The 57,671-nt window shown below is 65.9% G+C and carries 48 protein-coding genes (2 of these 48 running past the window's edge); 31 read left to right on the top strand and 17 right to left on the bottom strand.

The features are described from left to right. From J2739_RS10615 to J2739_RS10630, 4 genes are all read left to right on the top strand, one after another. Positions 1-253 carry the 3' portion of a glycine zipper domain-containing protein gene (locus J2739_RS10615; protein ID WP_309901306.1) on the top strand. It extends 17 nt beyond the left edge of the window, so the window shows 253 of its 270 coding nt (coding positions 18-270); the start codon falls outside the window, past its left edge; its stop codon occupies positions 251-253. A gap of 201 nt (positions 254-454) precedes the next feature. Continuing rightward, positions 455-1,087: a response regulator gene (locus J2739_RS10620; protein ID WP_309902112.1), complete on the top strand. Its 633-nt coding sequence runs from the start codon at positions 455-457 to the stop codon at positions 1,085-1,087. Positions 1,088-1,405: 318 nt separating this feature from the next. Further along, on the top strand, positions 1,406-2,470 hold the full coding sequence (locus J2739_RS10625; RefSeq protein ID WP_309902114.1) for a glycosyltransferase family 4 protein: 1,065 nt from the start codon (positions 1,406-1,408) through the stop codon (positions 2,468-2,470). A 370-nt stretch (positions 2,471-2,840) separates the two neighbouring features. Beyond that, complete coding sequence (locus J2739_RS10630) at positions 2,841-3,095, top strand: DUF1488 family protein (RefSeq protein ID WP_309901308.1); 255 nt, start codon at positions 2,841-2,843, stop codon at positions 3,093-3,095. A 163-nt stretch (positions 3,096-3,258) separates the two neighbouring features. On the opposite strand, the gene J2739_RS10635 is transcribed toward J2739_RS10630, so the two are convergent. From J2739_RS10635 to J2739_RS10650, 4 genes are all read right to left on the bottom strand, one after another. Continuing rightward, positions 3,259-3,951, bottom strand: a complete 693-nt coding sequence (locus J2739_RS10635) for a Crp/Fnr family transcriptional regulator (protein ID WP_309901310.1) — start codon at positions 3,949-3,951, stop codon at positions 3,259-3,261. Positions 3,952-4,090: 139 nt separating this feature from the next. Then, a complete protein-coding gene (locus tag J2739_RS10640; protein WP_309901312.1) occupies positions 4,091-4,810 on the bottom strand; it encodes a Crp/Fnr family transcriptional regulator in 720 nt (239 codons plus the stop codon). A gap of 110 nt (positions 4,811-4,920) precedes the next feature. After that, positions 4,921-5,511, bottom strand: coding sequence for a hypothetical protein (locus tag J2739_RS10645; RefSeq protein WP_309901314.1), 591 nt, complete (start codon positions 5,509-5,511; stop codon positions 4,921-4,923). A 309-nt stretch (positions 5,512-5,820) separates the two neighbouring features. Beyond that, a complete protein-coding gene (locus tag J2739_RS10650; RefSeq protein WP_309901315.1) occupies positions 5,821-7,509 on the bottom strand; it encodes a SagB family peptide dehydrogenase in 1,689 nt (562 codons plus the stop codon). 273 nt (positions 7,510-7,782) lie between these two features. Between J2739_RS10650 and J2739_RS10655 the strand changes: the two genes are divergently transcribed. Then, complete coding sequence (locus J2739_RS10655; protein ID WP_405053868.1) at positions 7,783-8,517, top strand: Crp/Fnr family transcriptional regulator; 735 nt, start codon at positions 7,783-7,785, stop codon at positions 8,515-8,517. A gap of 214 nt (positions 8,518-8,731) precedes the next feature. Beyond that, the gene (locus J2739_RS10660; RefSeq protein ID WP_309901317.1) at positions 8,732-8,890 is read left to right on the top strand and encodes a DUF3309 family protein; all 159 of its coding nucleotides are present in this window, start codon (positions 8,732-8,734) and stop codon (positions 8,888-8,890) included. A gap of 135 nt (positions 8,891-9,025) precedes the next feature. On the opposite strand, the gene J2739_RS10665 is transcribed toward J2739_RS10660, so the two are convergent. Beyond that, complete coding sequence (locus tag J2739_RS10665) at positions 9,026-9,286, bottom strand: hypothetical protein (RefSeq protein WP_309901319.1); 261 nt, start codon at positions 9,284-9,286, stop codon at positions 9,026-9,028. 438 nt (positions 9,287-9,724) lie between these two features. Here J2739_RS10665 and J2739_RS10670 point away from each other — a divergent pair, with 438 nt between their 5' ends. The 6 genes from J2739_RS10670 (at position 9,725) to J2739_RS10695 (ending at position 14,787) form a co-directional block, all read left to right on the top strand. Next, complete coding sequence (locus tag J2739_RS10670) at positions 9,725-10,228, top strand: hypothetical protein (protein ID WP_309901321.1); 504 nt, start codon at positions 9,725-9,727, stop codon at positions 10,226-10,228. A 61-nt stretch (positions 10,229-10,289) separates the two neighbouring features. Beyond that, positions 10,290-11,105, top strand: a complete 816-nt coding sequence (locus tag J2739_RS10675) for a transglutaminase-like domain-containing protein (RefSeq protein WP_309901323.1) — start codon at positions 10,290-10,292, stop codon at positions 11,103-11,105. A gap of 313 nt (positions 11,106-11,418) precedes the next feature. After that, a complete protein-coding gene (locus J2739_RS10680) occupies positions 11,419-12,114 on the top strand; it encodes a nitroreductase family protein (protein ID WP_309901326.1) in 696 nt (231 codons plus the stop codon). Between the two features lie 59 nt (positions 12,115-12,173). Then, positions 12,174-12,716 (top strand): carboxymuconolactone decarboxylase family protein, encoded by a 543-nt coding sequence (locus J2739_RS10685; protein WP_309901327.1) that lies wholly within the window; start codon positions 12,174-12,176, stop codon positions 12,714-12,716. A gap of 24 nt (positions 12,717-12,740) precedes the next feature. Next, positions 12,741-13,658 carry an NADP-dependent oxidoreductase gene (locus J2739_RS10690; protein WP_309901330.1) on the top strand — a complete coding sequence of 306 codons (918 nt, stop codon included), beginning with the start codon at positions 12,741-12,743 and terminating at the stop codon, positions 13,656-13,658. Between the two features lie 172 nt (positions 13,659-13,830). Continuing rightward, positions 13,831-14,787, top strand: coding sequence for an AraC family transcriptional regulator (locus J2739_RS10695; RefSeq protein WP_309901332.1), 957 nt, complete (start codon positions 13,831-13,833; stop codon positions 14,785-14,787). Between the two features lie 181 nt (positions 14,788-14,968). Here the strand turns inward: J2739_RS10695 and J2739_RS27885 are convergent, their stop codons facing one another. Next, positions 14,969-16,780, bottom strand: coding sequence for an autotransporter domain-containing protein (locus J2739_RS27885; RefSeq protein WP_405053869.1), 1,812 nt, complete (start codon positions 16,778-16,780; stop codon positions 14,969-14,971). A gap of 495 nt (positions 16,781-17,275) precedes the next feature. Continuing rightward, positions 17,276-18,007, bottom strand: a complete 732-nt coding sequence (locus J2739_RS10710; RefSeq protein WP_309902117.1) for a GntR family transcriptional regulator — start codon at positions 18,005-18,007, stop codon at positions 17,276-17,278. 255 nt (positions 18,008-18,262) lie between these two features. Between J2739_RS10710 and J2739_RS10715 the strand changes: the two genes are divergently transcribed. The 13 genes from J2739_RS10715 (at position 18,263) to J2739_RS10775 (ending at position 35,959) form a co-directional block, all read left to right on the top strand. Further along, on the top strand, positions 18,263-19,582 hold the full coding sequence (locus tag J2739_RS10715; protein ID WP_309901334.1) for an aromatic ring-hydroxylating dioxygenase subunit alpha: 1,320 nt from the start codon (positions 18,263-18,265) through the stop codon (positions 19,580-19,582). 12 nt (positions 19,583-19,594) lie between these two features. Further along, complete coding sequence (locus J2739_RS10720; RefSeq protein WP_309901337.1) at positions 19,595-21,034, top strand: glutamine synthetase family protein; 1,440 nt, start codon at positions 19,595-19,597, stop codon at positions 21,032-21,034. A 7-nt stretch (positions 21,035-21,041) separates the two neighbouring features. Then, positions 21,042-21,365 carry a 2Fe-2S iron-sulfur cluster-binding protein gene (locus J2739_RS10725; protein WP_309901339.1) on the top strand — a complete coding sequence of 108 codons (324 nt, stop codon included), beginning with the start codon at positions 21,042-21,044 and terminating at the stop codon, positions 21,363-21,365. After that, the gene (locus J2739_RS10730; protein WP_309901341.1) at positions 21,365-22,606 is read left to right on the top strand and encodes an NAD(P)/FAD-dependent oxidoreductase; all 1,242 of its coding nucleotides are present in this window, start codon (positions 21,365-21,367) and stop codon (positions 22,604-22,606) included. Before J2739_RS10725 ends, J2739_RS10730 begins: the two co-directional genes overlap by 1 nt. 74 nt (positions 22,607-22,680) lie before the next feature. Beyond that, positions 22,681-23,877, top strand: coding sequence for an ABC transporter substrate-binding protein (locus J2739_RS10735; protein WP_405053879.1), 1,197 nt, complete (start codon positions 22,681-22,683; stop codon positions 23,875-23,877). 52 nt (positions 23,878-23,929) lie between these two features. After that, on the top strand, positions 23,930-24,790 hold the full coding sequence (locus J2739_RS10740) for a branched-chain amino acid ABC transporter permease (protein WP_309901345.1): 861 nt from the start codon (positions 23,930-23,932) through the stop codon (positions 24,788-24,790). Further along, the gene (locus J2739_RS10745) at positions 24,787-25,749 is read left to right on the top strand and encodes a branched-chain amino acid ABC transporter permease (RefSeq protein WP_309901347.1); all 963 of its coding nucleotides are present in this window, start codon (positions 24,787-24,789) and stop codon (positions 25,747-25,749) included. Before J2739_RS10740 ends, J2739_RS10745 begins: the two co-directional genes overlap by 4 nt. Further along, positions 25,746-26,525, top strand: coding sequence for an ABC transporter ATP-binding protein (locus tag J2739_RS10750; protein WP_309901349.1), 780 nt, complete (start codon positions 25,746-25,748; stop codon positions 26,523-26,525). Before J2739_RS10745 ends, J2739_RS10750 begins: the two co-directional genes overlap by 4 nt. Beyond that, positions 26,518-27,291, top strand: coding sequence for an ABC transporter ATP-binding protein (locus tag J2739_RS10755; protein WP_309901351.1), 774 nt, complete (start codon positions 26,518-26,520; stop codon positions 27,289-27,291). The genes J2739_RS10750 and J2739_RS10755 overlap by 8 nt, the downstream gene beginning before the upstream one ends. Beyond that, positions 27,257-29,017 (top strand): amidohydrolase, encoded by a 1,761-nt coding sequence (locus J2739_RS10760; protein ID WP_309901352.1) that lies wholly within the window; start codon positions 27,257-27,259, stop codon positions 29,015-29,017. Before J2739_RS10755 ends, J2739_RS10760 begins: the two co-directional genes overlap by 35 nt. Further along, positions 29,014-29,733, top strand: a complete 720-nt coding sequence (locus J2739_RS10765; protein WP_309901354.1) for a type 1 glutamine amidotransferase — start codon at positions 29,014-29,016, stop codon at positions 29,731-29,733. Before J2739_RS10760 ends, J2739_RS10765 begins: the two co-directional genes overlap by 4 nt. 141 nt (positions 29,734-29,874) lie before the next feature. Then, complete coding sequence (locus tag J2739_RS10770) at positions 29,875-34,308, top strand: PAS domain-containing hybrid sensor histidine kinase/response regulator (RefSeq protein WP_309901356.1); 4,434 nt, start codon at positions 29,875-29,877, stop codon at positions 34,306-34,308. A 259-nt stretch (positions 34,309-34,567) separates the two neighbouring features. Further along, the gene (locus tag J2739_RS10775; protein ID WP_309902119.1) at positions 34,568-35,959 is read left to right on the top strand and encodes an FAD-binding oxidoreductase; all 1,392 of its coding nucleotides are present in this window, start codon (positions 34,568-34,570) and stop codon (positions 35,957-35,959) included. A 97-nt stretch (positions 35,960-36,056) separates the two neighbouring features. Here J2739_RS10775 and J2739_RS10780 read toward each other — a convergent pair whose 3' ends face one another. Next, entirely contained in the window at positions 36,057-36,938 is an 882-nt protein-coding gene (locus J2739_RS10780) for a LysR family transcriptional regulator (protein WP_309901358.1), read from the bottom strand. A gap of 118 nt (positions 36,939-37,056) precedes the next feature. Here J2739_RS10780 and J2739_RS10785 point away from each other — a divergent pair, with 118 nt between their 5' ends. From J2739_RS10785 to J2739_RS10805, 5 genes are all read left to right on the top strand, one after another. After that, positions 37,057-38,493 carry an amidase gene (locus J2739_RS10785; protein ID WP_309901360.1) on the top strand — a complete coding sequence of 479 codons (1,437 nt, stop codon included), beginning with the start codon at positions 37,057-37,059 and terminating at the stop codon, positions 38,491-38,493. Then, positions 38,493-39,491 (top strand): tripartite tricarboxylate transporter substrate-binding protein, encoded by a 999-nt coding sequence (locus J2739_RS10790; RefSeq protein ID WP_309901363.1) that lies wholly within the window; start codon positions 38,493-38,495, stop codon positions 39,489-39,491. Before J2739_RS10785 ends, J2739_RS10790 begins: the two co-directional genes overlap by 1 nt. A gap of 97 nt (positions 39,492-39,588) precedes the next feature. Then, the gene (locus J2739_RS10795; RefSeq protein WP_309901365.1) at positions 39,589-40,560 is read left to right on the top strand and encodes a Bug family tripartite tricarboxylate transporter substrate binding protein; all 972 of its coding nucleotides are present in this window, start codon (positions 39,589-39,591) and stop codon (positions 40,558-40,560) included. Beyond that, positions 40,557-41,354: a class II aldolase/adducin family protein gene (locus tag J2739_RS10800; protein WP_309901367.1), complete on the top strand. Its 798-nt coding sequence runs from the start codon at positions 40,557-40,559 to the stop codon at positions 41,352-41,354. Before J2739_RS10795 ends, J2739_RS10800 begins: the two co-directional genes overlap by 4 nt. A 150-nt stretch (positions 41,355-41,504) precedes the next feature. Then, entirely contained in the window at positions 41,505-42,401 is an 897-nt protein-coding gene (locus J2739_RS10805; protein ID WP_309901369.1) for a class I SAM-dependent methyltransferase, read from the top strand. 6 nt (positions 42,402-42,407) lie between these two features. Here J2739_RS10805 and J2739_RS10810 read toward each other — a convergent pair whose 3' ends face one another. The 5 genes from J2739_RS10810 to J2739_RS10830 all read right to left on the bottom strand — a co-directional run bounded on the left by J2739_RS10810 (position 42,408) and on the right by J2739_RS10830 (position 49,529). Beyond that, positions 42,408-44,879: a glycogen/starch/alpha-glucan phosphorylase gene (locus tag J2739_RS10810; protein WP_309901371.1), complete on the bottom strand. Its 2,472-nt coding sequence runs from the start codon at positions 44,877-44,879 to the stop codon at positions 42,408-42,410. A 31-nt stretch (positions 44,880-44,910) separates the two neighbouring features. Further along, positions 44,911-46,371 carry a glycogen synthase GlgA gene (gene glgA, locus J2739_RS10815; RefSeq protein ID WP_309901373.1) on the bottom strand — a complete coding sequence of 487 codons (1,461 nt, stop codon included), beginning with the start codon at positions 46,369-46,371 and terminating at the stop codon, positions 44,911-44,913. Further along, complete coding sequence (glgC, locus tag J2739_RS10820) at positions 46,368-47,663, bottom strand: glucose-1-phosphate adenylyltransferase (RefSeq protein WP_309901375.1); 1,296 nt, start codon at positions 47,661-47,663, stop codon at positions 46,368-46,370. The genes glgA and glgC overlap by 4 nt, the downstream gene beginning before the upstream one ends. A gap of 89 nt (positions 47,664-47,752) precedes the next feature. Beyond that, on the bottom strand, positions 47,753-48,739 hold the full coding sequence (locus tag J2739_RS10825) for a Vgb family protein (RefSeq protein WP_309901377.1): 987 nt from the start codon (positions 48,737-48,739) through the stop codon (positions 47,753-47,755). A 109-nt stretch (positions 48,740-48,848) separates the two neighbouring features. Next, positions 48,849-49,529, bottom strand: coding sequence for a hypothetical protein (locus J2739_RS10830; RefSeq protein ID WP_309901378.1), 681 nt, complete (start codon positions 49,527-49,529; stop codon positions 48,849-48,851). Between the two features lie 321 nt (positions 49,530-49,850). On the opposite strand from J2739_RS10830, the gene J2739_RS10835 reads away from it, so the two are divergent. Beyond that, positions 49,851-52,547, top strand: a complete 2,697-nt coding sequence (locus J2739_RS10835) for a sensor domain-containing diguanylate cyclase (protein WP_309901380.1) — start codon at positions 49,851-49,853, stop codon at positions 52,545-52,547. A gap of 78 nt (positions 52,548-52,625) precedes the next feature. On the opposite strand, the gene J2739_RS10840 is transcribed toward J2739_RS10835, so the two are convergent. From J2739_RS10840 to J2739_RS10855, 4 genes are all read right to left on the bottom strand, one after another. Next, the gene (locus J2739_RS10840) at positions 52,626-55,658 is read right to left on the bottom strand and encodes a bifunctional diguanylate cyclase/phosphodiesterase (protein ID WP_309901382.1); all 3,033 of its coding nucleotides are present in this window, start codon (positions 55,656-55,658) and stop codon (positions 52,626-52,628) included. Next, entirely contained in the window at positions 55,655-56,737 is a 1,083-nt protein-coding gene (locus J2739_RS10845; RefSeq protein ID WP_309901384.1) for a TRAP transporter substrate-binding protein, read from the bottom strand. The genes J2739_RS10840 and J2739_RS10845 overlap by 4 nt, the downstream gene beginning before the upstream one ends. Before the next feature lie 202 nt (positions 56,738-56,939). After that, positions 56,940-57,413 carry a putative immunity protein gene (locus J2739_RS10850; RefSeq protein ID WP_309901385.1) on the bottom strand — a complete coding sequence of 158 codons (474 nt, stop codon included), beginning with the start codon at positions 57,411-57,413 and terminating at the stop codon, positions 56,940-56,942. A gap of 121 nt (positions 57,414-57,534) precedes the next feature. Beyond that, a protein-coding gene (locus tag J2739_RS10855) for a hypothetical protein (RefSeq protein WP_309901387.1) crosses the window boundary here: on the bottom strand, positions 57,535-57,671 show its 3' portion. Its footprint extends 112 nt past the window's final position; 137 of the gene's 249 nt are visible here — the last part of the coding sequence; its start codon lies off the right edge, out of view; its stop codon occupies positions 57,535-57,537.

Consider the following 57,671-nt stretch of genomic DNA (forward strand, 5'->3'; position numbering starts at 1 on the left):
GACGGCTGCGGCCATCAGTTCCCTCTTGACTTTGGCCGGATGTGCCGGGACCGGCCCCAACCAGCAGCTCGGCATCGCCGGCGGAGCGGTCGGCGGCGCGGTGCTTGGCAATGCGATCGGCGGCAATGCAGCTTCTACATTGGGAGGAGCCGCCGTCGGTGGCCTGATCGGCAACGAAGTCGGGAGAAATGCGGACGAGCGCAACTACTACAACAACCGTGGCTACTATCCAAACAACGGTCCACGCTACTGAACGCTTCCGCTTTGACAGAGACGTGCCACCTGGCACGTTTTTTTTCGCGATCCATTCGTCGCAGGCATTCCCTCGCATCTGTTTGCATCAGGCACTCGACCGGGTCGCGCGCCGACCGCATTGGCGTTTGTACGCTTGCGCACAGACGCGAGTGAAAAGTTCGACGATATTGGCCTTGGCGACAGAAAAGAGGAAACAAGAATGATCAAAATCGGCGTCGTGGACGACCACGCCATCGTGCGCTCCGGCTTGCGCCAGTTCTTCTCGGAGTACGTCGATCTGCGCGTGACGGGCGAAGCCGCCAGTGGTCGTGAAGCGATCGAACTTGTGCGCACCACGGAACTCGATGTGCTCGTGATGGATCTCGCGATGCCCGGGCAAAGCGGCATTGACGCGCTGGCGATGATCCATGCCAAGGCGCCGGACGTCGGCGTCCTCATCCTGAGCGGCTACCCCGAAGAGCACTTCGCGATGAACCTGATCCGCCAGGGCGCGAGCGGCTACCTCAACAAGGAATGCGAGCCGATGGAGATCGTGAACGCGATCCGCGCCATCTCACGAGGCCGCCACTACATCACGCCAGGTGTAGCCGAATTGTTGGTGCGCCAGCTTGACCAGAAGGACGACGCGGCACCGCATGAGCAACTGTCGGAACGCGAATTCCAGGTCTTCCTCAGGCTCGCCAAGGGCGAGACGACGGGAGACATCGCCAAGACCCTGTCCCTTTCCGTCAAGACGATCAGCACCTACCGCACGCGGCTGATGGAGAAGCTGAATCTCTCCTCCAACAGCGAGCTCACGTACTACGCCTTGAAGAACAAGCTGATCGATTGAGCCTCTGCGCAACTCTCATCCGGCTTCAGGACCGGTTGAACTTCCATTTCCATCGTTCGCTCCTTGGCATTGATGGGTGGGGAAAATTCCCATACGGCGGCCGAGCCGTACGGACGGTCTGTGCGCCAACGCACAGACGGCGTGTGCAGCGCGTTCTACAAGTAGTCTTTGAATCTCCGTGCGAGCAATACATGGCCCATGACCCCGATTTCGTTCTTCTTTCTATCACGGGTGGGAGGTTCGCGGCAGCCTGGCGCACGTTTCCTTTGGCGCACCGTGGCAGCGGGGGCCATGCTGTACTTCGAAGAGGCTTGTGACATGAGGATTGCTCAGATCGCACCGCTTTACGAAGCGGTACCACCACGCCTGTATGGTGGTACGGAGCGGGTCGTGGCCCATCTCACCGAGGCGTTGGTGGAGCAGGGGCACGAGGTCACACTCTTCGCATCCGGCGATACGGTGACCTCGGCCAAACTGGTCGCCACGCGGGCTCTGCCGCTGCGGCTCGATTCGGCGCCGCTGAAGTCTGACCTGGCGAGCCACCTGACGCTGCTGCACGAGGTGCGGCGACGGGCCCACGAGTTTGATGTGCTGCATTTCCATATCGACTTGCTGCACTTTGGGATGTTCGAGCACATGCCCGAGCGCACGCTGACGACGCTGCACGGTCGACTCGACATTGCGGACCTTCTGCAGGTGTATGAGCGCTGGCCCGACTACCGCCTCGTGTCCATCTCCGACCATCAGCGCACGCATTTGCCGAACGCGAATTGGTATGCGACCGTGTACCACGGTATGAGCCCGCGAGGCTATCAATACAGCGCGCAAGGCTCGGGTGGGTATCTTGCGTTCCTGGGGCGCATCTCGCCCGAAAAGCGGCCCGACCGCGCGATCGAGATTGCCAAGGCCGCTGGCGTTCCGATTCGAATCGCCGCCAAGGTGGACGAGGTCGACCGCGCCTATTTCGAGCAGCGAATTCGGCCGCTGCTGGACCATCCCCTGGTGACTTACATCGGGGAGATTGGAGACGAGCTCAAGAGTGACTTTCTCGGCCAGGCCCGCGCGCTGCTGTTCCCAATAGACTGGCCTGAGCCTTTTGGGCTGGTGATGATCGAGGCGATGGCCTGCGGCACCCCTGTTATCGCTTGGCGCTGCGGCTCGGTGCCCGAAATCGTGGAACCTGGCATCACCGGCTGGATCGTCGACGATATCCGGCAGGCGGTCGCTGCGGTCGATGCGGTGCGCCATTTGCCACGGGCGCGCATTCGCGCCACGTTCGAACAGCGTTTCACGGCGCACGCCATGGCAACGCGTTACTCGCAGCTGTATTGGCAACTCGTGCGAGCCAGTCGCAGCGGGCATCTGGAAGGCGAAGCCGCATGAGCGCATCACGACCTGGCAACCCAGGCCACACAGGCAAGGAGATCCATCGCCACAGGATGCCTGGCCAGCCCCGCTAAGGGGCATCTTCCGAAGCGCCGCAGTGTGTCGAGAGGCGTTCCTCATCTTTTGAATCGCCTGGCGAGAACGGTTTCTACTGTGCGCTAGCGCACGGACGAATGTCATGGATCGGTCCATGCTTATGGTTGACAGTCCGCCGGCGCTGGTAGAGGTCGCTTTTGCACTCGCCCGCAGTGGGCGGTTCCTCGATGCTGACGACTGTCCCTATCATCGCCTTCGTGGCTCGCCACAGGGCCGCTCCCAGGCGTGAACCGAGGGCGGGCGGTCGATCCATCCCATCTGGAGTTCAGTCATGTCACAGGCGCCTTTTTTTCACGAGGCTTCGCGCACCGTGCGCTTCTGGGTTCAAGTCGACACGCAGTGGATCGGTGCCAGCATCGGCAAGGAAACGCTGCACTACCGCTACCGTCCCGATGGCCGTGACGAGGATCCGATGGAGACCTACCAAAGCCATGCAGAGGACATCGAGGCGGCCGTTCGCCGCCGGCTGGCTCAAGGTGCCAGGGAACCGGTGATGCTGCGAGAGTTCGACCTCCCTGTGGCTTAGGCGTTGGTGCTGACGATCCGATCGATAAGGTCTGGTGCCCATGTGCGGCAACGAACAGGCTGGCGCCAACAGGCGCAGCTGTTTGCCGCGCCCTAACTAATGGAATCCGACCCAGCCCAGGAGCAGTGACGCCCATGCAACTATTGGAGCGCCTCTGTTCGGATCAGCGCAACAGTTCCGCGTAACTGTGCCGGTCGGCGGCATAGCACCCGCACGCTATTGCCTCGAGTCCGCCACGGTCGAGCACCGTCAGGTCGCCGCGGTGGTATTCGATCAATCCGCTTCGCTGCAAGGCACTGGCGGCCGTCGTGATCCCGACCCGACGCACGCCGAGCATGAGTGCCAGGAACTCGTGCGTCACATGGAAACTGTCGGAGTGGGCACGGTCCTGGCTCATCAGCAGCCAGCGCGCCAAGCGGGGACCGATCAGATGAAAGCGCAGGCATGCGGCCGAGCCGGCCAGTTGCGACATCAATACGTAGATGTAGCGGTTCAGGCTGCGCCGCAGCGCCGCGCTGCGCACCAGCTCGCCCTTGAAGTCGGCCGTGGCGATGCGCCATGCCGCGCCCGGGCCCTGCACCATCGCATGCAGCGGCACCGTGGGTACGCCCAGTACCAGCTGCGCACCCATCATCCCCTCACGGCCGACCAGGCCGACCTCCAACCCCGCATCGCCGTCGATCTGCGCCACGAGCGAGATGAAGCCGTCGATGGGGAAGTAGACATGCCGGGTTGGCTCGCCGGGCTCGCACAGGACCTCGGCCATCACCAATTGAACGGGCTCGCACAGGGCCAGCAAGCTTCGGCGATCGTGACGCGGAAGCAGTTCGATGAGATGGTTCTCGACAGTGGCCACGGGGTTCTCCAGCTTGCTGCGGCCACTTCAGGTGACGCAGGATCGCATTGCCATCGGACACATGCCCGACAGTGCCACCAGTCTGAGGCAGCTGCCTCAACGTGACTGTCTGGTGGCGCACAGAGCAGCAAACAAGGACTCAGCTCGCCAGCTTCTCCGGTAGCAGCCGGTCGTACTCCTTCTTGACTACGCCATAGCACTCGCACGTACGCTCCTCCAGGCCAGGCCGGTTCAGCACCGAGATGCGCCCGCGCGCGTATCGGATCAGGCCGGCTTGCTGCAGCTTCAGGGCGCCCTCTGTCACACCCTCGCGGCGCACGCCGAGCATGTTGGCGATCAGCTCCTGCGTCATCACGAGTTCGCTTCCCTGCAGGCGGTCCAGACTCAGCAGGAGCCAGCGGCACAGCTGCTGGTCCAGCGAATGGTGCCGGTTGCAAACCGCGGTTTGCGCCATCTGCGTAATGAGCGCCTGGGTGTAGCGCAGCAGCAGATGCAGCACCGGGCCGGCCTGATCGAACTCTTCTTTCATGACCTGAGCCTTCAGCCGGTAGCCTTGGCCCGCACTCTGCACGACCGCGCGGCTCGGCGTGGATTGGCCCCCCATGAACAGGGAGATGCCGACGATGCCTTCGTTGCCGACGACGGCGATCTCCGCCGAGGCGCCGTTCTCCATCACGTACAACAGCGAGACGATGGATGTGATCGGAAAGTAGACGTGGCTCAGCGTGCCACCCGATTCGTACAGCACCTGGCCCAGCGGCATCTCGACCCATTCAAGCTGAGGCCGCCAGCGCCGCCATTCGCCGTCCGGCAGCGCCGCGAGCAGGCGGTTTTTCCTTGGGTCTGGCGAAGCGGTCATCAGGGTTCTTCCGGTGGGTTCGGCATCGAGAATGGCCGACGCGGTTCTGCTCCAAGCTTACAGAGAATCGGCAGCAGATGCGTGCCTGCCGGCTCCCCGTGGAAAGCGGATCAACCCGCCGGCAGGCACTGCACCGCGCCTGCCGATGCCAGCGCTTCCCGGTGCACCCACCGTGCTCTGTCGGGCGGATCGACGCCTTTGCCGTCCGCCTCGTGCAGATCGAATTGACGCAACACGACCGGTTCGACCGAGCCTTCCGCAACGCGGCGGTGAACAGCCGCGTCGATCTCAGACGCATGAAGTTGATAGGTGTCGAGTGGATCGTCGTTGTCGGCGGTCGGGCGATAGCAATCGTGCAAGGTCTCTCGCCGGATGCTCGCGTTCACCAGGCGCGCGTCGATGAGCACCCAAAATGAAACGGAGCGCAACAGTTCATCGAAGAAGGGCGCGTGTTCGAGGGGGGAGGCCTCCGAACTGGCTTCTCGGACATCGATCCAGCGTGCGGCTCTTTGTTCGATCGCACGAATGGCATCGCAGCCGTTGGCGAATTGCCTGCACGACATGATGTGGCACTTGCAATCGTCACCGACAAATAGCACCGCGCCCGCCGCCACGGTGCCGTCGATTGAAACGGATGTGAGATGGCTGCGTATTTCCCATCCGCGATAGGGAAGCCGGGTGGAGCTGAGGTCGTATTCCATGGTGATCTGTTCGGATTCGGGCTGCGCCCATGTCACCCTTGTAGAGTGCGCGACATCTTCTGTCGGTTCGCTAGCGTACCGACGGAATCCGTGTGGGCTCCTATAAATGGCGCAGAGGTGATCGCCGGCTCGAGTTTGCGGTCTCTCCGGCCAGTGCGGCCCTCATCGCGCGCTTCGTGCAGTCGCCGGAACTTGCCGCGAGCACGCGCAGACCCTCATGGGCATCGCCGCGGAAGCACAGGCCCAGGTAGCCCAGCAGATGGAAACAGCCACGAAGATGGCGAGCCAGGCGCAGGCCAAACAAGGCCTTCACTGATCCTGTTTTCCGAGATCTTCGTCGCCTCGCCCCGGCTGTTCCGCATGCACACCGTAGGGCGCCAGGGTGGTCAGTCGGCTGTCCTGCACCGGGCCACCGACCGTGAAGTGATAGAGCGACTGGAAGGCCAGGTCGCTGAAGCCGAACACCCGGTGCATCGGGTCGTCGAAGAAGCAGCCGATGCCCGTGCCCCGGATGCCGGCGGCTTCGGACTCGAGGTACAACACCTGCCCGATGATCCCGGCTTCCCAAAAGAGCGGGCAATAGAACCAGGGCCCGTGCGTGAAAAGGGCGTCCCGATACTCGGCGATCATGCCGAGCGAAAAGACCCCGTCGCCAGCGATGTCCTGCATGCAGCTCACTTGCGTCGCGAGCTGTCTTGCATCGCCGCTTTCCAGCTTGCGAAGGGGAAGGTCCGCCGGGCATCCGGGTGGGCTGGACCAGTCGAAGTGTCGATGCATGGCACCCTTCAGCTTCTCCAGCTTGCCAGGGTCGCGGACGAGCACGTACAGCCCCGGGTCGAGTGCGTCCACCCGATGAACGAACATCGCGAGGTGGATGCGCGGCTCCCAGGCCATGACGTCCCAGGGCGACGGCCGACGGTTCGCTTCCAGATCCACGCGCGGCATCACGCGCGCGAGCATGCCGTAGAAGCGCTCGGCCGTGATCGAGGTCCGGCCGTCGCAGGCCAGCAGGCTTCGCCGCTGACGGATGATCCGGCCGGCCGGCGGTCCGTCCGTAAGCACCGCATGTCGATGCGCTGGAGCGGGCGCGTCGAACAGCGCCAGGCCCGCGTGCGCTCCGATCGCTTTGCGCGAAGCCAGTGCCACCTCGTCGATGGCGGTCCAGGCGACCGGGTCGTCGCGGCTGAGCCGGTTCGCTTTCCCGCACCAGCCTTGCTGCTTCGCGAGCTCGCGCGCCAGCAGCGGATCGAGGCCGAGCGGCAGCGTGCGCTGCGCGCCTGCACACCATGGCCCGGCCGAGTCGTTCGGCCAGACGAGCATGACGAGTTCCGGCTGTTCGCGCTCGGCGCCTGCGAAATCCTCGGCACGGTCGAGCCCCAGCAAGGCTTCGATGGTCTCATCGGCCACGCCGTGCAACACGACAGCGCTCCATCCGAGGGTCGCAGCGGCGATGCGAAGCGTGGCGATGGCATGGCCCACGTCGTGTTGGCAATAGCGGAACGCTCGCTCGCCGTACTTCCAGGCTTCGCGCCATAAGATCGATGAGAGGCCGACCAGAAAGGCCTGCGGGGGAAACTCGCGCATCAACTGGGCGAACCAGCCGGCGGAGCCGGTCGTGCGCCGTTCCAGAGCGTGCACCCTCGGCGCGTAGTGGTACAGGCCGGGCGGGGGCGCCAGGCCGGGAAGCGCGCCGATCAGCAGGTAGCTCTCGGTGGGATGCAGGTTGCCGCTCGAGGGGTTGCTGCGCAGCGCCCAGCGTGTGTCACCTGCCTGCTTCCAGCCCGACAGTGCAAGCGCGTACTCGAACAGCCGCGACAGCGAGCGCAGGGTGAGGGGCGCGCTCGGCACCGCACCTCGCCGAAAGATGTCCTCGTACGGAGGTGACAGCGGCTCCTCGTCCGCGCCGAGGATGGGCAACTGCGTGAGCGGCGCTCCCTCGTAGCGGCGAAACGGATTGGGTTGGTTCACCCAATCCAGGGTGACCGGGAGCGTGGGCATAACGGTGGAGATGGTGCTTGGTGCGTTCGTGATAGCGCAGCACCGCCTCGAGCTTGTCGGCGTCGTGCATCTCAGCGCCGGCCCGTGGTTGCTAACGGGAGCATCGTCTCGCCCTTCATGCTGGGAATGGAAGCACCACCCTAACGCTGGCGAGCGAGTTGCTCTGTGCGATGCCGCACAGATCGCCATGCGCCTGGCGTCAACAGACCGGGGCAATGCGCAAGAACGGCGTTACATTGTCCGCAAGGTGTTCAATTTGGAGTTCCGATCTTCATGGCCTTGACTGCGACATCGCCCCGCTCCGCTTCAGCGCACAACGGCCTCCTGGAGGTGATGCCTCCGGATGTGTGGGCCGAGGTGGCACCCCTCCTCGAACTGGTTCCGCTCCGGTTGGGCCAGGTTCTCTACGAATCGGGGGTGGCCCAGCAGCACGTGTACTTCCCGACCGACTGCATCGTTTCGCTGCTCTATGTGCTCGAGAATGGGCAATCCGCCGAGATCGCTGTCGTGGGGTTCGAGGGCATGGTCGGTGTCTCGCTCCTGATGGGCGGGGGCAGCACGCCGAACCGCGCGGTGGTGCAAAGTGCCGGCCATGCGTTTCGCATGGGCGCCGGCCACGTCAGGCAGCTGGTCGAGAAGGGAGGGCCCTTGCTCCACCTCCTGCTGCGCTATACCCAGACACTCATCACGCAGATGTCACAGACGGCCGTCTGCAATCGACACCATTCGCTCGAACAGCAGCTGTGCCGCTGGCTCTTGTTGAGCCTCGACAGACTGCCGGGCAACGAACTGGTCATGACGCAGGAACTCATTGCCAACATGCTCGGCGTGCGGCGAGAAGGCGTGACGGAAGCGGCCGGCAAGCTGCAGCGGCTGAATCTGATCCACTATTCACGGGGTCACATCACGGTTCTGGATCGTCCGGGTCTGGAACGGCACGTGTGCGAGTGCTACGAAGTGGTGAAGCGCGAGACCGCGCGCCTGCTCCCCCACGAAATAGCGACCTGATCGGGCGAACGCGGCAATCGCTCTCACCGTGCGCTAGCGCACAGACGATCGTTATCGTTTGGCTAGCATCGCAGGTGCGGCGTCTTGATGGCTTCCGGGATTTCACCGGAGTCACCGTCGTCTTGCCTTGGACCTTGCGAAGAAAGCGGAATTGGTGCACTGCGTGCGTTTTCCCGAACGCTGCGCTGCTACGACTCACTGCTGGAGAGATGAAATGACACTCGGAACAATTCTGCTGATCATCGTGGTCCTGCTGCTCATCGGCGCGATTCCAAGCTGGCCCCACAGTCGGGGATGGGGCTACGGTCCCAGTGGCGGCATCGGGCTGGTGCTGCTGGTCGTGGTCGTCCTGTTGCTGCTGGGCAAGATATAGCCGCGGCTGATCGCACGGGCGAGATCCTCGCTCTCAGGAGCAGTTTCCACCTTGTCGGCCTGTTCAGATTACCGGGGCCAGCTCGGTTCGTCGGGTATCCGATGCTGAGGGTCAGCCGATCAGTGAAAGGCCGAGTCACTTGGACGTTAGGTGGGACATAGCAAGCTTCAAACCTTGGTCAAAGGCATCTTGCAAGCTGTTTGCCCGGTGGCTTGTCGGCAGTTCGGTCAAGCGATCGGCGTGTCCCTGGCTGTGGTGAAGATACACGTGAAACAGCCACTCGTCGGCATCGATGCTGTAGCCGGCAATCACTTCAATCCGGGTGCCTTGGTACGTGCCCTGAATAACGTGACGCGGGCCAGTTTCGGTTTGCTCAAGATTCTCAACGCTTTCCATTTGCGCCTCCCGTAGGCCATCGCAGTATGGGTCTTTTCTGCCTGCCAGTCCAACATGCGAGGGGATGCAATGCCTGCGCTTCCGGAACGATGTCGAGACGATCGATGCTTACATCCGCAGTACATGCGGTGTCGAAAGGGCAGGCATACTGATCTGAGGCCGTCCCTGGCGCCTTGACATCTCGCTTCCGCCCCCGTGCGTCACCCCTCGTCACTCGCAGAGGGGCAATCGGAGCACACATCGTGTCATTGCGAACTTGGCAGCTGGCGTGACAGATGCCCGCCGTCGTCGATCGGCGGAAGTGCGCCAGGCCTCGGCTCCGTTCCTGGCAGCGGTCCCTTGGCGGAGCCGCGGGCTGCGCGACATAAGAGTTGCATTTTGTGGTTACTGCGGTGTAACCGCCATGAATACTCGAGGAGATGACCTGGCTGAGCAGACTTGTCGAAGAAGGCCTTCGCCGTCGCGCATGCCTCAACGCGACGGACCCAAGTTTTGGTCGAGCTTGCCCCGTTGTTCGAGCGACGTTTCCGGCAACGTCACGAAGGGGCCGTCATGTTCACCCGTTGCCTCATCCGCGTGCTGTTGTGCATCGCTGTCGTTCCCGCCATCTCCGAGGAGCCGGTGCCAGCCCAGGATCGCGTGTTCCTGAGCAAGGCCGAAATCGAGAGAACCTTGATTGGCAAGGCCATCGTTTCGAACAATCTTGTGACCGGAATGATTTCGCGCTGGGAATTCCATTCGGACGGCCACGTCGACTTTGTCAACCTAAGCGGCCCCGGCAGCGCGTCGGGTAGGTGGAACCTCAAAGCCGATGGCCATATGTGCGTCACGATGCTGATGCAAACAGGTTGCCGCTACTGGTTCACAAAAGACGGTGCCATCGCCAATGCGAATACCAAGGGACCGGATGCCCCGACGGTGGCCCAGATACGGTTTGAATAGCACGGCGAGTTCGGCGATCCATCTCAAGAATCCCCGTCGGAATTGCGAATCAAGGCGCATCATGGGGCTCATGAACATCCATCTTGGTTTTGAAATCGCCTACAAGTTTCCCCAGCCGACGCCGATGATCCTGACCCTCAGTATTCATTACTCGCGCGCCTCGGACCTTCTGCACCCTGACCATCTGCTCACGACGCCGGCCGTACCCACCACCGCGTACCGCGATCTGTTCGGGAACTGGTGCACACGCCTGGTCGCCCCCAGGGGCCGCTTCGTGTTGGGCGCGAATACCGTGGTCCACGACAGCGGGGAGACGGACCTCGTGGTGCCCTCGGCGCCGCAGACGCCGGTGGAGTTGCTGCCCGAGTCCACCCTGCTCTACCTGCTGGGCAGTCGCTACTGCGAAACCGACCTGCTATCCGATTTTGCTTGGCAGCGCTTCGGGAGCGGCCCGACAGGCTGGGGCCGCGTGCAGGCGGTCTGCGATTTCGTGCACCAGCACATCGAGTTCGGCTACCAGCACGCGCGGCGCACCCGTTCGGCTTTTGAGGCTTTCAAGGAAAAGCAAGGCGTGTGTCGCGACTATGCGCACTTGGCGGTCACGCTCTGTCGCTGCCTGAACATTCCCGCGCGCTATTGCACCGGCTACCTCGGCGATGTCGGGACCCTGCCGCCGTACGGCACGATGGACTTTGCGGGCTGGTTCGAGGCTTTCCTGGGCGACCGCTGGTACACCTTCGATGCGCGCAACAACGTGCCCCGCATCGGCCGCGTACTGATTGCGCAGGGGCGCGACGCCAGCGACGTGGCGTTGTCCAGCACCTTCGGCCCCAACGAGCTGGACGGATTCAAGGTCTGGTGCGACGAGGTCCAGTGATTCCCCCCGCGTTCGCATGGCAAGCCATTCAGATGGGCTGCTGTTCGTTTGCATCCGGAGGATCTGTGCAAACGCGCCTCTGAAACCGGTCTTCTTGTTCGCTTGGCCCGAGGGAGTGCTGGGTCGCAATCGGCCTTGAGCAACGTGCCTTGCTCCCTGTGGTCTGCCATCCCTGGCCGACCGGACCGCACTTTCCCCATTCGGGCAAGCTCCGATGCATGATCCTTTAGGGCATAAAAACGGCGCTAGCGAGCATCGTAATTTACATTCCCGGATCTTAAAGTTGCGGCTCCTACCAACGAAGAGCCCAACCATGAGTGATATTCCTGCCATCGAATCTCCCAGCGGCGCCAACGCGAACGCCCGCGCCCGGGTCCAGGACGGAATCCCTTCGGCCAACCCCATCGTCGAAACCATCCTGAGTCGGAGCGCCGCCAAGTACTACGACCCGGCCGCGACCTTGAGCGACGAACAAATCGGCGAGCTGGTGCGTATCACCACCACCGCACCGACGTCCTTCCACTTGCAGAACTGGCGCTTCATCGCCGTGCGCACGCCCGAAGCCAAAGCTCGGTTGCGTCCGATTGCTTGGAATCAGCCCCCGATCACGGACGCTGCCGTCACCTTCATCATCTGCGGCCAGTTGGCCGATGCCAGCGTGATTCCCCGGCGCCTGGCCCCGTTGGTGCAGGCGGGCGTCATGCCGGCGACGATGGTGCCGGAGTGGGAGAACCCCGCTCGCAGTCTCTATGACGAGGACCCGCAGCAGCAGCGGGACGAGGCGGTGCGCACAGGCGCCATCGCCGCGACGGCACTGATGTACGTGGCCCGGTCTTGGGGACTGGGCTCGACGCCCATGATCGGTTTCGACGCCGAAGCGCTGATCCGCGAGTTCGCGCTGGCCGAGAACGAAGTGCCGGTCATGTTGGTAACCGTCGGAGCGGAGCGGCCGGGAAATTGGCCGCAAAAGCCGCGCCGTCCGGTGGCCGATGTGCTGGATCTCGTATAGCCAGGCACAGACCCTCGCCCCCCCGATTTCCCAATCTTTGAAAACCCAAGGAGCCTGCGATGCCCAGAACACTACCCACGCCGCGACAAGTGCCGGCAGAGTCGAAACCCACCCTCGATATGTTCACCAAGAACATCGGCTTCACCCCGAACATGATGGCCACCTTCGCGCTGAGCCCGATCGCGTTCAACGCATGGGCCACACTGCTCGGCTCGCTGAGCAAGGTGCTGGACGTGAAGACGCGCGACAGCATCGGCCTGGCGGTCTCGGAAGTGAATGGGTGCGACTACTGCCTCACGGTTCACAGCTTTACGGCCGAGCGGATGGCGAAGATGTCAGCCGACGAAATCATCCTCGCTCGGCAGGGACATGCCACTGATTCGAAGCGGCACGCTGCCGTCCAGTTCGCGCGCAAAGTCATCGAGAGCCGCGGCAGAGTCAGTGACGACGATCTGCAAGCCGTTCGCGATGCTGGCTACACGGATGCGCACGTCATCGAGATCGTCGCGCTGGTGGCCATGTACTCTCTGACGAACTTCTTCAACAACTTGTTCGATCCTGAGAAGGACTTTCCCGCCGTTGCCCCGGCCGGCTCGATCTGAATGCAACCCATAAGGAGAGATCTCATGAAAGCGATTGTTGTGACGGACCCGGCTGCCGGAAAAGCCGGAATGAAGCTGGTGGAGCGTTCCGACCCTGTGCCTGCGATCAACGACGTCGTCGTTCAGGTTCATGCGTCGGGATTCGTGGGCACTGAGTTGGCGTGGCCTTCGACCTGGACCGATCGCGTCGGCCGGATCCGAACACCGTCCGTCCCGGGACACGAACTCGCCGGGGTCGTCACCTCTCTCGGCTACGGCACGACGGGACTCTCGGTGGGCCAGCGGGTATTCGGCATCACGGATTGGTATCGCGACGGTACCCTGGCGGAGTATGTGGCGGTCGAGGCCCGCAACCTGGCGCCGCTGTCGAACGACATCGACTTTACCGTGGGGGCCAGCCTGCCAATCTCGGGTCTCACCGCGTGGCAGGGACTGTTCGATCATGGCCGGCTTCGTGCTGGCCAAAGGGTACTCGCCCATGGCGCTGCCGGGGCTGTGGGATCCATCGTGACGCAACTCGCGCGTGAGTTCGGTGCCTATGTCGTGGGTACGGGGCGCGCCGCTGACCGTCAGGCTGCGCTGGATTTCGGCGCGCACGAGTTCGTCGACCTCGATCACGAGGTCCTTGAAAACATAGGCGGAGTGGATCTGGTGTTCGATCTCATCGGTGGCGAGATCGGGGAACGGTCCGCGCGCATGGTGCGGACAGGAGGAACGCTGGTCTCCGTCGTCGGGCCTTCGGAAGTGCGGCCCACCGACGGCCTGGCGGTCGACTTCGTTGTCGAGTCCGACCGTACACAACTGGGTGAGATCGTCCGGCGGGTCCGGGACGGACGACTGCGGACGCACATCGGTAGGGTCGTGCCCCTCGAAGATGCTGTCACTGCCTTCAACCGCACCGAGAGGATCAATGGGAAGACGGTCATCCGGATTCGTCCGTGACGACCTGGCAGGAGCGCAGTTCCGTGTCCCTCGCGAATGATCAGAACGGCGCTGGTCGGCTTGGCGGGCGATCGTCTTCAGGAGAATCTGATTTGCGGTCGCTTCCTCTACATCGGCGATCTGTTGCGACGGCCAATGCGATTCTATTTTTCGAACAAGTCCCGAGATTCCCATGTCCGAAGTCGATTGGCTGAGCCAGCTACTGCGAATGATCACCGTCACAGGCAGGCTGGAGGTCCGCTGCGCTTACGGCGTGCCTTGGCGCGTCTCCTGGCCCCAGGCCGCGGCAGACGAGATTCCCTATCACATCGTGCTCAAGGGCCGGGCCATTCTCAAAGACTCGAAGTTGGAGACGATCACGGAGCTGGTTGGCGGAGACATTGTGCTGCTGCCTCATGGCTCGGAGCACGTGCTGGACGACGGCAGTGGACGGGCCCCGGCACCCACACACAATCGCCGAGATTCTGCAGGTTGGATGCTCAGCGAGAACGATGGCTCGGGCGAGCGTCTGGATCTCTTGTGCGGCAGGTTCTTCGTCAGGCAACCGCATGACCGCTTGGTTCGCGATTACCTGCCCACGAATGTTGTCATACGGGCGTCCGACGGCAATGCCGACGAAGGTGTCAGCTCCGCTTCGCAGCACCTGACCGGTCTGATGAATCTGATGCGGCTGGAGTCGACCAGCGGCAAATTGGGCGGAAATGCCGTGCTGAACGCGCTGTCCTCTGCGCTGTTCACAATCGTCTTGCGCGCAGCCAGCGAATCCGAGCATGCGCCCGCTGGCTTGCTGGCGTTGGCCGGTCATCCTCGCCTGGCGCCGGCCATTTCAGCCTTGTTTGCTGATCCGGCGCGCCCCTGGAAGCTGCATGAACTGGCCGACTTGTGCAGCATGTCGCGCGCTACCTTCATGCGGCACTTTCAGGACAAGCTGGGGCGCTCGGCGATCGACCTGTTGACCGATATCCGCATGACCCTGGCCGCCAACGAGTTGAGGAAGCCGGGGATCACGACCGCGGCCGTAGCCGAGTCCGTAGGGTATCAATCCGAGGCGGCATTCCGGCGTGCGTTCGCCGAATGGATGGGAATGACGCCCGGGCAATGGCGCCGTTCGGCCAGCGAGGGTCAATAGTGGCGAGCTCTCTTTTATGGGGTCGCTGGAAGTGCCGCTCCTCGAACCCGAACTTTGTGCCGGCGCGATCAGATCAACGCAGCAGACCGAAGTCTTACGGTCAGCGTCTGGCGATCACGCACTGGCCTTGAATCCGGCCTCGGGCGAAGCGCAGGGCGGTTGTTGCCGCCCTCCGCCGGCCCTACCAGCTCACCCGCACGCCCATCGTCCCCTGCACCGATGACTTCACCCGGGCCTCGCCGCCGTTGCTGGTGGTGCGCCCGACTTCGCCATACAGCGTCATGGCTGGCGTCAGCGCCAGCGACAAGCCGCCGGCCACTTCGGTCGCCGTGTAGCCGCTGGCGCTGGCAATGCGCGTGACGACTGCCGGACCGACGAAATCGACCAGGTCGGCGCCGGAGCTCGCGCGGTAGACGTTGATCCGCGCATAAGGTTGCAAGCGGCCCAACTCGGTAGCGATGCTGCCCTTGATGCGCAGGCCAACCCGGCCGATCCATCCGCCATTGGCATCCTGGTGGACGCGTGCGCCGGCGATCGTCACATCGTCGAGGTGGTTGCGCTGATGGATCAGCTGGACCTGCGGCTCGATACTCCAGCCCTCCGCCAGTGCGAAGGACTTGCCCGCTTCCACCGAGGCCGAGACGCTGCGCGCCTTGCCCGACACCGTGAAGCTAGCGTCCGGGCGCACGGTGTAGCGGTGGCTGCCCGCCTGCACCACGGTATCGACGTACCAGCCGCTGTCGGCGTCCCGCCAGCTCGCATAGCCACCGAGATAGCGAGAGCGCAGATCTGTGCTGCCAACTCGGCCGATGGTGCTGTTCGCGAAGCCACTCACGTCGGCACTGCCATCCAAGCCGCCGACATAGAGACCGAATCGCCAGTTGCCGCTGACCAGCAGGTCGCTGCCGGCCTGCAGGCCGCTGAGGTGACCATCACTGTGCGCGAGGGTGTTGCCGCTCTGCCGGATGTCCAGGTCTTTGTGCACTGCGCGCACCCAGGCTCGGCGGTCCGGACCGGTGCCGCTGTCGCCGAGACGGCTGTGCAGGTTGCCCAGCATTGCGAGATCGCCCTGGCGAAGTTGCGCAGGCAGGGCAGCAAAGAGGGGCATCTCGGTGCGATAGGCCTGGAGGACGATGGCTGGCGCGACGGCACTCGGCGCCTGGGTGGCGGCCTCGGTCTGCTTGGGTGTTTCGGCGGCTGCCGAGGCATGTGCTTCTGCCGACGCAGGTGCAGCAGCAGGCGCGGGAACAGCTGCGGGTGCGGCTGCGGGTGCAGGAGCAGCTGCGGGTGCGGCTGCGGGTGCAGGAGCAGCTGCGGGTGCGGGTGCAGGTGCAGGTGCAGGTGCCGGTGCGGGTGCAGGTGCGGGTGCCGGTGCGGGTGCGGGTGCCGGTGCGGGTGCCGGTGCGGGTGCGGGTGCCGGTGCGGGTGCGGGTGCGGGTGCGGGTGCAGGTGCAGGTGCAGGTGCAGGTGCAGGTGCAGGTGCAGGTGCGGGTGCGGGTGCGGGTGCGGGTGCGGGTGCGGGTGCGGGTGCAGGTGCGGGTGCGGGTGCAGGTGCGGGTGCGGGTGCGGGTGCAGGTGCGGGTGCAGGTGCGGGTGCAGGTGCAGGTGCAGGTGCAGGTGCCGGTGCGGGTGCAGGTGCCGGTGCCGGTGCGGGTGCCGGTGCGGGTGCCGAGCAGGTGGCTTTACCGACATCCTTGTCGTTGCCGCAGTTCGCCGCCGGGGCGGCGCTCGCAAAGGAGAGAAGTGCCAAGGCTATGCAGGCTTGCGCCCCCATCGCTCCGGCGAATCCAGGCATCCGGTCTTGCGACTCGCACCGGGCCTGGTCATCGGCCGCCGAACGGGCCACCCCGTTGGCGAGCTCCGAGGCCACCGCCCACGAGCCTTTCGATGCATTCCAGATGATCCTAAATACGTGGTTCATGTCTTCCTTCCTCTGTTGAAAACCGCCGAAACGGTAAATGAATACTTTCGAATGTAGAACCGAGGTACTCATCTGACTAAGGAAGGAGTTAACACATTTGGTTTCAATTTACCAAAAGCTATGCTTTTGATAGCAGTGGACTGGCACCACTAGGGGCGCGGGCGCAATTTCACATCGCAAAAATTGCTGCACGAATCCCTCGTCAAAGAGGGTGCGGTGCGCCGAACCACCGCAAGCTGGTGGCGGCGGTTCGAACGCGATTGGGGCGACCGCTAGTGCCCGGCTGGATCAGAAGTCGGCGTGTCGCGGCTTTGAGGCCTGCGCGCTGATGTCGCTACGCCGCCGTCTCAGCCGCGGCAGCGCCCGGGTCGATCATTCGATCGCCCTCGGGCACCCCAAGGGATTGCTGCTACGTGCAAGCGCGATCAGCACCTGCAGAGCCTGAGCTGTGGAAAGTCAAGGACTGCATGGCACCGGCGACGTGCAGCTATGGGACCTCTTGTCGGAGGTCGATGCGCCCCGGCTCTTCGTCGCCGACCGACTCGGGCGACTCGCGAGTCGGCGCGCTCAGCCCCTCGCCTTGCTGACCAGGCGCAGCCCCGGCATGAGCTCGGCGGCGAGTTCCGGGCGCTCGAGCGCGTAGTCGAGGTTCATGCGGGCGATCTCGACATGCTCTTCTCCCAGCGCCTGGGCGCGCGAGCCCTGCCCGCGTTCGATGGCTTGCACCAGGGAATGGTGCGTGCGATGCGCCTGCTTCATCCATTGGTGCCCTTCTTCCATGGATGACTGCATGGGCAGCATCGCGCTCGGGGAACCAAAGGGCTGCCGATCGAGCATCTCCATCACCCGCTGCAATGCAACGTTGCGGCAACCCTGCATGATGAGCTTGTGAAAGCGGTCGTTCATTTCGACATACGCCGTGTAGTCGTCAAGGTCCATCTCCGGCTTGTTCACGGCCTTGTCGCCCGCCTCGAGGCATTCATGCAACTCGCGCAGCAACTGACGTGATGCGCCGTCTTCCGCCAGGAGCCGTGCCGCGAAGCCTTCGACGACGCCGCGCACGCGAATGGCGTCGGCGATTTCCTGCGAAGTGAAGCGCCGCATCTGGTAGCCGCCGCCCGGCGACTGCTCGATCAATCCCTCGTGCTCCAGGCTGGCGAGGGCCAGCCTCACCGGCGTGCGCGACGCACCCAGTTTTTCCGCCAACGGGATCTCCGCCAGCCTCTCCCCGGGCACGAATTCGCCCTTGAGGATCAGGTCGCGAAGTTGCACCAGCACGCGGGATTGTTGGGAGTCCATGGGTTTCTCAAGGAGCAGGAAGCCTTGATTGTACAAAGATGATCGACCCTGCACTCAATCACTGGCATTCACGCTTTTCATTGCATGCAAGCAGCCATGAGCCTCGCCAAATGCCGGATCAAATCCGCGATTTGATAAGCGTAAACCCTAGTATTTAGGGCAAATTCGGGCCTGGCCCATTGACTCCAGGCAAATCGTCCAAAGACAATGCATCCCGTTGTATGCAGTCTTGAACTTGACCTTGATGGAGCACCCATGATCAGCGCGGAACAAAACGACCTCATGACCCGCATCGGCCGCGGCACGCCGGCGGGCCAACTGCTGCGCCGCTATTGGCAGCCCGTGGCCCTGGCCGATGAACTGGCGGGCCCCCGCCCGCTCAAGCCCGTGCAGCTGATGGGCCAGCACTTCGTGCTGTTCCGCGACGAGACCGGCCGGCTCGGCCTGCTCGATCGCGACTGTCCGCATCGCGGCGCCGACCTCGCCTTCGGCCGCCTCGAGAACGGCGGCATTCGCTGCGCCTTCCACGGCTGGCTGTTCGATGCCCATGGCCAATGCCTGGAGACGCCGGCCGAGCCGGCCGGCAGCAAGCTGTGCAGCCGCATCCGGCAGGCCGCGTACCCCGTGGTGGAGAAGAGCGGCGTGGTGTTCGCCTACATCGGCGAGGGCGAGCCGCCGGCCTTCCCGGACTTCGACTGCTTCGTCGCGCCAGACACGCACACCTTCGCCTTCAAGGGCCTGTTCGAGTGCAACTGGCTGCAGGCGCTGGAGGTGGGTATCGACCCGGCCCATGCGTCCTACCTGCATCGCTTCTTCGAGGACGCCGACACGTCCGAGAGCTATGGCAAGCAGTTCCGCGGCGCGTCCGCCGACTCCAGCATGCCGATCACCCAGGTTCTGCGCGACTACGACCGCCCGGACATCAGCGTGGAGCCCACCGACTACGGCATGCGCCTGACCGCGTTGCGCAAGCTGAGTGAGTCGAGCACCCATGTGCGCGTGACCAACCTCGTGTTCCCGCAGGCCTTCGTGATCCCCATGAGTGCGGAGATGACCATCTCGCAGTGGCATGTGCCGGTCGACGACACCCATTGCTACTGGTATGCGATCTTCACCAGCTTCACCGGCCCTGTGGACAAGCAGCAGATGCGCGAGCAGCGGCTCAAGCTGTACGAACTGCCCGACTACACCTCGCGCAAGAACAAGCGCAACAACTACGGCTTCAGCGTCGAGGAGCAGCTGAACGAAACCTACACCGGCATGGGCGACGACATCAACGTGCACGACCAGTGGGCCGTGGAGTCGCAGGGCCCGATCCAGGACCGCACGCGCGAGCACCTGGGCTCGACGGACAAGGGCATCATCACCTACCGCCGCATGCTGGTGCGCGCGATCGAGAGCTCGCAAGCCGGCGAAGGCGCGCCGATGCTGATCGACGCGCAGCAGGCGACCGCGCTGACCGGCCCGCCTTCGATCGACGGCATCGGCGAGGGCGACACCGACGCCTACTGGCAGGGTGCCGACCGCGAACGCCGCATGAAGTCCGACTGGGCCCGCGCCCGTCTCGGCGCCTGAGGCGGGATGGCCATGACACGATTCGTGGACCGCTTCGGCCTCTGGACCGACGACCAACTGAAGCAGGCGCACGACCTGGTTCGCCGCATCGATGCCGGGGAGTTCGATGTCGTGCGCTTTGCCTGGCCCGACCAGCACGGGCTGCTTCGCGGCAAGACCCTGGTCGCGAGCGAAGCGCGCGCGGCGCTGTGGGAAGGCGTGAACCTCACCTCCACGCTGCTGGCCAAGGACACCTCGCACAAGACGGTGTTCCCGGTTTTCGCGACGGGCGGCGGCTTCGCCATCGAGGGCTTCCAGGGCGGCGCGGACTTCACCATCGTGGCCGATCCGTCCACCTTCAAGGTCCTGCCCTGGACGCCGCGCACCGGCTGGGTGCTGTGCGACGCCTACATGGGCGACGGCAGCCCTTGCCCCTATGCGACGCGGCAGATCCTTCAAGGCGCCTTGCGCCAACTCGATGCGCTCGGGCTCGAATTCATCGCCGGACTCGAAGTGGAGTTCCACGTCTTCAAGCTGGAGGACGAACGCATGGGCCTGGCCGATTCGGGCCAGCCTGGCGAGCCGCCCCGTGTTTCGTTGCTGTCCCATGGCCACCAATACCTGACCGAGCTGCGCTATGACCGCGTCGATTCGGTGATGGAACTGCTGCGCTCGCAGCTGATCGCGCTCGGCCTGCCGTTGCGCTCGCTGGAGATCGAGTTCGGCCCGAGCCAATTCGAGCTCACCTTCGGCCCCACGTCCGGCCTGCTGCCGGCCGACACGATGGTGCTGTTGCGCAGCGCGATCAAGCAGATCTGCCAGCGTCACGGCTACCACGCCACCTTCATGTGCCGCCCGCGCATCCCCAACGTGATGTCCAGCGGCTGGCACCTGCACCAGTCGCTGCGCCGCAAGAGCGATGGCGTCAACGCCTTCATGCCGGAAGCGCCCGGCCAGGACCTGAGCGATCTGGGGCTGCACTACCTCGGCGGACTGAAGGAGCACGCCTGTGGTGCCGCAGCGCTGGCGAGCCCGACGATCAATGGTTACCGCCGGTACCGCCCCTTCTCCCTCGCACCCGACCGGGCGATCTGGGCGCGCGACAACCGCGGCGCGATGCTGCGCGTGCTCGGTGGACCGGGCCAGAGCGCAACACGCATCGAGAACCGCGTGGGAGAGCCGACCGCCAACCCCTATCTCTATCTCGCGTCGCAACTGTTCTCGGGCCTGGACGGCATGCGCAAGGAGACGAATCCCGGTCCGTCCGCGGACGCGCCCTATGAGACACCCGCGGAGCAATTGCCCCGTTCGCTCGACGAAGCGCTGGCATGTCTGCGCGGGAACGCGATGCTGAACGAGCAGATGGGCAAGTCCTTCATCGACTACCTCTGCCACATCAAGCAAGCGGAGATCGCCCGCTTCAACCTCGAGGTCAGCGAGTGGGAACACCGCGAGTACTTCGACATGTTCTAGGCCCCTCATGCCCACGATCAACTACATCCTCAAGGACGGCACGATCCGCAGCGTCGAGGCCCAGGTGGGTTCCAGCGTGATGGAGAACGCCATCCGCGGCAACGTCCGGGGCATCGACGCCGAGTGCGGGGGCTCCTGCTCCTGCGCGACTTGCCATGTCTACGTCGAGGAGGCCTTCTTCGATCGCCTTCCGCCGCCGGACGACATGGAAAACGAGCTGCTGGACGGCGTCGCATCCGAGCGCCTGCCCTCCAGCCGCTTGAGCTGCCAGCTCTCGGTGACGGCCGCGCTGGACGGCCTGACCGTGCGAGTGCCGGAGACGCAAAGCTGATGTCGCCCGCCCCTGCCCTCGTGATCGTCGGCGCCTCGTACGCGGGCGTCCAGATCGCTGCCGCTGCACGCGAACTCGGCTTCGCGGAGCGGATCGTGATCGTCGGAGACGAACTGCACGCGCCCTATCAGCGTCCGCCGCTCTCCAAAGGCTTCCTGACGGGCAAGACCAGCATCGACAGGCTGGCCCTGCGGGGCCCGGACTTCTATGCGCAGAACGACATCGAGCTCCTGCTCGGGCGCCGTGCGGAAGCGATGGACATCGGCGCGCGCACCGTGACGCTCGATGACGGCGCGAAGCTCGACTACGGCTGGGTGGCCCTGGCCACCGGCGCACGCTGCAGGCGGCTGCCGATCCCAGGCGCGACCTTGGAAGGCGTCTTCGACCTGCGCACCCTCGATGAGGCGACGCGGATCGCCGAGGCGGCGAACCAGGCGCAGCGCTGCTGCGTGATCGGAGGCGGCTTCATCGGCCTGGAAGTGGCCTCGGCACTGTGCTCGCGAGGCGTTGCCGTCACGGTGATCGAGGCCCAGCCACATCTTCTGACTCGCGCCCTGCCACCCGCGATGTCGGCCTACGTGGAAAGCGCGCACCGGCGCCGAGGCATCGATCTCCTCACCGGCCGCGGCGTGCGCGCGCTGCACGGCAGTCGGGGGCGCGTCGAGGCGGTCGAGATGGACGACGGCAGCCGCATCGATTGCGACATGGTCGTGCTCGGCATCGGCGTCGCACCCAATGTCGAGCTCGCGCAGCAGGCCGGCATCGCCATCGACAACGGCATCGTGGTCGATGCGCTGGGGCGCAGCTCCGCGCCGCACGTGCTTGCGGCGGGCGACGTCGCCAACATGGCGCTCGCGCCGGTACCCGGCGGCCCGACACGCATGCGGCTCGAGTCCATCCAGGCGGCCAACGACGGAGCAAGAGCACTGGCTTCGCTGCTGGTCGGCAAAGAGCAGTCCTGCACGGCAGTGCCGTGGTTCTGGAGCGATCAGTTCGACCTGAAGTTCCAGATGGCCGGCTTGCCGGTGCACGGCGACGAAGCAGTGTTGCGCGGCGACATGCGTACCGATCGTTTCAGCATGTTCTATCTGCGTGGCGGCGCGCTGGTCGCCTCCCATTCGGTCAACAGGCCCGCCGAGCACATGCTGAGCCGCAAGCTGATCGCTGCGCGGGCGCGCTTCACCGCCGCACAGCTCGCCGACGAATCCTTCGACCTCAAGGCGGCCACGGTCCCGTCCTGAACCTCCTTCTGCTTCCACTCCCCTCCCCCCGCCGGTACGCCGGCTTTCCTGAACTGAACGGAGCTTCCCCGATGATGAACAACAGAAACGTGCTCGCGACCCTGACCCTGGCCCTGGCCTGCATCGGCGCCATGGGCGTGGCAGGCCACGCCAACGCAGCCGACGAGCCGCTTCGCATCGGCCTGATCGCGACCTACTCCGGCCCCTACGCCGACTACGGTCGCCAGTTCGATGCGGGCATTGCCCTCTACCTCAAGGAACACGGGGGCAAGATCGCGGGCCGCAAGGTCGAGATCATCAAGAAGGACACCGGGGGTCCGGCACCCGACGCGGCCAAGCGCATTGCCCAGGAACTGATCGTCCGGGACAAGGCCAGCATCCTCACCGGCCTGGACTTCAGCCCCAACGCCTATGCCGTGGGGGCGATCGCCACGCAGGCCAAGACCCCCGCCATCGTGATGAATGCCGCCTCCTCGGCGATCACGACCAGCTCTCCCTATGTCGCGCGCCTGTCCTTCACGGTGCAGCAGGTCACCGAGCCGATGGCCAAGTACATGCTGAAGCAAGGCGTGAAGGAGGCGTACACCGTGGTGGCCGACTACGCCCCCGGCGTCGACGCCGAGACGGCCTTCAAGAAGGCCTTCGCTGCAGGTGGCGGCAAGATCGCCGGCGAGCTCCGCACGCCGATGAACAACCCGGACTTCTCGGCCTACGTGCAACGCATCAAGGACGCGAAGCCGCAGGCCGTGTTCTTCTTCTTTCCCTCGGGCGTGATGCCACCTGCCTTTCTCAAGGTGTGGAAGGAGCGCGGCATGGAAGAAGCGGGCATCAAGCTCTTCGCCACGGGCGAGGCGACCGACGACAGCTACCTCGATGCCACCGGCGACGTGGCGCTGGGCCTTCTCACGAGCCATCACTATTCCTATGCCCACAACTCGCCGAAGAACCAGAAGTTCGTGAAGGACTTTGCGGCCGAGTTCGGCGGCAAGCTGCGCCCCAGCTACTTCGCAGTCACCGCCTACGACGCAATGGAGGCCATCGAGCTCGCACTGGCGAAGACCAAGGGCGACATCGCCGGCGACAAGGTCATGGAAGCGCTCAGGGGCATGAAGTTCGAGAGCCCGCGGGGCCCGGTCGAGATCGACCCTGCCACGCGCGACATCGTGCAGACGGTCTACATCCGCAGGACCGAGCGCGTCAAGGGCGAGCTCGTGAATGTCGAGTTCGACCAGTTCGAGCGCGTGAAGGATCCGGCCAAGGAAGGCAAGTAGTCGAACCCGGCGCCAGCACGGCATCGCACTGCACCGACGCATTGGGCAATCCATGGAAATCGTGATCTTCGACGGGGTGGCCTACGGCATGCTCCTGTTCCTCATCGGCGTGGGCCTCTCCATCACGATGGGACTGATGAACTTCGTCAACCTCGCGCACGGCACCTTCGCGATGGTGGGCGGCTATGCCGCCAGCGTACTGATGAGCCGCTTCGGCATGGGCTTCTTGCCCTCGCTGGCGACCGCCTTCGTGACGGCCGCTCTGGTCGGGGCGGTGCTGGAGCTGGTTTTGTACAGGCGGCTCTATCGCGCGCATCCGCTGGACCAGGTGCTGCTGTCCATCGGGATCGTGTTCGTCTCGGTGGCCACCTTCACCTACTTCTTCGGGCCGACCATGCAGGCCTTCGAACTGCCGGCGGTGCTGGACGGCCGCGTCTCGCTCCTCGGGGTGGAGGTAGGCCGTTATCGCCTGTTCCTGATCCTGTGCGGCACGCTGGTGCTCGCGACACTGCTGCTCGTGCTGGGCAGGACGCGCTACGGCGCGATGGTGCGCGCTGCCGTGGACAACCAGCGCGTCGCCGGCGGCACGGGCATCCACGTGCAGCGACTGTTTTTCCTGACCTTCTCGCTGGGCTGCGGCCTGGCAGGCCTCGGCGGTGCCCTGAGCCTCGGCATGCTGGGGCTGGAGCCGTCCTTTCCGCTCAAGTACCTGGTGTATTTCCTGATCGTGGTGTGCGTCGGCGGCGCCGGCACCATCACGGGTCCCTTCATCGCCGCGCTGCTGGTCGGGGTGGTGGACGTCGCGGGCAAGTACTACCTGCCGCAGGCAGGCGCATTCCTTATCTACGTCGTCATGATCGTCATGCTGCTGCTGCGACCGAACGGCATCATCCCGCGCAAGGGGCTCGCATGAGAGCCATCTCCCTCTCGGCCGGGCAGCTGCGCATCGCAGAGATCGCCTTCTGGCTGGTCCTGGCCGCCAGCTTCTTCCTGCTGCCGGACAAGCTCACGCTGATGAGCCAGATCCTGATCTTCGGCTTGTTCGCAGTGGCGCTCGACCTGGCGCTCGGCTACGCAGGCATCCTCACGGTGGGCCATGCCGCCTTCTTCGGCGCGGGCGCCTACACGGCCGGCTTGCTGGCCAAGCATGGCTGGGGCGAGCCGTTCTCCGGCCTGCTGCTGGCCCTGCTCGTGTGCGTGGCGCTCGGCTACATGCTGAGCTACCTGGTGGTCCGCGGCGCCGATCTCACGCGGCTCATGATCACCATCGGCGTCTGTGTGCTGCTGGCAGAGCTGGCCAACCGCCTGTCCTCCATCACCGGCGGCACCGATGGGCTGCAGGGCATGGTGGTCTCGCCGGTGCTGGGCCTGTTCGAGTTCGACCTCTTCGGCAGGACCGCCTTCGTCTACGCCTACGGCGTGGTGCTGGCCGTCTTCGTGGTGGTGCGGCTCGTCACCCGCTCCCCCTTCGGACTGGCGTTGCGCGGCATCCATGACAGCCGCAAGCGCATGCTGGCCATCGGCTCGCCGGTCGAGTCACGGTTGCGCCTGGCCTACGCACTGTCCGCGGGCGTCGCAGGCATCGCGGGCGCGCTGCTGGCACAGACAACGCAGTTTGTCGGCATCGAGTCGATCGGCTTCAACCGCTCGGCCGAGGTGCTGATCATCCTGGTGCTGGGCGGCACCGGCCGCCTCTACGGCGGGCTCGCAGGCGCGATCGTCTACATGCTGGTGCACGACTGGTTCGCCGACCTGAACCCACAGTACTGGATGTTCTGGCTGGGCATCTTCCTCATTGCCGTCGTAATGCTCGGCCGCGGCGGGATCATGGGCGCGCTGTCGCGCCTGGTGAAGACACGGAGGCCCTCATGAGCGGCGCGACAACACTGCGCACGCGCGCCCTCGGCATCTCCTTCGGCGCCTTCCGGGCCGTGAGCGATGTCAATCTCGTGCTGGAGCCCGGCGCTCGCCAGGCGCTCATCGGCCCGAACGGGGCGGGCAAGACCACGCTCATCAACCTGCTGACGGGTGTCTTCAGGCCCACCGCCGGCAGCATCCACATGGGGGAGCACGAGCTCACGACGCTGTCTGCCGACAAGCGCGCGCGGCTCGGGCTCGCGCGCACGTTCCAGATCAATACGCTCTTCCCCAGCCTCACTCCGCTGCTGTCCGTCGTGCTCGCCATCAGCGAGCGCGATGGCCTGGGTGCCGTCTGGTGGCGGCCGCTCGCCCGCCACAAGGCGGTGTACGACGAGGCGCACGCCCTGCTCGGCCGGTTGAAGCTCGACGCACTCGCCCATGTGCCGGTGGCCGAGCTCGCCTACGGAAAACAGCGGCTGCTGGAGATCGCCATCGCCATGGCGGCCCGGCCCCGCATCCTCCTGCTCGACGAGCCCGCCGCGGGCGTCCCGCAGGACGAAAGCGGCGAGCTCTTCGAGGCCATCGCCGAGCTGCCCCAGGACATCAGCATCCTGTTCATCGAACACGACATGGACCTCGTCTTTCGCTTCTCTCGCCGCATCTCCGTGCTCGTGGCCGGCCAGATCCTGATCGAAGGCACGCCCGCCGAGATCGGCGCCGACGCTCGCGTGCGCGAGGTCTATCTCGGGCAAGCGGGTGCCGCGCATCGCGGAGTCGCCCATGTCTGAGATGCTCGCTTTCGACCAGGTGGTCGCCGGCTACGGGAGCGCGGTTGTGCTGCACGGGCTGAGCTTCTCTCTGGCCCAGGGCCAGAGCCTGGCCGTGCTCGGGCGCAACGGCGTCGGCAAGACCACGCTGCTGGAAACGCTGATGGGCAACACGCGCGTGATGCGTGGGGCTGTGCGCTGGTGCGGCGAGGATCTGGGCCGCTGGCCCTCGTACCGCCGCGTGCGCGCCGGCCTGGGCTGGGTGCCGCAGGAGCGCGAAGTCTTCCCATCCCTCACGGTCGAGGAGAACCTCACCGTGGTGGCCCGGCCGGGCCCCTGGCACCTTCGGCGCGTGTACGAGTTCTTTCCGCGCCTGCGCGAACGCCGCGGCAACTATGGCAACCAGCTCTCCGGCGGCGAGCAGCAGATGCTGTCCATCGGCCGCGCGTTGATGACCAACCCGAAGCTGCTGCTGCTCGACGAGCCGATGGAGGGGCTGGCGCCCATCATCGTCGAGGAGCTTGCCCGATCGATTCGCCGGCTCTGCGAGAGCGAGGGCCTGCCCTCGATCGTGGTCGAGCAGCACCCCGTGCTCGCACTGGAGATGACGCACCAGGCCATCGTGCTGGAGCGCGGCACCGTGGTACACGCCGGGTCGAGCGCGGCGCTGGCCGGGAACGCCCGCCTGCTCGAAGGCTTTCTCGGTGTCGGCGCCGCTGAAGCGCACATCCACAACAACACAGGAGCTTCCAATGATTCCAATGACCTCGACGATCGCCTCGCATAACGCGCGCAAACCGGCGACAGGCCGCAGGCTGCTCTTCAAGGCACTCGCCGCCTTGTCGGCGGCGGCCACGCTGGCCTCGTGCGCCAGCATTGCAGCGACCAGCGCAGACACCGTGTATCTCGACGGCAAGGTGATCACGGTCGACAAGCGCTTCTCCATCGCCCAGGCGCTGGCGATCAAGGACGGGAGGTTCGTCGCCGTGGGGTCTTCCGACGAGATTCGGAAGTACGTCGGGTCCGGCACGCGCGTGGTCGACCTGCACGGCAAGACGGTCATTCCCGGCCTCATGGACAGCCACAGCCACATGATCGGCGCGGGAACCGCGGAAACCACCGCACAGGTGATCAAGGCCAAGACCGTGGCCGACGCTCAAGCCATCATTGCCGACTTCATCAGGTCGAAGAAGATCCCTGCCGGCGAATGGGTGCAGACCAGCCGCTGGCATCCGCCTTCGCAATTGCGCGAGCAGCGCTACCTGACGCGCCAGGAGCTGGATGCAGTTTCACCGGACAACCCGGTCTTCGTGCAGACCGTGGGCCATTTCGCGATGGCCAACACCAAGGCCTTGCAGCTGGCCGGGATCTCGCGCACGACGAAGGATCCGGTGGGCGGAAAGATCTTCCGCGACGCGAACGGCGACGCGACGGGGGTGCTCGAGGAGACGGCCATCGACCTCGTCGCCGACAAGATCCCGAAGCCGAACTTCGACCAGCTGCTCACCCAGCTCGCCGCCGCGCAACGGATCTACAACGAGTCGGGCATCACCAGCACCGTGGACGCAGCGCTCACGGAGGAGCAGATCGACGCCTATTTCACGCTGGCGCAACGTGGCCAATCATCTGTTCGCACGGGCGTGATGTGGATCAGCCGCGCCTCCACCGCGGCCGAGTTCGAGCAGATGCTCAAGCGCGCCAAGTACAAGGACAACAGCGGCAACGACTGGGTGCGCACGGCGGGAATCAAGATCGTGGCGGACGGGGGCATGACGCTGAAATCGGCGCTCGTGCGCGAGGCGTATGCAGACGACGCGCACAACCACGGCACGCTCGCGCTCGACCCCGAGGCCTACAAGCAGAGCGCCGTGCTGGCCAACAACTACGGCTGGCGGGTCGGCACCCATGCCGTCGGCGATGCCGCGGTTGACCTCGTCCTGGATGCCTACGCAGGCGCAGACAAGCAGAAGTCGATCATGGGCCGGCGCTTCATCGTGATTCACGGCAGCCTCATGACCAAGGAGCAGATCCTTCGCGCCAAGCAGCTGGGCGTGCGCGTCGACGCGCAGAACGTCTTCATGTGGGACAAGGCCGCCACGGTCGAGCGATACATGGGTCCCGTGCTGGCCAACCGCGCAGTGCCCACCCGCTGGCTGTTGGACACGCTCGGCGTAGAGGGCACCGCGGCCGGCACGGACAACCAGGTGAACATCCTCGATCCGTTCGTCGGCCTCTACATCATGGTGACGCGCAAGGACCCGAACGGGAAGGTCTACGGTGCCGAGCAGGCCCTCACGCGCGAGGAAGCACTGCGCCTGTACACGAACGCGGGGCCCTACTACACCTTCGAGGAAAAGAAGAAGGGATCGATCGAGGTGGGCAAGTTCGCGGACATGGTGGTGCTCTCGGCGGACTACCTGTCGGTGCCGGACGCACAGATCAAGGACATCAAGCCCTTGCAGACGATCGTCGATGGCAAGGTCGTCTACGACGCCAGCGCGCGGCCCCAATGAGGACACGGCGCCCCATCGCGGTCTTCCAGCACACCGAAGTGGGCGCGCCGGGTGCGGCCGTGCCCATCCTCGAGTCGCTCGGCTGCCAGGTGGAACTGATCCGCATCATGGACGGCGATGCCGTGCCGCCGGACGCGTCGCGCTTCGGAGGGCTGGTGTTCATGGGCGGCAACATGAGCGCCGGCGACCCGCTTCCGTGGATCGCCGCCGAACTCGCGCTGATCCGCGATGCCGACAGGCGGCGCATTCCGGTGGCAGGACACTGCCTCGGCAGCCAGATCATCGCCGTGGCGCTCGGCGGCGCCGTGCGAACGCTCGAGAGGCCGGAGATCGGCTGGTGCGAGATCACGGCCGACGCGTCCCCCACCGCAAGCGAATGGTGGGGCGAGCATGCGGGCCAGGTGCTGCCGACCTTCCAATGGCATGCCGATACCTTCCAGCCGCCGGCGGGTGCCGTGTCCTTGGCAACGGGCGTGCATTGCCGCAACCAGGCCTTTGTCCTCCAGGGCATCCACCTGCTGATCCAATCCCATCTGGAAATGACGCCGGCGCTTGTTCAGCTGGCGGTCGAGCGCAACGGCCACCAGATGCTGCGGCAGAACGCGCTGGCGAACCCGGCCACCAGCGACTATCTCGAGGTTCTTCGGGACTTGCCTCGCCGGACGCAGCAGATGCACGGCCTGCTCCAGCGCCTGTACTCCCGCTGGCTTGCGTGACCCCTTCCGGTGATGGGGGGCGGGGCCAAGGACGGACTCGGACGCGAGCGGGCGTCGCCGGCGTGTTTCCCGCATGTATCCGCGCCGTATCGCCAAGGCAATATCGTGCGTACGAGCGCGCGGCGCCCTAGACTGCGGGCCATGGCCTCGGAACGCCGCCTTCGCTCTACCGACGCTCCCGCGTGGACCGACGCGGCAGAAGCGATGTACCGCGCCGCACGGGCCGTGGCGGGCGCCAGTGGCACGGGCACCATGGCCGCGCTGGTGCACGAGCTTGCGCAGATCCTGCGCGTGGCGACTGTGTTCGTGGCGGTTTTCACCGACAACTCGCGCCGCACGCTGCGGACGCTGGCCTGCGTGCTCGATGGCAAGGCGTTGAGCAACTTCGAATACCCGCTTTCCGGTTCTCCTTGCGCGCAGGTGGTGGGCCATGGCTACCGCTTCGTCTCCCATGGCGTCGCCGCCGAATTTCCCCCTGGCGCGATGTTCGCGGCCGGGTGCATGGAGTCGTACGCCGCGTTTCCCCTGAACGGCGCCGACGGCGATCCGCACGGGCTGCTGGTGGCGATGGACCGCCAGCCGATCCCGGATGCCACCTTGGCCGAGGCGCTCCTGAAGATCTTCGCCAGCCGCATCAGTGCCGAGATCGAGCGCAGCAGGGCAGACGAGGCGCTGCGCGCGGCGGCGCTGGCGGTGTCCGCGGCCAGTGGCGAATCGGTGTTTGCCGAGTTGGCCCGTTATATGACGACGATCCTGCGCGTCGAGATGGCGTTCATTTCGCGCCACCGGCCCGAAGACGGCGATTTCCTGCACTTGCTGGCGATGGTCAGCGACGACGAGGTGCTGCAAGGCCATCGCTACCCGGTCAAGGGAACGCCATGCGAGCATGTGCTCGGCCGACAATTTCGCGCCTTTCCGTCGAAACTGCGCGAGTCGTTCGCGTTGGACGAGAACGCGTGGCTGTCAGGGGCCGAAAGCTATGCCGGCCTGCCATTGAACGATGCGCAGGGCCGGCCGCTGGGCACCATCGGCATCATCTCGCGACACCCGTTGGCGAACGTCGAGCGCATCGAGTCGATGCTGCGCATCTTCGCCGTGCGTGCCGCGGCCGAGATCGAACAGCTGGGTGCCCGCGAGGCCCTGCAGCGTTCGGAGTCCAGCTACCGTGCCATCTTCGAGGCGTCGGAGGATTCGATCTTCATCCACGACTGGGACAGCGGGGTGATCCTGGACGCCAATCCCAAGGCCTGCGAGGTCTACGAGTACAGCCGCGATGAACTGTGCCGGTTTTCGCTGACCGACATCAGTTCGGGCGAGGCGCCCTACACGGCCGAGCAGGGACTGAAGCACATGCAACTGGCGAGGCTGGGGCGCTGCCCGCCGTTCGAGTGGCACCGGCGCAACCGCGACGGGGCCCTGCGCTGGGACGAGGTCCGGCTCAAGCCCGCGATGATCGACGGACGCCCTCATATCGTGACGTTCGCGCGCGACATCACCGATCGCAAGGCGGCCGTCGAGGCCTTGCGATCGCGCGAGGAGCAGTACCGGGTGATCTTCGACGGCAGCGCCGATGCGCTGGCCTTGTGGAATGACGCGCTGTGCATCGTCGACGTCAACCCGGCATTCGGGCGCATGTTCGGCTATGCGCGCGAGCAGATCATCGGCAAGTCCCTCCCGTCCAACATCGAAGCCCGTGAGCGCGATCGGCGCATAAAGCTCATACGCGCCGCGCTGGCTGGCCAGGAAGGGGCGATGGAAACGCGCGCCGTACGCCAGGACGGCAGCGTGTTCGACCTCGAGTTGCGCTACTTGCCGATCGGCTACGCTGGCGCGCCGCATGTGCTGGCGGTCGGGCGCGACATCACGGAGCGCAAGGCGGCGCTGGCGGCGCTGGAAGCCCAGGAGCAGAAGTACCGGGCCATTTTCGACGGCAGCGTCGATTCGATGGTGCTGTGGAGCCAGGAGCTGCACACGGTCGATGTCAATCAGGCCTTCCTGCGCATGACCGGCCTGACGCGGGAGCAGGTGATCGGCAGGCATTGGACGCAACGCCCCGATGCGCAAGACATGCAGCGCCTGATCGGCTACATCGAGGCGGCATTGCAAGGGCGCGAGACGCAGGCCGTCGAACCGGTGACGCGCGCCGACGGCAGCTCGTTCCACATCGAACTTCGCTATTTGCCGGTGCGCCTGGGCAATACGCCCTACGTGCTGGGTGTCGGCCGCGACGTGAGCGAGCGCATCGTGAGCGAACGTGCGCTGCGCGCCAGCGAAGCGCAGTACCGCGGCATTTTCAACGCCTCGGCCGACGCCCTGGTGCTGCGCGCAGCCGACTTCAGCATCGTCGATGCCAACGCAACCTACGAGCGCATGAGCGGCTACCGGCTGGCGGAGGTGCTGGGTGTCGACCGGGTGCTGGCGAACCCGCCCGAGATTGCGGCGACGATCCGTCGCCTGCACGAGCAGGCGTTGGCCGGGGAGCCGATCCGGCTCGAGACCGAGCTCGTGCGACGCGACGGCGAACGCTATGACCTGGAGTTGCGCGGCGTCCCGATCCTGCACCACGGCGAACCCCATGTGCTGTACATCGGGCGCGACATGACGCAGAGCAAGCGCGCCGAGCGGGCCTTGCGCAACAGCGAGGAGCAGTACCGGGCGATCTTCAACGCTTCCGCCGATGCACTGGTGGTCCGCGACGCCGACTACCGCGCGGTGGACGTGAATCCGGCCTATCTTTGCATGAGCGGCTACTCGCGCGAGGAGGTGTTGAGTGCGGCCACGGTGCTGACTCAACCGGACACGTCGCTGCGTCAGCGGCACCGGGAACAGCACGCCGCCATCCTGGCCGGCGAGCCGGTTCGCTTCGAGGCGCCTGGCGTGCGCAAGGACGGCAGCGACTTCTACCTCGAGGTCAACGGCATGCCGGTGACCTACCGCGGTGAGCCGCATGTGCTGTATGCGGCGCGTGACATCACCGAGCGAAAAGCCGCCGCGGATGCGCTGCGGATGCGCGAGCAGCAGTACCGGGCCATCTTCGACGGCTCGGCCGACGCGATGGTGCTGTGGAATTCGGAGATCCGTTTCGTCGACGTCAACCGGGCCTACACGCAGATGTACGGCTTCTCGCATGACGAGGTGATCGGCACGACCTTGGACGGCCGCCTGCCGCCGGAGCTGGTGGCGCAACGCTCGGCCTGCATACGCGCCGCGCTCGCCGGCAAGGAAAGCGTGCTCGAGACCACGACCCTGCGCAAGAACGGCGAGTCCTTCGATGTCGAGCTGCGCTACCTGCCGATCGTGCACCTGGGCAAGCCGCATGTGCTGGCGATCGCGCGCGACATCACCGAACGCCGCGCCGCCGAGGTCCAGCGCGAGCGGCTCGAAGCACAGCTGCGCCAGGCGCAAAAGATGGAGGCCATCGGCCAGCTCACCGGTGGCATCGCGCACGACTTCAACAACATCCTCACCAGCATCATCGGCTATCTGGTCCTGGGCCAGGAGCGCGCCGAAATTCTCGGCGACGCCAAGCTGCAGCACCAGCTGGGGCAGGCGCACATCGCTGCCCAGCGCGCGCGCGAGCTGATCGCGCAGATGCTGGCCTTTGCGCGGCGCCAGCGCGGCCAACGGCGGGCTCTGGCATTGGGCCCGCTGGTCGACCAGACCCTGCAACTGCTGCGCGCCACGCTGCCCTCCTCGGTGTCGCTGGACTTTGCCGCGCCTCCCTCGACCGGGGGCGCCGAGCTGCACGTCGCCGTCGATGCCGTACACCTGGAACAGGTGCTGTTCAACCTGTGCATCAATGCGCGCGACGCCATCACCGGATCGGGGTGGATCCGTGTGCGTCTGGGCCGCAATCGCGGTGAGTGGACCTGCGCGTCGTGCCGCGCCCACATCGACGCCGGCCACTGGGTGGAGTTGAGCGTGGCCGACAGCGGCAGCGGCATCGCGCCGGATCTGATCGAACGCATTTTCGAGCCCTTCACCTCCAGCAAGGAGGTCGGCCGAGGCTCGGGCATGGGCCTGGCGATGGTGCACGGCATCGTGCATGACCACGGCGGCCACGTGCTCGTCGAGACCTCGCCGGGCGCCGGCTCCGTGTTCCGCGTGCTGCTGCCGCCGGCCAGCGGCGCGGAGGTCGACGCCGATGACGCACCGGTTGTGGCCGCCGGCGGCGAGGCGCTCTGCGCCCGCGTCATGGTCGTCGACGACGAAACCATGGTTGGTGACTTCATGGTCGAACTGCTGTCCGGCTGGGGTATCGAGGTGGTGCTGCATCGCAGTCCGCTGCAGGCGCTGGCCTGGCTGGGCGACCCGAGCCAGCCGCTCGACCTGCTGCTCACTGACCAGACCATGCCGCAGCTCGATGGCCTGCAACTGGCGCAGCGTGCCAGTGCGCTGCGACCGGGCCTGCCGGTCTTGCTGTACACCGGCAATGCCGACGGCATTGACGACGTCGAAGCGAAACGCCACGGCGTTTGGGGCGTGCTGCGCAAGCCCGTCGACAACGAGGCACTGCACGCGCTGATGAAATCGTGCCTTCACCAGGCGCGCGGCAGCACCCTTCCCTGTCGCTGAGCCAGTCGCGGGCCGATACCGCGTCAATACAAAGATGCGGCTGCGCGACAAGTGGTGAATACCAACGCCTCGCAGAATTCGTTTCACGCAGTCGCACCCCGCATCCGCCCGGTCGTCGGCGAAGTCTGGATGCATCCAATCAGCGGCACCCTTGTCGCTTCGCCAGCGCGGCCGGACGCTGCGCGATGGACGTACCTGCCCCGGCCGCACCTTCGAGGAGAGCACTTCCATGGTTGACTTTCAAACGACCCAAGGCGACATGGTCGCCATCGCCGACGAGCCCCTCGCGGCGCTGCGTGCAGCGCTGCGCGGCAGCTTGCTGCTGCCGGACCATGCCGGCTATGACGTGGCGCGCACGCTGTGGAACAGCATGATCGACCGCCGGCCGGCTGCGATCGTGCGCGCCGCTGGCGCGGCCGACGTGATACAGGCGGTGAACTTCGCGCGCGAGCACCGGCTCCTGATGGCCGTCAAGGGCGGTGGCCACAACATCGCTGGCAAGGCCGCCTGCGATGGCGGGCTGATGATCGACCTGGCGGCAATGAAATCGGTGCGCGTCGACGCGGCGGACCGATTGGCGCGTGTGGAGCCCGGTGCGCTGCTGTCCGACTTCGACCGCGAGACGCAGGCCTTCGGGTTGTCGACCCCCATCGGCATCAACTCGACCACCGGCATAGCCGGGCTCACGCTCGGCGGCGGCTTCGGCTGGCAAAGCCGCAAGCACGGACTGACCATCGACAACCTGAACGCGGTCGATGTGGTGCTCGCATCCGGCGAGCTCGTGCAGGCGAACGCAACGCACAACGCCGATCTGTTCTGGGCGGTGCGCGGGGGCGGCGGCAACTTCGGCGTCGTCACCTCGTTCGAGTACCGCCTGCATCCGCTCGGCGCCGAGGTGGTGGCCGGGCTGATCGTCTATCCGCTCGCCCAGGCGAAGCAGGTGTTCGACGGCTACCGCAAGTTCACCGCCGCAGCGAGCGACGAGATGACCGTCTGGATGGTGCTGCGCAAGGCGCCGCCGCTGCCATTCCTGCCACCCGACGTGCATGGCAAGGAGGTGGCCGTCATCGCTTTCTGCTGGATGGGCGAACCTGGCCGGGGCGAGGAGATCGTCACGCCGCTGCGTCGGCTGGGAGAGCCCGCGGGAGAGCATATTGGGAGGATGCCCTTCGCCGGCTGGCAAACCGCCTTCGACCCACTGCTCCAACCGGGCGCACGCAACTACTGGAAGTCGCACGACTTCAAGGCGCTGAACGCCGATGTCGAGCGCATCCTGTGCGACGCCATCGTCCGACTGCCCAGCGACGAGTGCGAGGCCCTCATCTGCCAGCTGGGCGGGCAGATCAATCGGGTGGATGTCGGTGCCACGGCCTATCCGCACCGCGACGCCGAGTTCGTCATCAACGTGCATACGCGCTGGCGCGACGCCGACGGCGACCGCAAGTGCATCGACTGGGCGCGCGCACTGTTCGATGCGCTGGCACCGCATGCCACCGGCGGCGTCTACGTCAACTTCATGCCCGAGGACGAGATGCAGCGCGTGGCCGCGGGCGCCTATGGGCCCAACTATGCGCGCCTGGCCGCGCTGAAGGCAAAGTTCGATCCGGCGAACCTGTTCAGCCAGAACCAGAACATCCGGCCGGAGGCCTGAGCGTTCGAGGAGCCGGCGCGCAGCCCGGGGCATTGCGCCAGCGCCGCGACCGGAGTACGGGTCCCACGACGCTGGAACGACGGCCGGCCGGCTCGTCTCACCGCAGCGCCTGCCTCGCAGCGGTGATGAACGGCTCGATGAACGGGCTGTCCACGTCGTGGCGCCGACAGGCGACGACATCGAAGCCTTCGCTCACCCCCGTCAACTTGCGGACGACGACACCTGAAGGCAAACCCGCGGCAGCGCACGCGGGAACCACGGCGCAGCCCTCGCCGGCGAGCACCAGAGCCAGCGCAGCGTGCACCGTCTCCACGCGCTCGACCACCTGAACCGTCACCTGGTGCCGCCGGAACAGGGCCGCCACCATCGAGGTGTCCACGTCCTCCCTGAGCGAAGGCAGGGCAATCATCTTCTGGCCCTGAAGCCGTTGCATCGGGATCGAGGCGAGACGGGCGAGCGGCGAGCGTGACGGCACGGCGAGCCGCAGCGGCTGCGCGCCGACGATGGTGTTGGCCACTTCGGCACGCTGGATCGCCGGCATGCACAAGCCGACGGTCACCTTGTGTTGCAGGACCTGCGCTTCACAGGTGGCGGCACTCATCTCGACGAATTGCAGTTCGACGTCGGGCAGGGTGCGATGAAGAAGCGGGACGAGCTTGGGCAGGATGGCGTAGCCCAGGGAGAACATGTAGCCCACCGTGAGCCGGCCGCGCCGTCCGGACCCGACCGCGCGAGCGGCCTCGAAGCCTTCGTGTGCCAGGGCCAGGGCTTCACGAGCGCGCGCGAACAGAGCACTGCCGGCGTCGGTGAGCCGCATTCCCGTCGATTCGCGCAGGAACAGCGGCGTCCCGACCTGGGCCTCCAGGTTGCGAATCTGGACGGACAAGGGCGGCTGCGCCATGTGCAGCCGCAGGGCGGCCTTGCCGACGCTGCGGGCCTCCGCCACGGCAACGAAGTAGCGCAAGCTCTTGAGGTCCATGCTCATACGATTCCGGTATGTGCGGATTGTGAACGAGTATTGGACCGGCAAGCGGGGAGCCGGCACTCTTTGTCCTGTCGCCGGCTGAAGTGGCCGGCATCTGACAGAGGGATGCTGGATGACCGAGGAACTTTGCTTCTGGACTGCAGTGCGGCTTCGCGAAGCGATCGCGCGCCGCGAAGTCTCGCCCGTGGAAGTGACCCGGGCGGTCCTGGACCGCGCCGCGCGGCTGCAGCCGAAGCTCAATTGCTTCATCACGCTTTGCGCGGACGAGGCCATGCGCGAGGCGAAGGCTGCGGAGCAGGCCGTCATGCGCGGCGAAGCCACGGGGCTGCTCCACGGCATTCCCTATGCGTGCAAGGACCTGGTCAACACCCGAGGCGTGAAGACCACCTTCGGCTCGCTGCTGTTCGCCGACAACGTCCCGGCCGAGGACGCGGCGGCCATCGCGCGCCTGCGCCGACAGGGTGCCATCCTCATCGGGAAGACGACGACCTCGGAGTTCGGCTCGAAGTGCCTGACCGATGCGCCCTTGTTCGGACGCACGCGCAATGCATGGCACCCGGATCGCACCAGCGGCGGATCGAGCGGCGGCGCGGCCGTGGCAGTGGCGACCGGGCTCGCACCGATCGGCATCGCCACGGATGGGGGCGGCTCCACCCGGATCCCGGCGGCCTGCAACGGGGTCGTGGGCCTGAAGCAGTCGATCGGCCTGGTTCCCCATTCGCAGGCGGAGGACGTGATCGGCAATCTCACCTACGTCACGCCCATTTCGCGCACGGTCGCCGACACCGCGCTCATGCTCCAGGCGATGGCGGGCGAGGATGCCTGCGATCCCTGGTCTGCCGGCGCCCAGGCTGAGGACTATCTGCAGGCCGTGCAATCGGCGAGGAACCTGCGCGGCAAGCGCATCCTCTTCGCGGACGTGCCGTCCGGGAGGCCGATCTCTGCCGACGTTGCGTCCTGCTTCGAGTCTGCCCTGGGACTGCTGCGGGACCTGGGCGCGGAGCTGGCCGAGATGCCGCCGGCGTCGGACTTCGACATCGAGCCGTTTTGGCGCACCATCAATCACACGGTGTGGAAGGCCCGCTTCGGCAAGATGGCGGAGGAGCAGCCGGATCGGATGAGCCCCTCGCTGCTGCAGCAGCTCGCGCTCGCGAACGACTACACCGCCGTGGACTACCAGGAGGCGAACTTTGCTCGCACCCGGCTCTTCCGCCATGTGCAGGCGCTGCTGCGTGACCACGATTTCATCGTGGTGCCCACCCTCGCGCGAACCGCCCTGCCCCTCGACCAGGACCTGTTCGGCAAGCTCGAGATCGACGGCCGGCTCTTCGACGAGGTGCGCTCCAACTGGTTCCCCTGGACCATGCCCTTCAATCTGACGGGCCACCCCGCGATCACCGTTCCCTGCGGCTTCGGGCGCGACGGACTCCCGATCGGGCTGCAGCTGGTGGGACGCCTGCGGCAGGAGTCGGACCTTCTTGCAGCAGCGGCGGTGTTCGAGGCTGCCGGCAATCTTTTGGCCCGTTGGCCGTCTCTAGAGGTGCAGTGATGAATGTCTTGCAATATTTCCGTTCCTCCTTGTGGCTCGCTGGCTTTGCGGCGCTTGCAGTCGCCTCGGCGCCGGCGCAGGCGCAAGCCCCGGCGGGAGGCGCCCATCCGCTGCGCCTCATCGTCGGGTTTCCACCCGGCGGCGCACTGGACACGCTGGCGCGGGCGCTCGCCGAGCAACTGCGCACCGGCGGCGAGGAACAGGTGATCGTGGACAACCGGCCCGGCGCCGCCACGCGGATATCCATCGAGTACGTGAAGCGTGCCGCGCCCGATGGGAGGACCGTGCTCCTGTCTTCCAATGCGCCGCTGGTCATCTTCCCGATGACCTACCGGCAGCTTGCCTATGACGTCGATCGCGACTTCGTTCCCGTCGCCCACCTCGCCGAGGTCCCCACGGTGATTTCCGCCGGCGCGGACCGGCCGTACAAGACCTTGCCGGAGTACGTGAGCTGGGTTCGCGCCAACCCGTCGCAGGGGAGCGTGGGTCTCACCAACCTGGGCGGGACACTGCACTTCGCTGTCATCGGCATGGCCAAGACCGTGGGCGTTCCGCTGACGCCCGTGGCCTACAAGGGTGGCGCGCCGCTCGTGACGGACCTGGTCGGCGGCCACGTCCCCCTGAGCGCGGATGCGCTGGCCAGCCAGATGGAGCTCCATCGCGGCGGCAAGGTGCGCATCCTGGCCGTCTCCGGCATGCGCCGCAACGCGTCCCTGCCCGATGTTCCGACCGCGCATGAGGCGGGCATCGATGCCTTCGACCATGCGAACGCCTCGTACAGCGCCTTCGTTCCGGCAGGCACGCCTGCGCCGGTCGTGCAGCGCCTGGAGCGGGCCTTCGTGGCCGCCATGCAGCAGCCGCAGGTGAGGAGCGCCATGACGCGCGCAGGCCTGGAGGCGACGGGCCTGCCCGGCGCCGCGGTGAAACGCATGCTGAGCGAGGAGCGTGACTTCTGGCGTCCCCTGGTGCAGGCCTCGGGATTCCGCAGCGACGAGTGACACCGCCCCGCGCGCCGGTCAATTGAAGGAGATCTCCATGGGCAAAGCAATCAGGAAGACTTCTGCATGCACGCGTCGTCGTGCCGCCGTACGGGCCTTGGCCCTGCTCCTTGCGGCGTATGTGGTGCCGCTGGGACAGGCGGCCGCCGCGGGCTACCCCGAGCGTCCGGTGACGATCGTCTCCGCGTTCCCCGCCGGCGGCATCGTGGACGTCATCGCGCGCCGGATCGCGCAGCATTTTTCCGAGCGCTTCAAGCAGAGCTTCATCGTCGACAACCGCGCGGGTGCTGCCGGCAGCATCGGCTACTCGGCTGTGGCACGTGCGGCCCCCGACGGGTACACGCTGGTCGTGGCCAGCGGCCCCACCACGATGGCGCCACCCGGCGCGGCGGCGCCTTCCTGGCAGCCGCAGACCGCGTTCAGCGCGATCGGGATGATCGGCACGATTCCCCAGGCGATCATCGTGAGCAACGGCTTGCCGGTCCGCTCGCTGCCCGATCTCGTCGGCCACGCCAAGGCACGACCGGGCGAGATCAACTACGGCTCTGCAGGCGCGGGCACGACGCCCTTCTTCACGATGGAACTGCTCAAGCGCCAGCAGAAGATCGATCTCACGCACGTGCCTTATCGGGGCCAGCCCGAGGTGATGACGGACCTGGTGCGGGGCGAGATCGGCGTCACCGCGATGACCGTGCCACTCGTCGTCCAGCAGGTTCAGTCGGGCAAGATCAAGGCGATCGCCGTCACTTCGAGCACGCGGGTCGCGTCGCTGCCGGACGTGCCCACGGTGGTCGAACAGGGCATGCCCGAGTTGGCGATCTCCAACTGGTTCGCCCTGATGGGGCCAGCCAGGCTGCCGCCGGAGGTGGTGGCGACGCTCGCCCGTGCGCTGACGGAAGCGCTCGCGGCGCCCGATGTCCAGGCCAGCCTGAAGGACCTGGGGCTGCTCATCCAACCCGCACCGCCCGCCGAGACACAGGCCTTCGTGCAGGCGGATCTCGCACGCTGGATCGCCATGTCGCGATCGCTCGGCACCGACACCCCGAACACGAAGGAGACCCTGAAGTGAACGACGATATCGCGCGACTTTCATCTCGTGCCATGCCCGAAGGCATGGATGCCGCCGAGTGGCGGCTGCGCTGCGACCTCGCAGCCTGCTATCAGCTGACGGATCTGCATGGCATGTCGGACCTGGCCTCGACCCACATCTCCGTGATGCTGCCGGGGCCCGAGCATCACTTTCTCGTGAATCCGCTGGGAACCCTCTTCGACGAGATGACGGCATCCGCGCTGATCAAGGTCGACCTCGAGGGTCGCGTGGTGCAGGGGGACCCGTCGCTGCTCAATCCCGCGGGGTTCATCATCCACAGCGCCATCCACATGGCGCAGACGGAACTGGTGTGCGTGATGCACAGCCATACCCGTGCGAACAACGCGATCGCGATGCAGGCCATGGGCCTGCGGCCCCTGAGCCAGAAGGCCTGCGTCATGCTGGACTTCCTGGGCTACCACGACTATGAGGGCACGGCGCTCGACGAAGACGAACGCGAGCGCCTCGTGCGCGACCTCGGCCCCGAAGGGCGTGTCCTGGTGCTGCGCAACCACGGCGCCCTGACGGTCGGACGCAGCGTCGCGGAGGCCTTCTGCTGGATGCTGCGATTGGAGACGGCCTGCCAGTACCAGATCGATGGACAAGCCGGCGGCGTGCCGCTGCACGAGCTGTCCGAAGCCACCATCCGGCACACCCGCGCCCAAGGCCGCAAGATGCTGGGGCCCGGCGGCTTCATGGAGGTCGGCACGCTGGAGTGGCCGGGACTGTTGCGCAAGCTGGAGCGCGAGCGCGGCAGTTCCTATAGGACGTAGCACCGGGCCGCGGCGCCGGCCGGTAGCCTCCGTCGGCGTAGTGGAAGCGGAGTCGGCGCGTCCATCCGGGCAATGTCGCAGGCGTCATGCGCCGCTTCCGGCCCGCCGCGGTCGTCGATATCATTCGCCGCATAGCGCGGAGGCTCACGAATGGCAGAAGACGCTGGAGACGCAGGGCCGCCTGCGGGTGTGACTCGTCAGGGGCAGCAAGTCGCTGATCACTGGGCGCGCTTGTCCGTCACGTTGGACGGCGCCCTGGAGACCTTGCGTTCGCGCGGCATACAGCCCGAACAAGCGACGGCCGACGATGTGCACGCGGTGGATATGCTGCACATGGGCGGGTTGGCCGCAACGGATGCACTCGCGGCAATGGCGGGCGTTGGGCCAGGACAGCAGGTGTTGGACGTGGGGGCTGGTGTCGGCGGGCCCGCAAGGCGCCTGGCGCAAAAGTACGGGGCGCATGTGCACGGTCTGGAGTTGAGCGAAACCGTGCACCGAACGGCCGTGGCATTGACCGCGTTGGTACGGTTGCAGGAGCGGGTTCATCACACGCAAGGGAGCGCCTTGGCCCTGCCCTTCCCCGATGGCGCATTCGACGTTGTCGTGATGCAGCACGTCGCCATGCAGATCGCGGAGAAGGAGACGCTCTTTGCCGAGTGCGTCCGCGTTCTCAAGCCGGGCGGTGCCCTGGCGCTTCACGAGATTTTCCTCGGGCAGGGGGGCGAACCACAGTTCCCCTTGGCTTGGGCGATGGACCCGACGATGTCATCGCTGGAGCCCCTGGCGGCATGCACGGCAAGGCTTGCCCGATGGGGGCTGCAAGCGGGCGACTTCGTGGAGCAGACCGAGGAAGGTCGCCGCTACCATGCGGAAAACATGGAGAAGTGGCGGCTGGCCTTGGCACGGCAACAGGGGGCCGACGGCCGCTCTGTCGAGGCTGTCGCCACACGGCTTGCAACTGCGACGTCGATGGAGCGCAACCTGCGTGAAGGACGTTTGCAGGTGGGGATGATCGTGTATCGCCATCGCGCGCGGCAGCCCCGATGACGGAGATCAGCCCAGCCTGACGGGCCGGGTGTGCCAGATCTCGTGCGCGTACTGCGCGATCGTGCGGTCCGACGAGAAGCCACCCATGCCCGCCACGTTGAGGATTGCCATGCGTGCCCATGCATCGGGGTGGCGATACAACGCGTCGACCTTGTCCTGCGTCTTGACGTAGCTCGCGTAGTCGGCCAGCAGCAGATACTGGTCGCCCCAGTTCACGAGGGCGTCATAGATCTCCTGGTAGCGTGTCGGCTCCCCCGCCGAGAAGACACCGTCGCGAATGCTGTCCAGCGCGCCGCGCAGGTGCGGGTCGGATTCGTAGATCGCGCGCGGCTGGTAGCCACCGGCGCGGATCGCGGCCACCTCGGGCGTGGTGTTGCCGAAGATGAAGATGTTCTCCGCGCCCACGCTCTCGCGCATTTCGACGTTGGCGCCATCGAGCGTGCCGATGGTCAGTGCGCCATTGAGCGCGAATTTCATGTTGCCGGTGCCGGAAGCCTCGGTGCCGGCCATCGAGATCTGCTCGGACAGGTCGGCCGCCGGCATGATGATCTCTGCCAGGCTCACGCTGTAGTTGGGCATGAACACGACCTTCAGCAACTGGCCCACCCGATCGTCGTTGTTGACCACCTGCGCCACGTCGTTGATGAGACGCACCACGAGCTTGGCCATGTGGTAGGCCGAGGCGGCCTTGCCCCCGAACACCACCACGCGTGGCACGTGGTGTGCTTGCGGCGCGTCCAGGATGCGTTGGTAGCGCGTGATCACGTGCAGCACGTTGAGCAGCTGCCGCTTGTACTCGTGCATGCGCTTGACCTGGACGTCGAACAGGGCGTCGGTGTCGACGACGATGCCCAGGTTCTGCTCGATCCAATTGGCCAGGCGCAGCTTGTTCTCGCGCTTGGCATGGCGAAAAGCCCGCACGAAGGCCGGCTGCTGCGCCATCGGCCGCAGCGCTTCGAGCTGCGACAGGTCGCGCCGCCAGTCGCGGCCGATGCGCGCGTCGAGCAGGGCCGCCAGCGGCGGATTCGCTTGCGCCAGCCAGCGACGCGGCGTCACGCCGTTCGTCTTGTTGTTGAAGCGCTCCGGGAAGAGGCGCGCGAAGTCGGCGAAGATCGACTGCTTCATGAGCTCCGAATGCAGGGCCGAGACGCCGTTGATCGAATGGCTGGCCAGCACCGCCACGTAGGCCATGCGCACGCGCCGCTCGCCGGACTCGTCGATGAGCGACATGCGCCGCACGAGCTCCACGTCGTGGCCGTTTGCGTGCGCCACGGCGTGGAGGAATCGCGCGTTGATCTCGAACAGGATCTGCAGGTGGCGCGGCAGGACGCGCCCCAGCACCTCGACCGGCCAGGTCTCCAGTGCCTCGTGCATCAGCGTGTGGTTGGTGTAGCTGAACACTTTCTGGGTGTGGGACCATGCCGTGTCCCACGACAGCCCGTGCTCGTCGATGAGCAGGTGCATCAGCTCCGGGATCGCCAGGACGGGGTGCGTGTCGTTGAGATGGATGCTGATCTGCTTGGACAGCGTGTCGAAGCCGGTGTGGTTGCGCAGATGCCGGTGCAGCATGTCCTGCACGCTGGCGCTGACGAAGAAGTACTCCTGGTGCAGCCGCAGCTCGCGCCCCGAGGCCGTCGAATCGTCGGGGTAGAGCACGCGCGAGACATTCTCGGACTGGTTCTTGCTCTCGACCGCCGCCATGTAGTTGCCGCGATTGAAGGCCGACAGGTCGATCTCCTCCGTGGCGCGAGCCGACCACAGGCGCAGTGTCTGCGTGGCCTGCGTGTCGTAGCCCGGAATGATGGTGTCGTAGGCCATCGCCAGCACGTCATGCGTGTCGACCCACCTGGCCGCGTCGTGGGAGGCGCCCTTGCCATCCAGGCGTTGGACGTGGCCGCCGAAGCGCACGCGATAAGTCACCTCGGGGCGTTGGAACTCCCAGGGGTTGCCCCGCGCGAGCCAGTAGTCGGGTGTCTCGACCTGCTGTCCGTCGACGATCTGCTGCCGGAACATGCCGTACTCGTAGCGGATGCCGTAGCCCATGCCCGGCACGCCGAGCGTGGCCATGGAATCGAGGAAGCAGGCCGCGAGCCGCCCGAGGCCGCCGTTGCCGAGCGCGGCGTCGGGCTCGCGCTCGGCGAGCGCCTGGATGTCGATGCCGAAATCGGCCAGCGCTTCCTTCACGGTGTCCTGCAACTCCAGCGCCAGCAGGGCATTGGTGAAGACGCGCCCGATCAGGAACTCCATCGACAGGTAGTAGACCCGCTTGAGCTTCTGGGCGTACTGGGCGCGCGTCGTCGCCATCCAGCGCTCGACGAGCTGGTCACGCACCGCCATCGCGGTTGCGTGCAGCCAGTCGTCGGGGCTGGCGGCCACGGGGTCCTTGCCGACCGCATAGATCAGTTTGTTGGCGACGGAGCGCTTGAAGGCAGCGACGTCGCGGTCGGGATGGTCGTAAGAGAAATCGGCGAGGGACATGATGTCGGAGTATGAGGTGGTGTTCGTCGCCTCAGGCCAGCGCCTGGGCATAGACGTCGAGATAGCGGGCCGCCGCGCTGCCCCAGTCGGCGGGGCGGCCCATTGCAATGGCACGCACGGCGTCCCAGTCGGCCGGGCGGCGGTAGAGGGCGAAGGCGCGGCGCAGCGCGCGCCCGAAGTCGTCGGCGTCGAAGGTGTCGAAGCAGAAGCCGGTGGCGCGGCCGTCGGCCATGTCTTCCAGCGTGGCATCGACGACCGTGTCGGCCAGGCCGCCGACGCGATGCACCAATGGCAGCGAGCCGTACTTGAGGCCGTACATCTGCGTCAGGCCGCAGGGCTCGAACAGCGAGGGCACCAGGGTCACGTCGCCGGCACCGAAGAGCCGGTGCGCGAGCGGCTCGCTGAAGCCCAACGTGACGCTGACCGACCGCGGCGCGGCCGTGGCCCGTTCGCGTAATGCGCGCTCCAGCCCGGCATCGCCGCTGCCGAGCAGGGCCAACTGGCCGCCCCGCGCCAGGATGGCGTCGACCCCGCCGAGCACCAGGTGCAGGCCCTTCTGCTCGGTCAGGCGGCTCACCACGACGAAGAGCGGCGTCTCGGCCCCGGGCGCGAGCCCGAGCTGCGCCTGCAGCGCCGTCTTGCAGCGCACCTTGCCGGCCAATTGCCCGGCTTCGAAGCGGTGCGGCAGGAGCGCGTCGGTGGCCGGGTTCCAGACCTGGTCGTCGACCCCGTTGAGGATGCCGCTGAGAACGCCCGCGCGGCGGCGCAACAGGCCGTCCAGCCCGCAGCCCTGCTCGGGCGTCTGGATCTCGCGGGCGTAGGTCGGACTCACGGTGGTGATGCGGTCGGCGAAGCCCAGACCACCCTTCATGAAGGAGAGCTGGCCGTGATATTCCAGCCCATCCATCCCCCAGGCGGTGGCCGGCAGGCCGAGGTCGGCGAAATCCCAGGGCGCGAACAGCCCCTGGTAAGCCAGGTTGTGGACCGTGAAGACGCTGCCGACGCGCGGGTGCCCGTGGCGCGGCCCGAACGCCAGGTAGGCCGGCGTCAGCGCGGCGTGCCAGTCGTGCGCATGAACCACCTGGGGCTGCCAGGCCGGATCGAGCCCGTGCGCCAGCCGCGCCGCGGCAAATCCCAGCAGGGCGAAGCGCCGGTGGTTGTCCCCATAAGGCTGTCGCTGCGCATCCTCGTACGGATTGCCAGGGCGGTCGTACAGCAGCGGCGCGTCGATCCAGTAAGCCCGCAGGTCCGGCGCGCCGTCGGTCCTGATGCGGCCGAGGCGCAGGCGCACGCGCTCGCCCCAGGGAGCGTCCAGCTCGGCCACCTGGACCGAGTCGGCAACGCCAGCCCGGATCGCCGGAAAGCCCGGCAGCAGAACCCGCACGTCCTGCTCCGCGGCCAGCAAGGCCCGAGGCAGCGCGCCGGCAACATCGGCCAGGCCACCGGTCTTGAGCAGCGGGAACAGCTCGGCGCTGACCTGGAGAATCCTCATTCGGGTGCGAGCCGCTTCAGCATCTCGCGCGTGATCAACACCACGCCCCCTTCGGTGCGCTCGAAACGCGCCGCGTCGGCCGCCGGATCCTCGCCCACGATCATGTCCTCCGGAATCACGCAGGCGCGGTCGACGACGACCTTGCGAAGCCGCGCGCCGCGGCCCACCTCGACGTCCGGCAGCAGCACCGCCTCCTCGATCCTGCAGAAGGAGTGCACCCGCACGCCCGAGAACAGCACCGCATCCTTGACGTGCGATCCGGACACGATGCATCCGCCCGAGACGATGGTGTTGACCGTGACGCCATGCTTCCCGTCGCGGTCGAGCACGAACTTGGCCGGCGGCAGCTGCCGCTGGTAGGTCCAGATGGGCCAGTCGGTGTCATAGATGTCGAGCTCCGGAGTGATCGAGGCCAGGTCGAGGTTCGCAGCCCAGAATGCATCAATCGTGCCGACGTCGCGCCAGTAGGCCTTGGCGTTGGTGCCGTGGCGCGCCCGCGTCACGCAGGACATGTCGAAGGGGTGCGCCACCGCCCGCCCCTGGGAGACCGCGTGCGGGATGATGTCCTTGCCGAAGTCGTGGCTGGAGGCCGGGTCGGCGCTGTCTTCCTCCAGCAGGCGGTACAGGTACTCGGAGTCGAAGATGTAGATGCCCATGCTGGCCAGCGCGACCTCGGGCTTGCCGGGCATCGCCGGCGGGTCGGCCGGCTTCTCGAGGAAGGCGCTGATCCTGCGCTCGCCATCCACAGCCATCACGCCGAAGGCGACGGCTTCCATGCGGGGCACCTCGATGCAGCCGACCGTGCACCCCCGCCCGTGCGCGACGTGGTCGCTCAGCATGATCGAGTAGTCCATCTTGTAGACGTGGTCGCCGGCCAGCACGACCACGTAGTCGTGCGGGGTCGAGCGGGTCTGGATGATGTCCAGGTTCTGGTAGACCGCGTCGGCCGTGCCGCGGTACCAGTGCTCCTCGCCGACGCGCTGCTGGGCCGGCAGCACGTCCACCATCTCGTTGAGCTCGGCGCGCAGGAAGCTCCAACCGCGCTGCAGGTGGCGCATCAGGGAGTGCGACTTGTACTGGGTGACCACCGCCATGCGCCGGATGCCCGAATTGAGGCAGTTGGAGAGCGCGAAATCGATGATGCGGAACTTGCCCCCGAAATACACCGCCGGCTTGGCCCTGCGGTCTGTCAATTGCTTGAGGCGGGAGCCCCGCCCCCCCGCCAGCACCAGTGCAATGGTGCGACGAACGAGCTGGTGGGCCTGAAGATTGGGTTGCGTGCTGCTTGCCATCTCTTGCCTCCGTCGGAGTCTGCCGTCGGTGGCAGCCTAGCATTTCTGGGTGGGTTCGTGCTGCTTCGTCGTCGAGAAGCCAACTCAGGTCAGGTGCTCCTGATTCTCGAGATGTAGTCGGTACCGCTCTCAGGCAGCCACACTTCGCCCGCGCGGCCGTGGATCTGGCGGATGCCGGCGGCGTCTCGTGGAAGCCCGAAACGCTCGAACTTCTCGTCGCCGGGATTGAAACGGAAAACCGCGTTGGCGCCGAAGTCGCTGATCCAGACCTTGTCGCGCTCGTCGACGTAGACGGCATACGGCCGCGGGCGATCGCCGGGGAGTTTCCAACTGCGCCAACGCTTGGCCGAAGGGTCATGCATCGAAAGGTTGCCGCTGAACCATTCGGTGACCCAGATGCGACCCCGGCTGTCACTCCACACGCGGCGCGCGCCCTGGTTCTTTGTCGGTGGCTCGACAATGGTCGAGTTGCCGCTGCGGCGGTCGATACGGGCGATGAAGGAGCCGGCCAACGAGCACCACCACACATCGCCGCTCGGTGTGGTGCACATGCCGTAAGGACCCGGTCCGCGCGGCGCGTCCTTGATCGTCACGACGCCACTCTTCACCGCGAGCCTGCCTACGATGCCGCTCTGCCCGGTAAACCACAGGTCGCCGTCGGCGTCGAATGTCGCGGTGTTCAGATTGGCGCGGGGTGTGCCCTTGGGAAGCGCGAAGGTGCGAACCTCGCGGTCGGGCCATCCCACGCGCACGATGGCGTCCAGACCGCCGTCCGTGATCCATGCCGCCTTGTCGGGGCCCGGGATGACGCCGTGCGGCGCGGCGCCGGCGCCCAGCGCGACAAGCTCGGTGCGTCCGGTGCGCGGATCGAACCAGCCGAGATGGCCACTCTGCTGCGCGGTGAACCACACACCGCCATCGAACGCCGGGGCCACGTCATGGATACCGGTGCGCTGCCGTGTGCCGAGCGGCCAGGATTCCAGCACTGCAGTCTGTGCTGGCGCCCACAGCGGAACGGATGCTGCAAGCACCGTCGTACCCAACACGATCGCGTGGCGCCGAGAAACCGAATCCATGTTGCACCTCCCTGACGCGAAGCCTCGTGGTACGGATGCTGTTCAAGAATGCTGCTCGACGGGCGCCGGATTCAATCGCGCGGGCCGAGGCCCGCCCCGTCTACCCAAGTCAGTTCGTCGCGAAGCAGTACATCAGGCCCGCGCTGCCGCTCTTCTTGAGCTCGTCGACGCTGCAGCCGACCGTGCCGTGCGAAGAGTTCCACGACGCGTTGGCGACCGGGTCGGGATTGGTGCCCCTGTGGTCGTGGTGACCCACGATGGCGGAGCCGCCGTCGCTGCGGGTCCAGTTGCCGCAGGTGGTGTCCTTGCCGGGCTCGGGCACGGCCACCGTGCCGTCGGGGCGCGAGCCGGTGAGGATGTCGTGGCGGTTCACCGGATCGCCGAAGCCGGAGACAACCTCGCCCTTCTCGGTCAGCGAGGTGTCCTTGCCGAGCTTGGCATTGGCGCTGTGCAGGTCGGCCACGCTGGTGGCGACGACGACGCCCTTGGCGTTGGTCCACGGACCGGTGCCGATGCGGTCGCGCGCGTTGACAGCCGGCTGCCCGTTCATCGCCACGGTGCTCAAGTAAGCGTGCCAAGTCCTGTTGCCCGCCCCGGCGCTGGTCGCCAGCGACTGGCAGAAGCGGTCGGCTCCGGCCAGGCCGCCGAGGTCGCCGCCCTTGCCAGGGTTGACGCTGGTGATGAAGAAGCTCATGGGGTTGCTGCCCGACGACCGCATCGCACCGCACCCGACGATCAGGGCGGCAGCTGCAAGGGCGGCGCCGGTGGAAAGAACGAAGCGACGGGGCATCGGAGACTCCTGGTGAATTGGAGCCGGGAGGCTACCGCACCGTCATGTCGGCGGCAACCCGAGCCCGCCACCCATGCCGAGAGTGCTTTCCCCAATGTGTGAGCACCTGGTGCGAGCGGCCATTGGTAGTACATCGCTGGGATTTCGGCGCATTGAACTGGCCGACAGCGTGACATACGCATCCCGGGCGGCTGCATTTTCGAGACAACAGCTATCCGCGAGCCGGAAAATGGGCGAAGCTCTCGACGAACACTCCACTGCTTGCGCTCGCGTCGCGCAGCCTCCATGAAACGATCAGGTCTTCGCAACGTGCGGATCAGCTTGAACACACGCCTGAGCCTCGGCGTCGTGGTGGCGGTGCTGGCTGCCACGCTCGCGGTCGCCACGGTCGCCTTGCACCTGGTCAAGTTGAGCATGCAGTCGTCGATCGCGAACGAACAGTTCGCCCGGGTCACGGCCATCGCTGACGCTGTGGACCAGAAGTTCGTCAGCCGGCGAACGCTCCTGAAGGCATTTGCCGAAAGCATGCGCTCTCAGGCCTTCACGGACATCGAAGCGCTGCAGGCATTTCTTGCAGAGCACGAGTCTCTTCGGGAGGCCTTCGACAACGTTGCGATCTTCGATCTCCAGGGCAACCTGGTGGCGGCTCTGAATGTCACGCCTCAGATGCGGCAAGTGAACATCGCCGACCGAAGCTACTTCAGGGGCACGGTGGCCTCCAAGGTCGGCAGGATCTCGCAGCCCTACAGCAACCGACTCAACGGCCACGCGCAGGTCGCCATCACCCAGCCGGTGATCGACCGTGCCGGCCAGGTGCAGTTCATGATCTCCGGTGCCATCAACTTGGAGGAGCGGAACTTCCTGGGCGAACTCGCGGACATCAGGTTCGGGACCACGGGCCATCTTTTCATGATCACCACGGATGGCGTTGTGGTCAGCCATCCGCGCAGGTCGCTGATCCTGAAGCAGTTCAATGCGGAAGGCGACGAGGACACCGAGACCGATCAGGCGCTGGCCGGCTTCGAGGGCACTGCCGAGGGTTCCAACCGGTCCGGCGCCAACGGCCTGTATTCGTTCAAGCGCATCCGGCAGAGCAACTGGATCATCGGGGCCATGTATCCGCGCAGCGAAGCCTTCGCACCGATCGAGGCCGTCGCGCGAGTCACGTGGGCCGGGGCGCTGGCCCTGTCCCTGCTCACGGGCGCGCTGGCGCTGGCCTTTGTGCGACGGCAACTGAAGCCGGTGGCGGACCTGCACCAGCACATGCGGGTGGCGCAAGCCGATCCGAGGGCAGCCTTCACCGGATCGCAGACGTATGCCAATGACGAAGTCGGAGACCTTGCACGAACGTTCCACCAGCTGATGCAGCAGCAGCGCTCCAGCGAGGCACAGATCCGCACCATCACGGACAACATCCCGGCGCTCGTCTCGCATGTCGACGACTCCTTGCACTACACCTTCGTGAACGCGCAGATCCAGGCTTTCCACGGCGACGAAGTCCTGGTCGGCAAGTCGGTGGCGCAGGTGCGTGGCGCGGCAGAGTTCGGCATCGTGGAACCCTACTACCGCCGCGCACTCGCGGGGGAGACAGTGGTCATCGAAAAGAAAGGAGATCCGGCACGCGGCATCGGCGATCGGACCCACAAGGCGCACTTCATCCCCGACCGGGAAGCCGGCGGCACGGTGCGCGGTGTTTTTTCGATGACTTTCGACATCACGGATGAAGTCAACGCCCGGAAGGCGCTCAGCGAGCAGGAGAAGCGGCTGCGCGACATCACCGACAGCATTCCGGCCCTGGTGGGTTACTTCGACCTCGACGAGAAATGTCTTTATGGCAACAGCCGGGCGCGCCGCATGGCTGGCATCGGAGATGGGCCGCTGGACGGCGTGACCCTACGCTCCTCCATCGGGGACGCTGTCTACGCGCAGCACGCGCCTTACATCCCGAGAGTTCTCGCGGGGAAGCCGGCGCGCTTCACCGTTCATGCTCCCCTGCATGACAAGGGCGGCCACTTCCAGGTGAACCTGATCCCCGACAAGGACCTGGAAGGCCGGGTGCTGGGCTTCTATCTCATGACCTTCAACATCACGCCGCTGAAGGAAGCGGAGCTGCGACTGACCGAGAGCGAAATGCGGCTGCGCACGATCACGGACAGCATGCCCGCGCTGATCACCTACATCGACCGGGACCAGAAGATCACCTTCGCCAATGGCACCTACCGGGAATGGCTGGGGCTGGAGCCTTCCGCGCTGCTGGGCAAGCACATACGCGACGTGGCCGGGCCGGAGCTCTACCTCGCCCGAAGGGCGACCTTGGAGCGCGCATTGGCGGGCGAGCGCGTGGAGTTCGAAGCCGAGACCAAGCGCGGGGACTTCCATCGCATCACCCATGTCATCTACGTGCCGGACAAGGCTTCCGATGGGACCACGCACGGCATCTTTTCGCTGAGCCTCGATATCACGGCGCTCAAAGAGGTCGAGCGCAAGCTCATCGAGCTCGCCCGGGTGGACACCCTCACCGACCTGCCGAACCGGCTCGCATTCAACGAGTACCTTCCGGGCGCGATCGCGCGGGCCGAACGCACCGGGAAGGGGCTCGCTCTGATGTTCCTCGACATCGATCGCTTCAAGTCCATCAACGACACGCTCGGGCACGCCGGTGGCGACAGCGTTCTCACCGGGTTCGCCGAGCGCCTGCGCGACTGTGTGCGGAGCACGGACCTGGTGGCGCGCCTGGCCGGCGATGAATTCGTGATCGTCCTCGAGAATTTGACCACCGAGGATTCTGCGGCGCTGGTCGCAGGCAAGGTCGTCGAGCGGATTCGAGAGCCGGGATTCCGGATCGGTGACCAGCTGCTGGAGGTCACGACCAGCATCGGGGTTGCCTTTCGCAGGCCGACGGATGGCCCCATCACGGCGCCGGACCTTCTGGCGCAGGCAGATGCAGCGCTCTACGACGCCAAGGCCGCAGGGCGCAATCGCTTTGCGATCGCCGTCACCTCCCTGCAGACGGCTTGACCTGGGCAGCCCGGCGCGTGACCGGAGCGCAGCAGCCGTCAGGACCAGCGATGCAGAACGCGATCCGCAGCGGTGCAATCAGGCGATGATCTCGGGGTCGAGCTGAGCTTCGAATTCCGCCAGCGGCACCGGCTTGCTGAAGAGATAGCCCTGATACAGCGTGCAGCGATGCTTCTCGAGAAAGGCCAGTTGTTGGCGCGTTTCGACGCCTTCGGCTACCACCTCGAGTTCCAGATTGCGCGCCATGCCGATGATCGTCTGGATGATCAACTCGACCTTGGGATCGTCGCCGATCTTTTGAACAAAGGACTTGTCGACCTTGATCTGGTTCAGCGGCAACTGCGTCATGTAGGAAAGCGACGAGTAGCCCGTGCCGAAATCGTCCATCGAGAAGCGAATGCCCATCGCAGCGAGCGATTTCATCTTCTCGGCCGTGGCCGCGACGTTGTTCTGCACCAGGCTTTCGGTCAACTCGAGCTTGAGCCGCGTCGGGTCGGCCCCGGTGCGGTCGAGCACCTCCCGCACCCGCTGCACGAAATCTTCTTCCCGGAACTGCCGCGCGCTCACGTTGACGGCCAGTTCCAGGTCTCGCCGGCCTGGATGATGGGCCCAGTGTTCCAACTGCTTGCATGCATCCTCCAGGACCCAGAAGCCCAAAGGCACGATGAGTCCGGTCTCTTCCGCCAGGTCGATGAAACCGAAGGGCGGCACCAGGCCCCGCGTCGGGTGCTGCCAGCGCAGCAGGACCTCCGCGCCCACGATCCGGCCCTCCGATGTCACCTGGCTCTGGTAGTGCAGCAGGAACTGATGGCCCGCGAGCGCAGCGCGCAGCTCGCTCTCCAGCGTCGCTCGCGCCGTGATCGTGGCCTGCATCGCCGCCTCGAAGAAGCGCATGGCATTGCCCCCTTCGCTCTTCGCGTAGTACTTGGCGATGTCCGCCTGCTTCAGAAGCGCCTCGAGCGAATGCTGCTGCCCGTCGAAAAGCGTGGCACCCATGCTGCAGGTGCCGTGGTACGGCTGGGCGCCGAGCAGATAGGGTTCGTGGAGCTCGGCGAGGATCGCCTCGCCGAGCTCCGCGGTCTGCCGCAATGCCACGGCCGGGTCTTCGCCGAGTCCTTGCAGCATCACCACGAATTCATCGCCGCCGAGCCGGGCGACCGTGTCTCCATCGCGCGTGTTGGCGTTGAGCCGCGCCGCCACATGCTTGAGGAGAACGTTGCCCATGTCGTGGCCACGTGCGTCGTTGACTGCCTTGAAGCTGTCCAGATCCAAGAACAGCAGCGCGCCGTGCCGGCCGTGCCGTGCGTTGGCCTCGACGCCCCCCTTGAGCCGCTGCAACAGGAGCCGGCGATTGGGAAGGCCCGTGAGAACGTCGTAGAACGCCAGGTGCTCGATCTCCCGGGCTGCCAGCTTGGTGTCGGTGATGTTCCGCAGAATGACGATAAAGCGCGGCTCGGACTCGTCATCGAGGTACTTGCGCGACACCGAGATCTCGAACCATGTCGACCCCTGCGCGTTCCGTCGCTCGAACTGGCGGCCCCTGGAAAAACCCAGCGCGTGGGCTTCATGCAGCGCTGCCGTCACCTCGGCGGCGCCCTCGGGGGGCAGGAGCCGGGTCAGCGGTGCGCCGATGGGATCTTGGACGTCGATGAAGGACAGCGCGGCGCGCGGTGTATGGAAGAGATGGCAGCGCCCTTCCAGGCCTACTTCGAGCAGCACGTCCGGAAGCGCATCCAGCGTCGCCTGCAACTGCGCCTTGCCTTCGACGATGGCGGCAGTGTGCCGCTGTTTCTCGGTGACGTCGCGGTACACGCACACGCGCCCGCCGTCGGGGGTGCGGCTCCTGATGCAGAGGATGACCTGGCCGCTCGGCAGCGCGAATTCCTGTTCGCCCTCCATCGGGCTTTGCAGCGCAAGCGCCGCGAAGTCCCAAGGGCGCTGATTCTCGAAACCCTCGACGTCCGGGTACCCACCCGTCTTGTCCAGGATCTGCCGGAAAGGCAGGAGCGTCGCGATCGTGGCTTCGGCCGCGGGAAAGAGCTCCAGGAAGCGACGGTTCCAGGTCACGACCCGATCCTGCGGATCGAGCAGCACGAAGCCATCCCCCATGGATTCCAGCGCCTGGTCCAACGTCCTCTTGGAGCGGACCAGTTCGGCGCGCGCGCGCCACTGGCGCCGCAGTTGAAGGTGGGCGAAGCAGCTGACCAGCAGGATCATCAGCGCAAAGCTCAGCGCGACGCCCAGGATGAACATGCGCTGCTTGCGCCAGTCTTCCAGCACGAAACCGAGAGGAATGCTCGCGACGATCAGCAGATTCCGGTGCAAGGTGGGGCGTGCCACGACGATGGCCGGCTCGCCGCTCAGGCGCGCGGGCATTCGCATGGCCCGCCCGTCGCTGGTCTGCTCGCTCAGTGCCGGCAGGATGGCATGCCCCGAGAGGTCGTCGCGTGCGGGCACGCTGGCCAGGAGGGGCCCGGCATCGCGTTCCAGCGTGACCTCCAATCCCTTGATGTCGGCGCCCTGCGTCAGGATCGTCGTCAGCGGCGGAATCGGCACTTCGGCGACTGCCACGATCCTGCTGCCGTCGGAGAGCCGTATGGCGCGGGCGAAGTAGAGCACCTTCTGCGAGGTCGACTCGCTGACGGACGGTGTGCTGATGGCCAGCGTGGAGACGGGCTGTGCAGCCACGTGGTCCAGGAACTCGGGAGGCAACTGCACGGCGAGTTGGTCCCGCCGCCGGTCGGAGGACGAGAGCACTGTGCCGTCCGGACGCAGGAAAGCGATGTGCCGCACCAACAGGTTCTGGCGTACGACCGCATCGAGCAGCAGCAAGGCATGGGGTCTCATCGTGTCGGCTGCCACGGTTGCGGCGCTGGAGGACTGCAGTGCCTGGCCCTGGGCTGCGAGCACCATGTCGATGCTGAGCAGGCTGCGATTGAGCGCGGCTTCCGAACCGCTCACGAACCGCATCGCGAGGTTCTCGCTGTCGGTGATCGCCTTGTTCCGAATCTCCCACGTCATGAGGGTGGCACTCGCCAGGACAGCCAACAGGAACAGCGCTGCCACACCGTAGATGAATGCGGTGGTGCGGCGGGGCAGGCGCTTCTTCACTGTGCTGCAGCCTTGATGCCCGTGGCGGGGCCGAGGGTCTGGCCCCACACCTGCGCGCAAGAGGACCCGCAGCGCTTCAACCATCCGGGCAGGACCTTCGTCGCGAAGATTTCCCGTCCGCGTTTCTGGTCTTCTGCGGAAGGGCTCGCCTCGACCATCGCGCCCTTCCTGTCGCGGGTGCAGGCGGCGGCACCCGTGTTGCACGCGACGCCTTCACTGGTCTCGCGCTCCGACTCTGCCCACACGGCCTTCTCGAGTTTCGGGAGTTCGCTTCTCAGCAGGGTCTTCAGTTCCGCCGGCAGCGCGTTCCAGGCCTCCTTGTTCGCACCGAACACCGCGATCCCCCAGTTGATGGGCATGGTGTAGATCGAGCTTGTGACGCGGTGCAGGCCCAGGGTGTTGCCCGACATCGCGCCGGTGATCGCGCACTCCGTGTTGCCTGCACGCATGTTGGACATGAGCTCCGCGAACTCGGTGAAGACCGGCGTGCCGTTGAGCGCCCGCACGAAGTCTGCCTGCGCCGCGCCGGAGACCCGGATGCGGCGACCGGCAAGGTCGGACAGGTACTTCAACGGTTGCTTGCAGAAGACGACCTGTGCCGGATAGACATAAATCGCGAGCAGTTCCACGTTATGGCGCTCGCGCAAGGTCTTCTCCAGATAAGGACGGAACGCTGCAACCACGCGCCGCAAGGAGGCCATGTCGGGGTTCAGGCCCGCCAGGTCCGGGGCCACCAGCTCGGGATGTTCGTTGGAGATCTGGCTCAGGAGCGCAGTGCCGAACGGGACCACGCCCAAGGTCATGAGGTTGAGCATCTCCGGCCCTGGAACCCCGGCCTGGTCGAAGGGAACAATGCTGGCGCTGTACTTGCCGCCGCTCAGGCGGGTCAGCTCCTGGCTCCAGAATCGCTCCTCGTGCAAGGTGTACTGGCTCACGCTGGCCAAACCGCCGACGATGCGAAGGCGTTGTTCAGGCACGGACTGCGCGATCGCGGTCGCAGTCGACACCCACAGCGCGAGCGCAGCGGTGTAAGCCAAAAGAATGCGGCGCCCGGAGGGAGAGCCATTGCAAGCGTCCATGGCGAAATCATGGTGCAAATGAAGCGCGCGCGAGCGGCGTTCTCGCCCTGCAGTGTGCTTTTTTTGCAGAAGTCCACGTCGCTACACCGCCTGAACGGCTCTTCTGTTGTTCTATCGCGGCGCAGTACTGACGATGCATGCGGCTTTCGCTCGTCAGCGCGCATCGAGCCGGTAGCACCTGGGCTTTCGCGAATCGGCGTCCTCAGCGCATGCCTCCTGGATCCTCGAGGGCGTTCGCCAGATGTTCCAGCCTGGAGAGCTGCCAGGACTTCTCAGGGCCAAACGACTCCGGATCGCACACGGCGCCGTAGCCCCCGTCACCATAGACAAGGGCGTAGGCTGCGTAGTCTGCAGCTTGAACAGCCCGGCCGGCCAAGGCGTTTGCCACGGCATAGCTTGCCGACACGGCGGCGTGACCCACGCCATCCAATGAACGGGAGCCTTGGTGCTGGCTGGCCAAGGCGGCGGCTTCCAGGGCGGCTCGATCGAGCGCGTGTCGATCTGCCTGCCCTGCCAGGTAGTCGACCAGGGTGTCGAGGCAACGAACGACAGCCTCGTCCTCGAGCAGATGACGGACTCGTTCCACGCACTCGCAGGCAAAGGCGAATCTCAGCGCTTCAGGCTGCGCCGACCGTGATTCGCAGGCCTTCAGGGCGGAAGACAGTGGATCTGTCATCGTGCGTGCTCTCCGTGACTCCGCGCCGCTTGGACGCCCCGGCATGCGGCGTCGTGCTTCGCCAACAACTGAATCCCGTCTGCCATTCCCGCGCCGGGTAGCGAGCCATTCAATGGGTAGGCTAGCGCGGCCGGCGATACATCGACCATTTGACCGTCAGGATGTCAGCGGCAATCTTGGCAGCGTCGACGCCGGCATAGGCTTGTTCCGGATCAAACTGGAATCCCTCCTGGTACCGGACCACTTCCCCGTAGTCCT

The sequence above is a fragment of the Variovorax soli genome (genome assembly GCF_031454625.1).
Lineage (GTDB): Bacteria > Pseudomonadota > Gammaproteobacteria > Burkholderiales > Burkholderiaceae_C > Variovorax > Variovorax soli_A.

Bases quoted from the DNA above. Each gene is read 5' to 3' on its own strand.
- J2739_RS10645 (WP_309901314.1), bottom strand. From the start codon at position 5,511: ATGGAATACGACCTCAGCTCCACCCGGCTTCCCTATCGCGGATGGGAA.
- J2739_RS10730 (WP_309901341.1), top strand. From the start codon at position 21,365: ATGTCGCCCGCCCCTGCCCTCGTGATCGTCGGCGCCTCGTACGCGGGC.
- J2739_RS10825 (WP_309901377.1), bottom strand. From the start codon at position 48,739: ATGGATTCGGTTTCTCGGCGCCACGCGATCGTGTTGGGTACGACGGTG.
- J2739_RS10740 (WP_309901345.1), top strand. From the start codon at position 23,930: ATGGAAATCGTGATCTTCGACGGGGTGGCCTACGGCATGCTCCTGTTC.
- J2739_RS10695 (WP_309901332.1), top strand. From the start codon at position 13,831: ATGTCCGAAGTCGATTGGCTGAGCCAGCTACTGCGAATGATCACCGTC.
- J2739_RS10830 (WP_309901378.1), bottom strand. From the start codon at position 49,529: ATGCCCCGTCGCTTCGTTCTTTCCACCGGCGCCGCCCTTGCAGCTGCC.
- J2739_RS10630 (WP_309901308.1), top strand. From the start codon at position 2,841: ATGTCACAGGCGCCTTTTTTTCACGAGGCTTCGCGCACCGTGCGCTTC.
- J2739_RS10720 (WP_309901337.1), top strand. From the start codon at position 19,595: ATGACACGATTCGTGGACCGCTTCGGCCTCTGGACCGACGACCAACTG.
- glgC (WP_309901375.1), bottom strand. From the start codon at position 47,663: ATGGCAAGCAGCACGCAACCCAATCTTCAGGCCCACCAGCTCGTTCGT.
- J2739_RS10750 (WP_309901349.1), top strand. From the start codon at position 25,746: ATGAGCGGCGCGACAACACTGCGCACGCGCGCCCTCGGCATCTCCTTC.
- J2739_RS10725 (WP_309901339.1), top strand. From the start codon at position 21,042: ATGCCCACGATCAACTACATCCTCAAGGACGGCACGATCCGCAGCGTC.
- J2739_RS10775 (WP_309902119.1), top strand. From the start codon at position 34,568: ATGGTCGCCATCGCCGACGAGCCCCTCGCGGCGCTGCGTGCAGCGCTG.
- J2739_RS10685 (WP_309901327.1), top strand. From the start codon at position 12,174: ATGCCCAGAACACTACCCACGCCGCGACAAGTGCCGGCAGAGTCGAAA.
- J2739_RS10640 (WP_309901312.1), bottom strand. From the start codon at position 4,810: ATGACCGCTTCGCCAGACCCAAGGAAAAACCGCCTGCTCGCGGCGCTG.
- J2739_RS10790 (WP_309901363.1), top strand. From the start codon at position 38,493: ATGAATGTCTTGCAATATTTCCGTTCCTCCTTGTGGCTCGCTGGCTTT.
- J2739_RS10805 (WP_309901369.1), top strand. From the start codon at position 41,505: ATGGCAGAAGACGCTGGAGACGCAGGGCCGCCTGCGGGTGTGACTCGT.
- J2739_RS10710 (WP_309902117.1), bottom strand. From the start codon at position 18,007: ATGGACTCCCAACAATCCCGCGTGCTGGTGCAACTTCGCGACCTGATC.
- J2739_RS10675 (WP_309901323.1), top strand. From the start codon at position 10,290: ATGGGGCTCATGAACATCCATCTTGGTTTTGAAATCGCCTACAAGTTT.
- J2739_RS10680 (WP_309901326.1), top strand. From the start codon at position 11,419: ATGAGTGATATTCCTGCCATCGAATCTCCCAGCGGCGCCAACGCGAAC.
- J2739_RS10665 (WP_309901319.1), bottom strand. From the start codon at position 9,286: ATGGAAAGCGTTGAGAATCTTGAGCAAACCGAAACTGGCCCGCGTCAC.
- J2739_RS10760 (WP_309901352.1), top strand. From the start codon at position 27,257: ATGATTCCAATGACCTCGACGATCGCCTCGCATAACGCGCGCAAACCG.
- J2739_RS10620 (WP_309902112.1), top strand. From the start codon at position 455: ATGATCAAAATCGGCGTCGTGGACGACCACGCCATCGTGCGCTCCGGC.
- J2739_RS10765 (WP_309901354.1), top strand. From the start codon at position 29,014: ATGAGGACACGGCGCCCCATCGCGGTCTTCCAGCACACCGAAGTGGGC.
- J2739_RS10660 (WP_309901317.1), top strand. From the start codon at position 8,732: ATGACACTCGGAACAATTCTGCTGATCATCGTGGTCCTGCTGCTCATC.
- J2739_RS10690 (WP_309901330.1), top strand. From the start codon at position 12,741: ATGAAAGCGATTGTTGTGACGGACCCGGCTGCCGGAAAAGCCGGAATG.
- J2739_RS10715 (WP_309901334.1), top strand. From the start codon at position 18,263: ATGATCAGCGCGGAACAAAACGACCTCATGACCCGCATCGGCCGCGGC.
- J2739_RS10785 (WP_309901360.1), top strand. From the start codon at position 37,057: ATGACCGAGGAACTTTGCTTCTGGACTGCAGTGCGGCTTCGCGAAGCG.
- J2739_RS10850 (WP_309901385.1), bottom strand. From the start codon at position 57,413: ATGACAGATCCACTGTCTTCCGCCCTGAAGGCCTGCGAATCACGGTCG.
- J2739_RS10655 (WP_405053868.1), top strand. From the start codon at position 7,783: ATGGCCTTGACTGCGACATCGCCCCGCTCCGCTTCAGCGCACAACGGC.
- J2739_RS10625 (WP_309902114.1), top strand. From the start codon at position 1,406: ATGAGGATTGCTCAGATCGCACCGCTTTACGAAGCGGTACCACCACGC.
- J2739_RS10745 (WP_309901347.1), top strand. From the start codon at position 24,787: ATGAGAGCCATCTCCCTCTCGGCCGGGCAGCTGCGCATCGCAGAGATC.
- J2739_RS10810 (WP_309901371.1), bottom strand. From the start codon at position 44,879: ATGTCCCTCGCCGATTTCTCTTACGACCATCCCGACCGCGACGTCGCT.
- glgA (WP_309901373.1), bottom strand. From the start codon at position 46,371: ATGAGGATTCTCCAGGTCAGCGCCGAGCTGTTCCCGCTGCTCAAGACC.
- J2739_RS10845 (WP_309901384.1), bottom strand. From the start codon at position 56,737: ATGGACGCTTGCAATGGCTCTCCCTCCGGGCGCCGCATTCTTTTGGCT.
- J2739_RS10650 (WP_309901315.1), bottom strand. From the start codon at position 7,509: ATGCCCACGCTCCCGGTCACCCTGGATTGGGTGAACCAACCCAATCCG.
- J2739_RS10780 (WP_309901358.1), bottom strand. From the start codon at position 36,938: ATGGACCTCAAGAGCTTGCGCTACTTCGTTGCCGTGGCGGAGGCCCGC.
- J2739_RS10755 (WP_309901351.1), top strand. From the start codon at position 26,518: ATGTCTGAGATGCTCGCTTTCGACCAGGTGGTCGCCGGCTACGGGAGC.
- J2739_RS10770 (WP_309901356.1), top strand. From the start codon at position 29,875: ATGGCCTCGGAACGCCGCCTTCGCTCTACCGACGCTCCCGCGTGGACC.
- J2739_RS10735 (WP_405053879.1), top strand. From the start codon at position 22,681: ATGAACAACAGAAACGTGCTCGCGACCCTGACCCTGGCCCTGGCCTGC.
- J2739_RS27885 (WP_405053869.1), bottom strand. From the start codon at position 16,780: ATGAGTACCTCGGTTCTACATTCGAAAGTATTCATTTACCGTTTCGGC.